General features: G+C 57.6%; 51 protein-coding genes (2 of these 51 only partly in view). 39 read left to right on the plus strand and 12 right to left on the minus strand.

Annotation, left to right across the window (positions count from 1 at the left end):
• The 6 genes in view from lepB to pdxJ are tightly spaced (at most 26 nt apart) and all read left to right on the plus strand, a layout consistent with a single transcriptional unit that may run on beyond the window.
• A protein-coding gene (lepB, locus tag ACESMK_RS11705; RefSeq protein ID WP_372998596.1) for a signal peptidase I crosses the window boundary here: on the plus strand, positions 1 to 477 show its 3' portion. Its footprint begins 330 nt before the window's first position; the window shows 477 of its 807 coding nt (coding positions 331-807); the start codon falls outside the window, past its left edge; its stop codon occupies positions 475 to 477.
• Between the two features lie 26 nt (positions 478 to 503).
• Positions 504 to 893, plus strand: coding sequence for a DUF4845 domain-containing protein (locus ACESMK_RS11710; protein WP_372998599.1), 390 nt, complete (start codon positions 504 to 506; stop codon positions 891 to 893).
• Positions 890 to 1,579: a ribonuclease III gene (rnc, locus tag ACESMK_RS11715; RefSeq protein WP_372998603.1), complete on the plus strand. Its 690-nt coding sequence runs from the start codon at positions 890 to 892 to the stop codon at positions 1,577 to 1,579. Before ACESMK_RS11710 ends, rnc begins: the two co-directional genes overlap by 4 nt.
• Complete coding sequence (gene era / locus ACESMK_RS11720; RefSeq protein ID WP_372998605.1) at positions 1,579 to 2,496, plus strand: GTPase Era; 918 nt, start codon at positions 1,579 to 1,581, stop codon at positions 2,494 to 2,496. The genes rnc and era overlap by 1 nt, the downstream gene beginning before the upstream one ends.
• A 7-nt stretch (positions 2,497 to 2,503) precedes the next feature.
• On the plus strand, positions 2,504 to 3,232 hold the full coding sequence (recO, locus tag ACESMK_RS11725; protein WP_372998608.1) for a DNA repair protein RecO: 729 nt from the start codon (positions 2,504 to 2,506) through the stop codon (positions 3,230 to 3,232).
• Positions 3,222 to 3,962 carry a pyridoxine 5'-phosphate synthase gene (gene pdxJ, locus ACESMK_RS11730; RefSeq protein ID WP_372998611.1) on the plus strand — a complete coding sequence of 247 codons (741 nt, stop codon included), beginning with the start codon at positions 3,222 to 3,224 and terminating at the stop codon, positions 3,960 to 3,962. Before recO ends, pdxJ begins: the two co-directional genes overlap by 11 nt.
• An 11-nt stretch (positions 3,963 to 3,973) precedes the next feature.
• Here the strand turns inward: pdxJ and ACESMK_RS11735 are convergent, their stop codons facing one another.
• Positions 3,974 to 6,847 (minus strand): ATP-binding protein, encoded by a 2,874-nt coding sequence (locus ACESMK_RS11735; protein WP_372998614.1) that lies wholly within the window; start codon positions 6,845 to 6,847, stop codon positions 3,974 to 3,976.
• Positions 6,848 to 7,072: 225 nt separating this feature from the next.
• Between ACESMK_RS11735 and cysM the strand changes: the two genes are divergently transcribed.
• The 5 genes from cysM to ACESMK_RS11760 all read left to right on the plus strand — a co-directional run bounded on the left by cysM (position 7,073) and on the right by ACESMK_RS11760 (position 12,972).
• The gene (gene cysM / locus ACESMK_RS11740; RefSeq protein WP_372998617.1) at positions 7,073 to 7,966 is read left to right on the plus strand and encodes a cysteine synthase CysM; all 894 of its coding nucleotides are present in this window, start codon (positions 7,073 to 7,075) and stop codon (positions 7,964 to 7,966) included.
• A 26-nt stretch (positions 7,967 to 7,992) separates the two neighbouring features.
• On the plus strand, positions 7,993 to 9,342 hold the full coding sequence (rlmD, locus tag ACESMK_RS11745) for a 23S rRNA (uracil(1939)-C(5))-methyltransferase RlmD (RefSeq protein ID WP_372998620.1): 1,350 nt from the start codon (positions 7,993 to 7,995) through the stop codon (positions 9,340 to 9,342).
• A gap of 57 nt (positions 9,343 to 9,399) precedes the next feature.
• A complete protein-coding gene (gene relA / locus ACESMK_RS11750) occupies positions 9,400 to 11,637 on the plus strand; it encodes a GTP diphosphokinase (RefSeq protein ID WP_372998623.1) in 2,238 nt (745 codons plus the stop codon).
• Complete coding sequence (mazG, locus tag ACESMK_RS11755; protein ID WP_372998625.1) at positions 11,634 to 12,491, plus strand: nucleoside triphosphate pyrophosphohydrolase; 858 nt, start codon at positions 11,634 to 11,636, stop codon at positions 12,489 to 12,491. The genes relA and mazG overlap by 4 nt, the downstream gene beginning before the upstream one ends.
• A gap of 136 nt (positions 12,492 to 12,627) precedes the next feature.
• Positions 12,628 to 12,972: a hypothetical protein gene (locus ACESMK_RS11760; RefSeq protein ID WP_008176163.1), complete on the plus strand. Its 345-nt coding sequence runs from the start codon at positions 12,628 to 12,630 to the stop codon at positions 12,970 to 12,972.
• Positions 12,973 to 13,003: 31 nt separating this feature from the next.
• Here the strand turns inward: ACESMK_RS11760 and ACESMK_RS11765 are convergent, their stop codons facing one another.
• Complete coding sequence (locus tag ACESMK_RS11765) at positions 13,004 to 13,237, minus strand: hypothetical protein (protein ID WP_372998628.1); 234 nt, start codon at positions 13,235 to 13,237, stop codon at positions 13,004 to 13,006.
• A 104-nt stretch (positions 13,238 to 13,341) separates the two neighbouring features.
• On the opposite strand from ACESMK_RS11765, the gene ppc reads away from it, so the two are divergent.
• The 6 genes from ppc to ACESMK_RS11795 all read left to right on the plus strand — a co-directional run bounded on the left by ppc (position 13,342) and on the right by ACESMK_RS11795 (position 20,317).
• Positions 13,342 to 15,987 (plus strand): phosphoenolpyruvate carboxylase, encoded by a 2,646-nt coding sequence (gene ppc, locus ACESMK_RS11770; protein ID WP_372998631.1) that lies wholly within the window; start codon positions 13,342 to 13,344, stop codon positions 15,985 to 15,987.
• 61 nt (positions 15,988 to 16,048) lie between these two features.
• Positions 16,049 to 17,419: an HDOD domain-containing protein gene (locus tag ACESMK_RS11775; RefSeq protein ID WP_372998634.1), complete on the plus strand. Its 1,371-nt coding sequence runs from the start codon at positions 16,049 to 16,051 to the stop codon at positions 17,417 to 17,419.
• A 201-nt stretch (positions 17,420 to 17,620) separates the two neighbouring features.
• Positions 17,621 to 18,274 carry an adenylate kinase gene (gene adk / locus ACESMK_RS11780; protein WP_372998637.1) on the plus strand — a complete coding sequence of 218 codons (654 nt, stop codon included), beginning with the start codon at positions 17,621 to 17,623 and terminating at the stop codon, positions 18,272 to 18,274.
• A gap of 34 nt (positions 18,275 to 18,308) precedes the next feature.
• Entirely contained in the window at positions 18,309 to 19,004 is a 696-nt protein-coding gene (tsaB, locus tag ACESMK_RS11785; RefSeq protein WP_372998640.1) for a tRNA (adenosine(37)-N6)-threonylcarbamoyltransferase complex dimerization subunit type 1 TsaB, read from the plus strand.
• A gap of 120 nt (positions 19,005 to 19,124) precedes the next feature.
• Positions 19,125 to 19,487 (plus strand): UDP pyrophosphate phosphatase, encoded by a 363-nt coding sequence (locus ACESMK_RS11790; protein WP_372998643.1) that lies wholly within the window; start codon positions 19,125 to 19,127, stop codon positions 19,485 to 19,487.
• Positions 19,487 to 20,317 (plus strand): class I SAM-dependent methyltransferase, encoded by an 831-nt coding sequence (locus tag ACESMK_RS11795; RefSeq protein WP_372998646.1) that lies wholly within the window; start codon positions 19,487 to 19,489, stop codon positions 20,315 to 20,317. Before ACESMK_RS11790 ends, ACESMK_RS11795 begins: the two co-directional genes overlap by 1 nt.
• 6 nt (positions 20,318 to 20,323) lie before the next feature.
• On the opposite strand, the gene plsB is transcribed toward ACESMK_RS11795, so the two are convergent.
• Entirely contained in the window at positions 20,324 to 22,792 is a 2,469-nt protein-coding gene (plsB, locus tag ACESMK_RS11800; RefSeq protein ID WP_372998648.1) for a glycerol-3-phosphate 1-O-acyltransferase PlsB, read from the minus strand.
• Between the two features lie 152 nt (positions 22,793 to 22,944).
• Between plsB and nudC the strand changes: the two genes are divergently transcribed.
• Together nudC and murI are read left to right on the plus strand one after the other, a co-directional pair.
• Complete coding sequence (gene nudC, locus ACESMK_RS11805; RefSeq protein ID WP_372998651.1) at positions 22,945 to 23,760, plus strand: NAD(+) diphosphatase; 816 nt, start codon at positions 22,945 to 22,947, stop codon at positions 23,758 to 23,760.
• On the plus strand, positions 23,757 to 24,620 hold the full coding sequence (gene murI / locus ACESMK_RS11810; protein WP_372998653.1) for a glutamate racemase: 864 nt from the start codon (positions 23,757 to 23,759) through the stop codon (positions 24,618 to 24,620). The genes nudC and murI overlap by 4 nt, the downstream gene beginning before the upstream one ends.
• On the opposite strand, the gene ACESMK_RS11815 is transcribed toward murI, so the two are convergent.
• The 4 genes from ACESMK_RS11815 to ACESMK_RS11830 all read right to left on the minus strand — a co-directional run bounded on the left by ACESMK_RS11815 (position 24,598) and on the right by ACESMK_RS11830 (position 30,726).
• A complete protein-coding gene (locus ACESMK_RS11815; protein ID WP_372998656.1) occupies positions 24,598 to 25,605 on the minus strand; it encodes a DUF2156 domain-containing protein in 1,008 nt (335 codons plus the stop codon). The two genes, murI and ACESMK_RS11815, sit on opposite strands and share 23 nt — an antisense overlap.
• Before the next feature lie 49 nt (positions 25,606 to 25,654).
• Positions 25,655 to 26,308 carry a class I SAM-dependent methyltransferase gene (locus ACESMK_RS11820; RefSeq protein WP_372998954.1) on the minus strand — a complete coding sequence of 218 codons (654 nt, stop codon included), beginning with the start codon at positions 26,306 to 26,308 and terminating at the stop codon, positions 25,655 to 25,657.
• Positions 26,309 to 26,541: 233 nt separating this feature from the next.
• The gene (locus tag ACESMK_RS11825) at positions 26,542 to 28,716 is read right to left on the minus strand and encodes an EAL domain-containing protein (RefSeq protein ID WP_372998659.1); all 2,175 of its coding nucleotides are present in this window, start codon (positions 28,714 to 28,716) and stop codon (positions 26,542 to 26,544) included.
• 24 nt (positions 28,717 to 28,740) lie between these two features.
• Positions 28,741 to 30,726 carry an HDOD domain-containing protein gene (locus ACESMK_RS11830; protein ID WP_372998662.1) on the minus strand — a complete coding sequence of 662 codons (1,986 nt, stop codon included), beginning with the start codon at positions 30,724 to 30,726 and terminating at the stop codon, positions 28,741 to 28,743.
• Between the two features lie 207 nt (positions 30,727 to 30,933).
• Here ACESMK_RS11830 and ACESMK_RS11835 point away from each other — a divergent pair, with 207 nt between their 5' ends.
• The 4 genes from ACESMK_RS11835 (at position 30,934) to ACESMK_RS11850 (ending at position 36,981) form a co-directional block, all read left to right on the plus strand.
• Positions 30,934 to 32,259, plus strand: coding sequence for a MinD/ParA family protein (locus tag ACESMK_RS11835; RefSeq protein WP_372998665.1), 1,326 nt, complete (start codon positions 30,934 to 30,936; stop codon positions 32,257 to 32,259).
• Between the two features lie 221 nt (positions 32,260 to 32,480).
• Complete coding sequence (locus tag ACESMK_RS11840; protein WP_372998668.1) at positions 32,481 to 34,016, plus strand: fatty acyl-CoA reductase; 1,536 nt, start codon at positions 32,481 to 32,483, stop codon at positions 34,014 to 34,016.
• A gap of 305 nt (positions 34,017 to 34,321) precedes the next feature.
• Positions 34,322 to 36,271: an acetate--CoA ligase gene (gene acs / locus ACESMK_RS11845; RefSeq protein ID WP_372998671.1), complete on the plus strand. Its 1,950-nt coding sequence runs from the start codon at positions 34,322 to 34,324 to the stop codon at positions 36,269 to 36,271.
• 44 nt (positions 36,272 to 36,315) lie between these two features.
• The gene (locus ACESMK_RS11850) at positions 36,316 to 36,981 is read left to right on the plus strand and encodes a LuxR C-terminal-related transcriptional regulator (RefSeq protein WP_218637053.1); all 666 of its coding nucleotides are present in this window, start codon (positions 36,316 to 36,318) and stop codon (positions 36,979 to 36,981) included.
• A gap of 76 nt (positions 36,982 to 37,057) precedes the next feature.
• Here the strand turns inward: ACESMK_RS11850 and ACESMK_RS11855 are convergent, their stop codons facing one another.
• Positions 37,058 to 38,041 carry a D-2-hydroxyacid dehydrogenase gene (locus tag ACESMK_RS11855; protein WP_372998674.1) on the minus strand — a complete coding sequence of 328 codons (984 nt, stop codon included), beginning with the start codon at positions 38,039 to 38,041 and terminating at the stop codon, positions 37,058 to 37,060.
• A 241-nt stretch (positions 38,042 to 38,282) separates the two neighbouring features.
• Between ACESMK_RS11855 and ACESMK_RS11860 the strand changes: the two genes are divergently transcribed.
• The 3 genes from ACESMK_RS11860 to ACESMK_RS11870 are packed head-to-tail and all read left to right on the plus strand — an operon-like array spanning position 38,283 to position 40,275.
• Entirely contained in the window at positions 38,283 to 39,509 is a 1,227-nt protein-coding gene (locus tag ACESMK_RS11860) for a pyridoxal phosphate-dependent aminotransferase (protein WP_372998677.1), read from the plus strand.
• Between the two features lie 9 nt (positions 39,510 to 39,518).
• Positions 39,519 to 39,710 (plus strand): CPXCG motif-containing cysteine-rich protein, encoded by a 192-nt coding sequence (locus tag ACESMK_RS11865; protein WP_372998681.1) that lies wholly within the window; start codon positions 39,519 to 39,521, stop codon positions 39,708 to 39,710.
• Positions 39,703 to 40,275 (plus strand): DUF1439 domain-containing protein, encoded by a 573-nt coding sequence (locus ACESMK_RS11870; protein WP_372998684.1) that lies wholly within the window; start codon positions 39,703 to 39,705, stop codon positions 40,273 to 40,275. Before ACESMK_RS11865 ends, ACESMK_RS11870 begins: the two co-directional genes overlap by 8 nt.
• Before the next feature lie 6 nt (positions 40,276 to 40,281).
• Here the strand turns inward: ACESMK_RS11870 and ACESMK_RS11875 are convergent, their stop codons facing one another.
• Positions 40,282 to 41,436, minus strand: a complete 1,155-nt coding sequence (locus ACESMK_RS11875; protein WP_372998687.1) for an isocitrate/isopropylmalate dehydrogenase family protein — start codon at positions 41,434 to 41,436, stop codon at positions 40,282 to 40,284.
• Positions 41,437 to 41,649: 213 nt separating this feature from the next.
• Here ACESMK_RS11875 and ACESMK_RS11880 point away from each other — a divergent pair, with 213 nt between their 5' ends.
• Positions 41,650 to 42,420 (plus strand): EAL domain-containing protein, encoded by a 771-nt coding sequence (locus ACESMK_RS11880; protein ID WP_372998690.1) that lies wholly within the window; start codon positions 41,650 to 41,652, stop codon positions 42,418 to 42,420.
• Positions 42,421 to 42,449: 29 nt separating this feature from the next.
• Complete coding sequence (locus ACESMK_RS11885; RefSeq protein WP_372998693.1) at positions 42,450 to 42,806, plus strand: hypothetical protein; 357 nt, start codon at positions 42,450 to 42,452, stop codon at positions 42,804 to 42,806.
• 3 nt (positions 42,807 to 42,809) lie between these two features.
• Here ACESMK_RS11885 and ACESMK_RS11890 read toward each other — a convergent pair whose 3' ends face one another.
• Positions 42,810 to 43,703 (minus strand): LysR family transcriptional regulator, encoded by an 894-nt coding sequence (locus ACESMK_RS11890; protein WP_372998696.1) that lies wholly within the window; start codon positions 43,701 to 43,703, stop codon positions 42,810 to 42,812.
• A 155-nt stretch (positions 43,704 to 43,858) separates the two neighbouring features.
• On the opposite strand from ACESMK_RS11890, the gene ACESMK_RS11895 reads away from it, so the two are divergent.
• From ACESMK_RS11895 to ACESMK_RS11915, 5 genes are all read left to right on the plus strand, one after another.
• Positions 43,859 to 45,070, plus strand: a complete 1,212-nt coding sequence (locus ACESMK_RS11895; protein WP_372998699.1) for an acyl-CoA dehydrogenase family protein — start codon at positions 43,859 to 43,861, stop codon at positions 45,068 to 45,070.
• Between the two features lie 379 nt (positions 45,071 to 45,449).
• A complete protein-coding gene (locus tag ACESMK_RS11900; RefSeq protein ID WP_372998702.1) occupies positions 45,450 to 46,268 on the plus strand; it encodes an SDR family oxidoreductase in 819 nt (272 codons plus the stop codon).
• 51 nt (positions 46,269 to 46,319) lie between these two features.
• Positions 46,320 to 47,384, plus strand: a complete 1,065-nt coding sequence (locus ACESMK_RS11905) for a phosphotransferase family protein (RefSeq protein WP_372998705.1) — start codon at positions 46,320 to 46,322, stop codon at positions 47,382 to 47,384.
• A complete protein-coding gene (locus tag ACESMK_RS11910; protein WP_372998708.1) occupies positions 47,384 to 48,073 on the plus strand; it encodes a histidine phosphatase family protein in 690 nt (229 codons plus the stop codon). The genes ACESMK_RS11905 and ACESMK_RS11910 overlap by 1 nt, the downstream gene beginning before the upstream one ends.
• A 17-nt stretch (positions 48,074 to 48,090) precedes the next feature.
• Complete coding sequence (locus ACESMK_RS11915; protein WP_372998711.1) at positions 48,091 to 48,861, plus strand: SDR family oxidoreductase; 771 nt, start codon at positions 48,091 to 48,093, stop codon at positions 48,859 to 48,861.
• A 61-nt stretch (positions 48,862 to 48,922) separates the two neighbouring features.
• Here ACESMK_RS11915 and ACESMK_RS11920 read toward each other — a convergent pair whose 3' ends face one another.
• Complete coding sequence (locus ACESMK_RS11920) at positions 48,923 to 49,801, minus strand: DUF6279 family lipoprotein (protein WP_372998714.1); 879 nt, start codon at positions 49,799 to 49,801, stop codon at positions 48,923 to 48,925.
• 144 nt (positions 49,802 to 49,945) lie between these two features.
• On the opposite strand from ACESMK_RS11920, the gene ACESMK_RS11925 reads away from it, so the two are divergent.
• Both ACESMK_RS11925 and ACESMK_RS11930 read left to right on the plus strand, forming a co-directional pair.
• A complete protein-coding gene (locus ACESMK_RS11925; protein ID WP_064227162.1) occupies positions 49,946 to 50,185 on the plus strand; it encodes a DUF2798 domain-containing protein in 240 nt (79 codons plus the stop codon).
• Between the two features lie 155 nt (positions 50,186 to 50,340).
• Complete coding sequence (locus ACESMK_RS11930) at positions 50,341 to 51,720, plus strand: DUF4397 domain-containing protein (RefSeq protein WP_372998717.1); 1,380 nt, start codon at positions 50,341 to 50,343, stop codon at positions 51,718 to 51,720.
• Positions 51,721 to 51,766: 46 nt separating this feature from the next.
• Here the strand turns inward: ACESMK_RS11930 and dacB are convergent, their stop codons facing one another.
• Positions 51,767 to 53,296, minus strand: a complete 1,530-nt coding sequence (dacB, locus tag ACESMK_RS11935) for a D-alanyl-D-alanine carboxypeptidase/D-alanyl-D-alanine-endopeptidase (RefSeq protein WP_372998719.1) — start codon at positions 53,294 to 53,296, stop codon at positions 51,767 to 51,769.
• Between the two features lie 355 nt (positions 53,297 to 53,651).
• Here dacB and ACESMK_RS11940 point away from each other — a divergent pair, with 355 nt between their 5' ends.
• The 4 genes from ACESMK_RS11940 to ACESMK_RS11955 all read left to right on the plus strand — a co-directional run.
• Positions 53,652 to 54,125: a sterol desaturase family protein gene (locus ACESMK_RS11940; RefSeq protein ID WP_372998722.1), complete on the plus strand. Its 474-nt coding sequence runs from the start codon at positions 53,652 to 53,654 to the stop codon at positions 54,123 to 54,125.
• Between the two features lie 32 nt (positions 54,126 to 54,157).
• On the plus strand, positions 54,158 to 54,928 hold the full coding sequence (locus tag ACESMK_RS11945) for a glutathione S-transferase N-terminal domain-containing protein (RefSeq protein ID WP_372998725.1): 771 nt from the start codon (positions 54,158 to 54,160) through the stop codon (positions 54,926 to 54,928).
• Positions 54,929 to 55,122: 194 nt separating this feature from the next.
• Positions 55,123 to 56,058, plus strand: a complete 936-nt coding sequence (locus ACESMK_RS11950; protein WP_372998728.1) for an aldo/keto reductase — start codon at positions 55,123 to 55,125, stop codon at positions 56,056 to 56,058.
• On the plus strand, positions 56,055 to 56,659 hold the 5' portion of the coding sequence (locus ACESMK_RS11955) for a DUF6064 family protein (protein WP_372998732.1). It continues 73 nt past the right edge of the window; only the first 605 of its 678 coding nucleotides appear in the window; the start codon lies at positions 56,055 to 56,057; its stop codon lies off the right edge, out of view. The genes ACESMK_RS11950 and ACESMK_RS11955 overlap by 4 nt, the downstream gene beginning before the upstream one ends.

Genomic DNA, 56,659 nt, shown 5'->3' on the forward strand with positions numbered 1-56,659 from the left:
CTCAGGCTGCCGGTTGCCGGAACCAAAGTGGTTCCGTTGGGCGATCCCCAGCGTGGCGACGTCATGGTGTTCCGCTATCCGGAAGATGGCCAGACCAACTACATCAAGCGAGTGGTCGGTTTGCCGGGCGACCATATCCGGTACCGCGACAAGCAGCTGTTTATAAATGGTGAGCAGGTGGAAACCCGTTTTATCGCGAGACTGCCACCAATGGAGCTGCGACGGGTAGATCTGGGTAATGTCGAACACGACATTTTCCTGACCATGGGGCAGCGCGGCGGCAGTGGTGAGGGCGAATGGCAGGTGCCCGAAGGCAGCTATTTTGTCATGGGCGACAATCGGGATAACAGTAATGACAGCCGCTACTGGGGCATGGTCCCCGACGAGCTGGTCGTGGGCAAGGCCTTTGCTATCTGGATGCACTGGAAATCCCTTACCAGTCTGCCATCCTTTGATCGTGTAGGCGGAATCGAGTAACTCGGACTATCTGGAGCTCAGTCATAATGAAGAAAAACAATCTTTCCGGCATGGGCCGTCAGCGCGGAGCGTCGGCCCTGACCATGATGGTCATGGTGCTGTTTTTTGGCGGCCTGCTGACGCTGGTGATCAAACTGGGTCCCGCCTATCTGGATGACATTACCATTCAGGAGGCGCTGGAAAGCCTTGAAGGCACTGAGGGTCTGTCGCAAATGGGGCCAGCCCAGGTACGCACGCTGATCAACAAACGACTTAGCGTGAACAACGTCCGGGGCTTTGACGCCAAGAACATTTCTGTCGATAAAGATGGCGACCTGGTCGTCATAAACGTTGATTACGAAGTGCGTAACAACCTGTTCAGCAATGTGGATACGGTTGTTCATTTCAAGCACCAATATGAGATGAAGGGCAAGTGAGTTCACAACCGGATCTGGATCAGTTACAGCGGCGCATCGGCTATCAGTTCAAATCGCCGGAGCGGCTTCTGCTGGCACTTACCCACCGGAGCTATGGGAATCAGAATAACGAGCGTCTGGAGTTTCTCGGTGACTCCATTGTCAACATGGTCATCGCCGAGTACCTTTTCCTGCACTTTGAAAAGGCCCGTGAAGGCCAGTTGAGTCGGCTGCGCGCCCGCATGGTGAAGGGAGTGACGCTGGCAGAGATTGGACGCGAGTTCCAGCTCGGCAGTTACCTGCGGCTGGGGTCTGGAGAACTGAAAAGTGGTGGTTTCCGGCGCGAGTCCATCCTGGCCGACGCGGTGGAGTCCATCATCGGTGCGATCTATCTGGACAGTGATTTTCACACCTGCCGGGCGCAGGTGTTACGCTGGTTCGAGCACCGACTGGAGAAACTGGACCTGCAGGACACCCAGAAAGACCCGAAGACCCGGTTACAGGAATACCTCCAGTCCCGCCAGTTTCCGCTGCCCCGCTACGACGTTATTTCCGTAGACGGCGAGGCCCACAACCAGACATTCCATGTATCCTGTGCATTGCCTTCGCTGGACAGAAAAACCACCGGGACCGGCAGCAGCCGCCGGGTGGCCGAGCAGCAGGCAGCCCGCAACGCCCTGAAAGAGCTGGGCGTGGAGAACCAGTAATGAACGATATCACCCGTCCGGAAAATCCGGACAGCCGCTGCGGCTTTGTTGCCATCGTGGGCCGTCCCAACGTCGGCAAATCCACGCTGCTGAATCATATCCTTGGCCAGAAACTGAGCATAACGTCCCGCAAGCCGCAAACCACCCGGCATCAGGTGCTGGGTATCAAAACGGTGGGTCCGGTGCAGGCCATCTATGTGGATACGCCGGGCATGCACGAGGAAGAACCAAGGGCGATCAACCGTTACATGAACAAGGCGGCTACGTCGGCGCTGATTGATGTGGATGTGGTGGTGTTCGTGGTGGACCAGCTGGCCTGGACGCCCGCGGATGAGATGGTGCTGGAGAAACTCAGCCGGCTGAAATGCCCTGTGATCCTGGCGGTGAACAAGGTCGACAAGATCGAAAAGCGGGAAAGCCTGCTGCCACACCTGGATATGCTCTCGAAAAAGCGCGAGTTTGCCGAGATTATTCCACTGTCGGCCCTGAAGGAGACCAATCTGGAACCTCTGGAAGAGGCCGTGGGCCGTTACCTGCCGGAGAGTATCCACTTCTACCCCGACGACCAGATCACGGATCGCAGCGAGCGTTTCCTGGCCTCCGAAATTGTCCGGGAAAAAATCACCCGCCAGTTGGGTGCCGAGCTGCCTTATTCCGTGGCGGTGGAGATTGAGGAGTTCAAGCGGGAGGGCAAGACCCTGCATATTTCCGCCCTCATACTGGTGGAGCGTGAAGGCCAGAAGAAGATCATCATTGGCGAAAAGGGCGAACGGATGCGTCGGATTGGTCAGGAGGCGCGCACGGATATGGAGCGAATGTTCGACAGCAAGATCATGCTGAGGCTCTGGGTCAAGGTGAAGCGAGGTTGGGCAGACAGCGACCGGGCCCTGAAGAGCCTGGGCATGAACGACCTCTGAGGCGGCTATGAAGGGGCCTGAGCTGCAGGAGCCGGCTTATGTCCTTCACCGCCGGCCCTGGCGGGAAACCAGCCTGATGGTGGATCTCTTTTCCCTGAACCATGGTCGGATGACCGTGATTGCCCGGGGAGCCAACAGTGCCAAAAGCCCCCTGAAAGCTCAGCTCCAGCCCTTTCAGCCCCTGGTCGTGGACTGGACCGGCCGCGGAGATTTGAAGACCCTGACTCAGGTCGACGTGAGAGCCGGACCTACCCTGGCGAGGACAGTTTCCCTGTACAGCGGTCTGTACCTGAACGAACTGTTGCAGCGGATTCTGCCCGCTGCTGATCCCCATCCGACTCTTTTTGCGGCCTACATAGATGCAGTCGGGCAACTGTCCGACACCACGGACGTGGAGCCCGTACTCCGACGGTTCGAGCTCGCTTTCGCGTCCGCCCTCGGTTACGACTTTGCCTGGGACATTGCCACTGACACGGGGCAGTCCGTCGAGCCTGCCCGGAAGTATTGTTATGATCCGGAACAGGGCATTGTCTCCGGGCAATCCCCCGGTGTTCGTTTGCAGAATCTGTCGGGGGAGGTGTTACTGAATCTCGCCCGCGAGGATCTGCAATCGGACAGCAGTCGCCGGACGGCGAAACGGGTTATGCGAGTCCTTATCGATTATCTTCTTCAGGGGCGCCCCCTGAACAGTCGCAGTCTTTTCACTCACCTTCGGGGAGAATCTCATGAATCCTAGAGTACTGCTTGGCGTTAACATTGATCATGTTGCCACCCTTCGTCAGGCGAGGGGGACCCGGTATCCGGATCCGGTGCAGGCGGCTCTGATGGCCGAGGAAGCCGGCGCTGATGGCATTACTGTTCATCCAAGGGAAGACCGGCGGCATATCCAGGATAGGGACGTGTTGTTGCTCAAGGAAGTACTCCAGACCAAGATGAATCTGGAAATGGCGGTTACCGATGCCATGCTGGCGTTCGCCGAGCAGGTTCGTCCGGAATGCATCTGTCTGGTGCCCGAAAAGCGCGAGGAGCTGACCACCGAGGGCGGGTTGGACGTCGAAGGCCAGGAATCCCGGATAGCGAAAGCCTGTGAACGCCTCGCACGGATTGGCTCCGAAGTGTCACTGTTTATTGATCCGGATCCTGCTCAGATAGATGCCGCCGTTCGCTGCGGCGCACCGGTGGTGGAATTGCATACCGGTGAGTATGCCGAGGCTGGCACGCCGGAAGCCGAGGAAACCGCATTCAAAACAATTGCCGATGCCGTTGCCTACGCTCGCAAGAAAGGGCTGATCGTCAATGCCGGCCACGGCCTGCATTACCACAACACAGAACGGGTGGCGGCGATCCATGGCATCAACGAACTGAATATTGGCCATGCCATCATTGCCCGCGCCGTCTTTACGGGCCTGAAAGAAGCGGTCCGGGATATGAAGGCCATTGTCGACCAGGCCCGGGTCCGGGCCTGATCAAGACACCATCAGGTGGTTTCCGTCGTCTGGTGTCGTTCGCGGAACAGTTGTTGCCAGTCGGTCTGGTCGCTCCAGATTTGCAGGCGCTCCATGGCAGACAGTAGCTGGTCTTTCTGGAGCTCCAGGTCTGGCGCAGTGCACTTGATCGCGGTTTCCAGGCGATTGGCCGCTGCCCGGAGTTCCGGCACGCCACAGTAGCGGGTGGCGCCGTGGAGCTTGTGAACGCACTCCAACAGTTCATCCATGGCGTCGCCGGCCCAGAGCTCAGGCATGCGCTGCCGATCCACATGGACCTGCTCCAGCAGCATACTGAACAGTTCTTCGGCCAGGTCGGCCTTGCCGGCGGCCAGCTGAATACTCTCGTCGACGCTCACGCAATCCTGCTGCATTTTGCGCGTGGATGGCCTCAGGGCCCTGCGGGTGTCGCGTACTTCCGGTACCGGAATTCGTCCGTAGCTGCTGGTTTTCGGGCAGACATAGCCGGTGTACTCGTGAATGATCTCGGTGAGCTGGCCGCTGCTGATGGGCTTGGGCATGTAACCGTCAAAACCCTGCTTGATCAGCCGTTCCTGCTCGTCGGCAAGCGCGTGGGCCGTCAGGGCGATGATTGGCGTCCGGTGATTGCCGGTGTCCATCTCTCTCAGTCTTGCGGTGGTTTCCACGCCATCCATGCCCGGCATCTGCAGGTCCATGAAGACCAGGTCGAAGGGTTTTTGCCGAGCCTTGCTGAGAGCTTCAAATCCGCTGGACGCCCCCTCGGCGTCAAGCTGACAGTCTTCCAGCAGGGTCATGACCAGTTTCAGGTTGGCGTCATTGTCATCCACAGCCAGCACCCGGGGAACGTTGGCCGTGCCAGTCCGGTTGGCGGTGATTTCGTATTCGGGCGTGCGCCCGCTGGCATTGATGCCATGTACCAGCAGCAGAAGCTCGTCGTAAAGGGAATCCCGGCACACAGGCTTGGTAAGGTGGCCGCTGGCGAGTCCTGATAGGGGGGTGTCGTGGGTTTCGAGGGTTGGTGTCAGCAGTAACGTTCTGCAATCCCGTTCAATCTCCAGGGTACGGATAACACCGCAGTACTGGCTGGAGTTGAGCAGGTGCCGGGTAATGCCGACAATGGCCACGGCGTATCCGGCCTGGCTTTTCTGAGCCTCCTCAATCTGCTCCTGCAACGCACCGGGTGAGGCAACCCGGTCGACCACCATGCCCCAGTCCCGCAACAGGTGCTCCACCGCCAGGCCCGTGGTTTTCTGCTGTTCCAGGTAAATAACACGCTCGCCTCGCAGGGCATCCCTGGGCGAGATGGCTTCACCGCTGGTGGCAAGCTCCGAGGTGAGGGTAAACCAGAAGGTTGATCCCTTGCCCAGCTCGCTCTCCAGACCAATTTTGCCGCCCATCTCTTCCACCAGGCGCTTCGAAATGGCGAGGCCCAGACCGGTACCACCATACTGGCGTGCGGTTGAGGCATCGGCCTGGCTGAAGGCGTTAAACAGGGATTGCTGCTGGGCCCGGGAAAGACCCACACCGGAATCCGTGATGCTCAGGCGGAGAGTAACCCGGTTTGAATCGCTCTCTTCTTCTTCCAGACTCGCCCGGAGGACGACCTCGCCGGTCTGGGTAAACTTGATGGCATTGTTGACCAGGTTGGTGATCACCTGTTTGACCCGCAACGGGTCACCCATGATGTTGTCCGGAACATCGTTGTAGACCAGTGGCACCAGGTCAAGATTCTTGGCGTGGGCGGCCGGCGCCAGCATCACCATGACTTCCTCGACGATATCGCGCAACTGGAAGGGGACGCGGTCAAGGATCAGCTTGCCGGCTTCGATCTTCGAGAAGTCCAGTATGTCGTTGATGATGGTGAGCAGGATTTCCGAGGATTTCCGGATTGTGCTCAGATGATCCCTTTGCTGTCTGGGTAATGGGCTTTTCAGCAACAGCTCGGTGAAGCCGATGATGCCATTGAGGGGGGTGCGGATTTCGTGGGACATGTTGGCCAGGAATTCCGACTTGATGCGGCTGGCTTCCAGTGCCTCCTTGCGCGCAAAATCCAGCTCGATGTTCTGGATTTCGATAGTCTCAAGGGTTTCCCGAAGGTCCTCGGTGGCCTGGTCTATATTCTGCTGCATTTCTGCCTGGGCCTTGCTCAGCTCTTCGGCCATGGCATTGAGCCCGGATTCCAGCTGCTCAAACTCGGGCCCGGCACCAGTATGGACGCGGGTATCCAGCTTGCCTTCCTTGAGTTTGGCGACGGCCTCGTTCAGTTCAAACACCGGGTTTGTGAACGCGCGGCTCAGACGCAGGGCAATAGCCATGCTGAGAATGACGCCGCCGAGGATCAGCAGCAGGGAAATGAGCAGGGCCTTGTAGGTCTCCTTTTCGGTCCGGATGTGGGACATTTCAACAACCACCCACCCCAGAGGCTCACGCAGATCCGACATGGACTGGCGGGCATCCGGGTCGAGCATGCTCTCGATCATCAGGTCCTGGAGAAACACGGGTGTGATAAAGCGGGTGCTGTTTTCCCGGGATAGCCGGGTTGCATGCTCGGCAGTGAGTTCTTCGGACTGCACGGTCTCGGAGCTTCCTGGCCCGGTGTGGAGCAGGCGCGAACCATCACTGCCGAAGAAGGTGATGGAGCGCACGTCCTGTTCTTCCAGAAGGGCATTGGAGAGGCTGCTGAGCAGGCTTCGGTTGGCAGTAAAGAGGCCATACTCGGAACCGGCCGCGAGCTGACGTGAGAGTGATTCGCCCCGGTCCTTCAGCAGGCTTTCAATATTGTTGACCCAGCTGTAGGTGAAGAACAGCCCCAGCATCAGGGTGGTCAGCAGGGTGGGAACCAGCGTTACCACCAAAACTTTCTTGCGAATGCCCCAACGTCGCATACCGTGTTCCTGAATTATTGCTTTTGTCCGCACCGCAGGGCGGAAAACGTCCGTGTTAAGAATAGCTGATCCGGAACGGGATAACTGTGGTATCAGTCCCGGCGGCACCGGAAAATCCCGTGGCGGATATAGCCACCGGTCATGGATATAGCGAGAAGCTGTATTGGGAGACCGGGGCGATAACGCGTATCATGCGAAGCCAAAAGTGTACCACAGGGTTATCATATGCATTTTCCCACCATTGAAGATTATGTCGGGCACACCCCTCTGGTTCGCCTGCAGCGTCTCCCCGGTCAGACAAGTAACGTGATCCTGGCCAAGCTGGAGGGTAACAACCCTGCCGGCTCAGTGAAGGATCGCCCGGCCATCAGCATGATTCAGGAAGCGGAGCGCCGGGGCGACATCCAGCCCGGCGATACCCTGATCGAGGCGACCAGTGGTAATACCGGCATTGCCCTGGCCATGGCGGCTGCCATCAAGGGTTACCGGATGGTGCTGATCATGCCCGCAAACATGAGTGAGGAGCGTCGGGCATCGATGCGTGCCTATGGCGCAGAGATCGTCACGGTCAGCAAGGAAGAGGGTATGGAAACCGCCCGTGACCTGGCCCTCAAAATGCAGGCGGAAGGCAGGGGCAGGGTGCTGGACCAGTTCAGCAACCAGGACAACCCTCTGGCACACTATCGCACGACCGGTCCGGAAATCTGGGAGCAGACCGGAGGACGGGTTACCCACTTTGTCAGTTCCATGGGAACGACCGGCACCATCATGGGGGTATCGCGTTACCTCAAGGAGCGCAATCCGGACATTCGCATCATCGGGTTGCAGCCCAGAGAAGGCGCCTCAATTCCCGGCATCCGTCGCTGGCCCGAAGCCTATCTCCCGAAGATCTACGATGCCACCCGGGTGGATCAGGTGCTGGACGTTGGTCAGGAAGAGGCCGAGAACACCATGCGAGCCCTGGCCTCCGAGGAAGGAATTTTCTGCGGGGTGTCCTCGGGCGGCTCTATTGCCGCAGCACTCAAACTTTCTGAGCAGGTTGAAAACGCCATCATCGTTGCCATTATCTGTGACCGCGGGGACCGTTATCTTTCCACCGGTGTGTTTCCCGGCGCCTGAACCCGATTCTACCAAGAGACCCAAGTATGAGCAGACGACGCAGGAAGGTTCTTCCCAAAGAGCCCGTGCGCTGTGAGATAAAAACCCTGAGCCATGACGGCCGGGGCATCGCCCGCCAGGACGGCAAGACCCAGTTCGTGGATGCCGCCCTGCCCGGGGAGACGGTGATGGCGAAGGTTGTGTCCAGCCGAAGCAAGTTCGACGAGCTGCGCACCGAGGAGGTTCTCGAGGCAGCACCGGATCGCCAGACGCCACCCTGTGAGTTTGCCGATCTCTGCGGTGGCTGCAGCCTCCAGCATATGAGTGGTGATGCCCAGATCGGGTTCAAGGAAACCACCCTGCGTGAACATTTTGCCCATTTCGGGGGCATAGAGCCTGAAGAATGGGTTGAACCCCTGCGTTCGCAGGAAAGTCTCGGCTATCGTCGCAAGGCACGCCTGGGTGTCCGATACGTCAAGGCGAGGGAGTCCGTTCTGGTGGGGTTCCGGGAAAAGCGCAACAGTTTTCTGACCGATATCGATCGTTGCGTGGTGCTGGATCCGCGGATTGGTGAGCGCATATTGCCCTTGCGCAACATGTTGCATGATCTGGATGCCTACAGCCGGATTGCCCAGGTTGAAGTTGCCTGTGGCGATGATGTGGCAGTCATGGTGTTCCGGAACATGGATGATCTCTCGACTGGTGACCGGGAAAAGCTCGTTGCCTTTGGTCAGGCCCACGATTTGCATATCTACCTGCAGCCAAAAGGGCCTGATACGGTCCACCGCATCTGGCCCGACTCAGCTGGTCAGGAGGATGAGCGGCTGAGCTACCGACTGGATGAATTCGACCTGACCATGAAATTTCATCCCATGGACTTTACCCAGGTCAATGCAGGCATTAACCGCGCGATGGTACACAGGGCTGTGGACTGGCTGGATATTCAGCCAGATGAGCGAGTACTGGATCTTTTCTGTGGTCTGGGCAACTTTACGTTGCCCCTGGCCCGCAGGGGCGGGGAGATTGTTGGCGTGGAAGGCGACGAGACCATGGTCGTCCGTGGCCGCGAAAATGCGGAACTGAATGGTCTGGACAATGTGGCTTTTCATGGCGCCGATCTGCATGGAGATTTCACCGGTCAAAGCTGGGCAAAGGAAGGCTTCGACAAGATCCTGATTGATCCGCCCCGTTCCGGTGCCGAGGAAATCTGTCAGTATCTGACCGCTTTCGGCGCGCGAAAGATCGTCTATGTGTCCTGCAACCCGGCTACCCTGGCAAGGGACGCAGGAGTCATGGTGCGCAACGGCTATCGCCTGGTGCGCGCAGGTGTGATGGACATGTTTCCTCACACCACCCATGTGGAATCCATCGCATTGTTCGAGCGGGATTCCGGCTGAGGATGTCGTGGGCAGTCACGGATGGCTGCGGAAACCATCAGGAATAACAAGACTGATATGGTAAAAGTTCGCGAAGACTACGCAATGACTGGCGATGGCCAGGTGGATATCGACGGCTGGGTCCTGCAGATCGCTTCGCAGACCCATCTGGACGACGCTGGGCAGTTCCGGCGCGCCTGCGAAAAAGCGGCTGAGATCGATCTCCAGGCGTTTCGGGAGGATCGCCTGTGGGCGCCTGGCTCCAGCAGTTTCCGGATCGGTATCGAGATGGCCCAGGTGCTGGCGGAGCTGCACCTTGATCAGGCCAGCCTGGTGGCAGCCATTCTCTACCGCGCGGTGCGGGAAGAGCGTGTTGCGCTGGAGGATGTCCGCAAGGAGTTTGGCGACGAGGTCGCCGGCCTGATCAACGGCGTACAGCAGATGGCGGCGATTTCCTCCATTCATCATCCGCTGAAGGGCAACGTCCTCGGCCAGAGTGAAGGCCAGCTGGATAACGTTCGCAAGATGCTCGTTACCATGATCGACGACGTCCGGGTTGCCTTGATCAAGCTGGCGGAGCGGACCTGTGCCATCCGGGCGGTCAAGAACGCGCCTGAAGAAAAACGCATGCGCGTGGCCAGGGAAGTGTTTGATATCTATGCGCCCCTGGCTCATCGTCTTGGCATTGGCCACATAAAGTGGGAGCTGGAGGACCTTTCCTTCCGCTATCTGCATGGTTCCGCCTACAAAAAGATTGCCAAGCTGCTTGATGAAAAGCGTCTTGACCGTGACGGTTATATCAAACGGGTGATCGAGACCCTGCAGACCGAACTGAAAGCCTATGGCATTGAAGGTGAATTGTCCGGCCGTGCGAAGCATATTTACAGCATCTGGCGGAAAATGCGACGCAAGGGCATCGACTTCTCGCAGGTTTACGATGTCCGTGCCGTGCGCATTCTGGTTCCGGAAGTGCGCGACTGTTATGCCGCACTCGGCATTGTTCATACGCTGTGGCGTCATATCCCCAATGAGTTCGATGATTACATTGCCAACCCCAAGGAAAACGGTTACCAGTCGCTGCACACGGCGGTGATCGGCCCTGAGGGCAAGGTGATGGAAGTCCAGATCCGCACCCACAAGATGCATGAAGAGGCGGAACTGGGCGTCTGTGCCCACTGGCTCTACAAAGGTACGGATAGAGGCAACAAGTCCACCGGCTACGACGCCAAGATCAACTGGCTGCGCCAGGTTCTGGAGTGGCAGGAAGAACTGGGCGACCTGTCCGGACTGGCTGACCATCTGAAGTCCGATGTGGCGTCCGACCGGGTGTATGTTTTCACGCCTGAAGGCCATGTCGTGGACCTGCCCCAGGGGGCAACGCCGGTGGATTTCGCCTACCGGGTTCACACCGAGATTGGCCACGCCTGCCGTGGCGCCCGGGTGAACAGTCGAATTGTACCGCTGACCTACCCGCTGAAAACCGGGGATCAGGTGTTTATCCTGACGTCCAACAATCCGGCACCCAGTCGTGACTGGCTGAATCCGAGTCTTGGTTATATCCAGACCTCCCGGGCCCGGGCAAAAGTAACCCACTGGTTCAAGCAGCAGGATCGTGGCCGCAACGTCATTGATGGCCGGGCGATCCTTGAGGATGAGTTCAAGCGCCTGTCACTCTACGATGTGGATCTCGGCGACCTTGCGCAGAAGGTCAACTATCACAGTGCGGAAGACATGTTTGCCGCCATTGGCGCCGGCGATCTGCGTCCCACCCACGTCGCCAATGTGGCCCAGCAGATGCTGGAGCCCAAATCCGAACAGCTGGATCTGAAACTCAGCACCCAGCGGCGCAAACCCTACGACACCGAATCAGACATCCAGATTCTGGGCGTGGGCAAGCTCAAAACCCAGGTGGCGAAATGCTGCAAACCGCTGCCGGGAGACGCGATCGGCGGTTATATAACCGTAGGGCGGGGCGTGACGGTGCATCGCCAGGACTGCCTGACCTTCCTGAACCTGCGTGAGTTTGAACCGAACCGGATCATCGAGGTGAGCTGGGGTGGCCGGCCGGCGGCGGTGTACCCGGTTGATGTCGAAATCGAGGCCTATGACCGGTCAGGATTGCTGAGGGACATAACCCAGGTGCTGTCGTCCTCCAAGAGTGATGTGCTGGCGCTCAACACCTTGACCAACAAGGACGAGAACACGGCCACCATGACCGTGACCGTGGAAATTTCCAGTCTGGAGCAACTGGCGCGGTTGCTGGCGCAGATCCGTAACCTGCCCAATATCATTGATGTGAGGCGAAAACGCGGATGAGCTACACCATCGAAGATCTGAAAACCCTGATGGCCCGGCTCCGGGATCCGGAGACCGGGTGTCCCTGGGATACCCGGCAAACCTACAGAACCATTGTGCCGCATACCCTGGAAGAGGCCTATGAGGTTGCCGATGCCATTGACCGGGAGGATTACCCGCATCTGAAAGACGAATTGGGTGACCTTCTGTTCCAGGTGATCTTCTACGCCCGGATCGGACAGGAGGACGGGCATTTCGACTTTGACGGCGTTGTTGATCATCTGGTCAGGAAACTGGTGCGCCGGCACCCCCATGTTTTTCCGGAAGGCACGCTGGAAAGCCGGATTGACCCGGATAACCGGCCCGATGAGGCCTGGATCAAGGAAAGCTGGGAGCGCATCAAGGCCGAGGAGCGGGCGCTGAAGCCGGTATCGGAAACTGATGCACCCAGCAGCCGTCTTGATGGCATTGCCCGCACCCTGCCGGCCATGGCCCGGGCTGAGAAGCTCCAGAAAAGGGCCGCTCGCCATGGCTTTGACTGGCCGGATATCAGCCCGGTTTTCGACAAACTCCACGAGGAAATCGACGAGCTCAAGGAAGCCTGGCAAGCCGCGCAAACCGGGACAGGCGATCCGGATGCCGTTGAGGATGAGTTGGGCGATCTTCTGTTCGTCTGTGTGAACCTGGCACGGTTCATGAAGGTTAATCCTGAGCAGGCCCTCCATCGAACCAACCACAAGTTCGATGCCCGCTTCCGGGCCATTGAGCGTGTGCTTGAAAAGGAGGGGCGCGACATGGACGAAGAATCACTGGAGGCGCTGGATGCCGTCTGGCAGGCGGTAAAAGGCGTCGAGAAGGGCGGAAACGGACACTGAGCAGGGCGGATCGGTAAGTACAATCCGTTACCAATTTTCTCGCCCCCGGACCGTTGGCTTCGTCTACACTTCCGGAAACGGACGCACGGTTTTTGTGCGCCGTGCGCCATCAATAAGATGCAGGAGTGAAGGCACCATGAAAATCAAAGATCTGGTCAACTACTGGGACAAGCATGCACGTGGTCGGCTTACCCGAGACGCCTACTTCATGGCGTTGTCTGACCAGCATCACAAGCGCCTCGAAAAGCTCGCAGCGCTTTACCCGATGAAATCACCTCAGGATCTGATGCGGGATCTGATTTCCGCAGCACTGGACGAAATGGAAACCAGTTTCCCTTACGTGCAGGGCACCAAGGTGGTGGCCTATGACGAGGATGGTTTCGAGATCTACGAGGATCAGGGGCTGACTCCGAAGTTCGTCAGCCTGAGCCAGAAGCACATTCAGCGTCTCAAGGCTCGCCAGCTGGAATCAGTAGCCTGACGAACGGGCAGCGACCGCTGCCCGTCGTTACTTATTTATCCTTCCCTTCCAGCTTGTCCTTCAGCGGGCTCTGGCGCACCAGATCGTCCAGGGCCGCGCCAATCATATCGTTCAGAATATCACTCTCACTTCGGTCCGGGTAAAGCTCCGCCAGTGCGGAAACTCGTGCGGCATCTTCCAGCGGCAGGCGCAGGTTGTAATCGTGGGTGCGTTCCACGGGTTCTTTCTGCTTTTCCCAGTGTTTGGGCAGATCAGTGACCTTCATGATGACTCCTTGCAGCTACAGGCTTGAATCGCCAATAGACTTTTTCGACTGTTCCTTAGTATCGTAAGTTTACTTCGCCTCCGTCAATTCAAAAGGACGCCAATGTGACTGAGCTACACCCCGAACTCCGAGAAAATGTACGAATGCTGGGCGAACTGCTGGGCCAGAGCATACGGCGGTATCCCGGACAGGACTGTTTCGAACTGATCGAGGAAATCCGGGCAGCTGCCAAGGCCGATCGCCGCCAGGAAAGCGGTTCCGGTCAGCGGCTGGTGAATCTTCTGGGCAAGCTGAGCGACGATGAACTCCTGCCGGTGACCCGGGCTTTTAACCAGTTTCTGAACCTGGCCAACCTCGCGGAGCAGTATCACGGTATTCGTCGCAAACGGGGTCATCAGTCGGATCTCATGGTCGAATCTCTCGGTGAGGTGTTTGAAAGACTCAAGAGCGGGGATGTTACGCCGGACGAACTGCACAAACGCGTCGCGGATTTGCGGATCGAGTTCGTGCTGACGGCTCACCCCACCGAAGTGGCCCGCCGCACCCTGATCATGAAATACGATGAAATGTCGGATTGCCTGGCAAGGCTGGACCATGACGATCTGATGCCCGCAGAGCGGGATGAGATCGTCAATCGCCTGTCCCAACTGGTTGCCGAAGCCTGGCATACCGATGAGATCCGTCATGAGCGGCCAACCGCAGTGGACGAAGCCAAGTGGGGCTTTGCGGTTATCGAGAACAGCCTTTGGCAGGCGTTGCCGCAGTTTCTTAGAAGTCTGGATACATCGCTGGAGGAGGCCACGGGCAGGGGGCTGCCCTTGCAGGCATCGCCGATCCGGATTGCCTCCTGGATGGGCGGTGACCGTGACGGCAACCCGAATGTTACCCACAAAGTCACCCGCCGGGTCTTCCTGCTCGGTCGCTGGATGGCGGCAGATCTCTATCTTCGGGATATTCAGGCGCTTCGGGCGGAACTGTCCATGTGGCAGGCGAGCGACGAGTTGAGAGCGGTCGCCGGTGATTCCCGGGAGCCCTATCGCCATGTCCTCGCTGAACTGCGTGAGCGACTGATCAAAACCCGTGACTGGGCTGAGGCGAGTGTGAACGGCGAACCGGCGGATGCGTCCGATATTCTGTTTGAAAATGAGGATTTCACCGGGCCCCTGGAGCTGTGCTATCGGTCTCTGGTGGAATGTGGTCTGGAAGATATTGCCAATGGCCCGCTGCTGGATACCATTCGGCGTGCACACACCTTCGGCCTGCCGCTGATCCGGCTGGATATTCGTCAGGAAGCCAGCCGCCACGCGGAGGCCGTTGCCGAGATGGTCGATTATCTTGGGCTGGGGGATTACCTGTCCTGGTCCGAGCAGGAACGACAGGCGTTTCTGGTGCAGGAGCTCCAGGGTCGCCGGCCACTGGTTCCCCGCAACTGGGAGCCGTCCGAATCCGTTCAGGAGGTGCTGGCAACGTGCGAAGTGGTGGCGCAACAAACCCCGGAAGCGCTGGGTTCCTACGTGATTTCCATGGCCAGCAAGCCCTCGGATGTGTTGAGCGTGATTCTGCTGCTGCGGGAGTCCGGGATGAAGTTTCCCATGCGGGTCGTCCCCTTGTTTGAAACCCTGGATGACCTTCGTGGCGCGCCGGACAGCATGTCGGCACTGTACGAGGTCGAGTGGTACCGGGAGTATTGCCAGGGTCAGCAGGAAGTAATGATCGGCTATTCGGATTCCTCCAAGGATGCCGGCCAGCTGATGGCGGCCTGGGCCCAGTACCAGGCCCAGGAGAAGCTTACCCAGGTTGCCCGCCAGTTTGGTGTACACCTGACCCTGTTCCACGGCCGCGGCGGCACCGTGGGGCGCGGCGGCGGACCTGCCAACCGGGCGATTCTGTCCCAGCCGCCGGGCTCGGTAAACGGCAGTTTCCGGATCACCGAGCAAGGTGAAATGATCCGGTTCAAGTTTGGCTTGCCCAGGCTGGCGGTTCAGAGCCTGACGCTCTACACCACCGCGGTTATTGAAGCCACTCTGGCGCCGCCACCCGAGCCGGAGGACAGCTGGCGGGAAACCATGGACTGGCTTACCGAGCGTTCCCTGAAAGCCTACCGGGATGTGGTTCGGGAGAATCCGGATTTCGTTCCGTATTTCCGCCAGGTCACACCCGAGCAGGCCCTGGGTAAACTGGCGCTCGGCAGCCGGCCGGCCCGAAGAAAGGCCACCGGTGGCGTGGAAAGCCTGAGAGCTATTCCGTGGATTTTCGCCTGGACCCAGATGCGCCTGATGCTGCCCAGTTGGCTTGGCAGTGATGTGGCACTGGAAGAGGCGGCCAGAGATAATCGGCTCCCGGTACTGAGGGAGATGATGCAGGGCTGGCCGTTCTTCCGTACCTATGTGGATATGCTGGAGATGGTACTGGCGAAAGCGGATCTGCGCATCGCCAGCTATTATGAGCAGACCCTGCTGGACGACGACGGGCTTAAAGCGCTGGGGGAAAGCCTTCGAATGCGGCTTCAGGGGTGCATTGAGCGGCTTCTGGAGCTCAAGGAACAAACCGGCCTGCTTGAGGGAGAACCTGTGTTCGCGCATTCTATGAAGGTGCGTAACCCCTATACGGATCCTCTTCACTACCTGCAGGCTGAACTGCTCCGGAGGGATCGTGAAAGTGAGGGCAAGGGCGAGGTACCGGAACTGGTTGAGCGGGCCCTCAAAGTCACCATGGCGGGCATCGCCGCCGGAATGCGCAACACTGGTTGATAGTGGTGCCGGGAAATGGCCGGATAGCCTGTTCAACGACAAAAAATAAAGGGAGTAAGCTGTGGCGCTGGCTGCACGATTGGAGCGTTTTCTGAACCGCAAGGGCATCAGCTATCGGGAGTTGCCGATTGATCAGGTGACCAGCCTGGATTCGGCGGTCATTGCCTCGGGGCTGTCGCAGGATGACTTTATCCAGGCAACACTGCTGATCGATATTACCGGCGTGGTGATGGCCGTGCACAAGTTTGACAGCTCACTTGATCCGGATGCGGTTCACCAGTTGACCGGCCGTCGTTTGCAGCCGTTGACCGCGCGGCAGACCATGCGCCTGTTCGGGGACTGTGATCCGGGCTTTACGCCGCCCATCGGACAGGCTTATGAATTGCCGGTTATCGTCGATGAAGATGTGATGCAGGCTGAGCAGGTCGTGTTCACCAGCGGTACCGATCATTCCCTGATAGAAATGGATGGCCGGTCATTGAGGCTCTCGCTGGCCGGCGCCAGGGAGGGGCATCTGGTTATTCGCGGCCCGGGCAACGGTAATCGCGAGGCGCTGACGCTCGAGGAAGTCGCCGATAAACTCCAGAAACTTTACCGCCTGCCACCGATGCCGGCCCTGGCCCTGCGGATTCTCCGGCTGACCGCCAATACTGATGCCACTGCCCGGGAACTCGCGGAGTTGATCGAGTTTGATCCCAGCCTGACGGCCCAGATTATGCGCTATGCCCGTTCCGCTCTTTTCAATTATCCCGGCCAGATCAATTCTGTCCAGGAAGCCGTTACCCGTGTGCTCGGTTTTGATCGTGTGGCCCACATCGCCCTGGGCATTGCGTCTGTTCGAGCCTTTGAGGTGCCCCGCCAGGGAATCCTGGGCATGGATAATTTCTGGCGCCATTCGCTCTATTGCGCGTTCCTGTGCCAGATCATTGCGCCAAGGTGCGGCGCCGAGAAAGGCCTCGGTTATCTGTGCGGGCTGTTGCATAACTTCGGCCTGTTGCTGGTCGGACACCTGTTCCCGGCCGAGTTTGACGAGCTCAATGAACTCCGGGAAGCCAATCCCGAAGCCAGCATGCATTCTCTCGAACAGCAGGTGTTCGGGCAGGGCAATGGCCAGGAGATCCTGTCGGTCGGTCATGGCGCTATTGGTGGTATCCTGCATCGGCTTTGGCAACTCCCGGATCCTGTGGTAAAGGCGGCGGGTGTCCATCAGCAGCCCGGCTACCACGGCGAGCACGAAAACTACGTCTTGATGGTGCAACTGGCAAATGCCCTCCTGAAAGAGCGGGGTATCGGCGATGAGTTCAACCCCGATGACGTGCCCGCGTTGCTTGAAGGGTTGGGATTGCTACCGAATGTTGTGGATGAGCTGGCGGCGGAACTGGATCGGGTCGCGCCGGATCTGGACGCACTGGCCAGCTCCCTGTCATCCTGACACCCTGTCCTTATTCGCTGGGAAATGCGCACTTCCGCTGCATGATACGGAGGTCGACTTTCTCTGACGTGGCTGACTTCGTATAATGCGCCTTCGCCGATTTCGGCTGACACCTGTTCCGGACAGGAGAGGCTGTCGCAAAGGCAGAAGTTTTTGCCACAGCTTTTCAAATGATAATGACTAAAACGGGAGCACAGCGTTATGCGAATCATCATGTTAGGCGCACCGGGCGCAGGCAAGGGAACTCAGGCCCAGTTCATCACTGAACGGTTTGATATCCCCCAGATCTCCACCGGTGACATGCTGCGGGCTGCGGTAAAGGCCGAGTCCGAGCTGGGCAAGCAGGTGAAGGAAGTCATGGCAACCGGCGGCCTGGTGTCCGACGACATCATCATTGCGTTGATTGAAGAGCGCATCCAGCAGCCGGACTGCAAGAACGGCTTCCTGCTGGACGGTTTTCCCCGGACCATTCCCCAGGCAGAGGCCCTGAAAGATCAGGGGATTGCCATTGACTACGTGGTCGAAATTGCCGTGGATGACGAGGAAATCGTCAGCCGCCTGTCCGGCCGCCGGGTGCACGAAGGCAGTGGCCGTATCTATCACGTCAAATACGATCCGCCCAAAGTGGAAGGCAAGGACGATGAAACCGGCGAACCGCTGGTTCAGCGCGAGGACGACAAGGAAGAAACGGTTCGCAAGCGCCTGAAAATCTACCATGACCAGACGGCACCTCTGGTGGGCTATTACCAGGACTGGGCATCGAAAGAGCCTTCTGCGGCGCCGAAGTATGTCCGGGTCGAAGGTGTTGGCAGCCTGGACAGCATTCGTGACCAGATCCTGTCTGAGCTCAAATAAATCATTGGCATCCTGACCTGAGGTTTTCACACCTGTGAAACTGTTGGCACTGGATACGTCGTCGGAGGGCTGCTCGGCAGCCCTTCTTGTTGATGGCGAGATCTCCGAACATTTTGAGCTTGCCCCGAGAGGCCACACCCGGTTGCTGATGCCAATGGTGCGTGAGCTGCTCGAGGAGCAACAACTTGTGCCAGCAGACCTGGATGCCCTGGCGTTTGCCTGCGGCCCCGGTTCTTTCACCGGTGTGAGAATTGCAACCGGGGTCGTGCAAGGGCTCGCCTGGGGACTGAATATACCGGTGGTACCGGTGTCGTCCCTGGAAGCGGTTGCCCTCGGGGCCATAGAGGCCATGAAGCTTCCCGAAAACAGCGGCATTGCGGTGGCGTTTGATGCCCGCATGGGCGAGGTTTATTGGGGGTGTTTCGCAGCCAGGGCGGGGCTACCAGTAGCGCTGGCCAAGGAACGGGTCTGTCCGCCCGAGGCAGTAACGCTGCCTTCAGGTCCCGAGCACTGGTGCGGCGCAGGTCGGGGCTGGCACTATCGGTCCGCCATGGCGGCAGAGGTGTCAGAGCGGGTCGATACCGTAGACGAAAGCCTGGTGCTCCGTGCTGCATGGGTTGCGCGTTTGGCAGTGATCGCTTACGAGCAGGATAAGACGGTACCGGCGGAGCAGGCGCAACCAGTGTACATCCGGGATGAAGTGACCTGGAAGAAACTGCCTGGCCGGTAGGCTTGATGTATGCCTGGCTTCGATCTGGATGAAATCTGATCAGCAACCTTTTCTTCTGCGCGATAATCTTCCATACTTCCAGTTCACGTTTTCCTGTCATCCGGCCAGCGGTATCTGAACATGATTGGCGGCATTAATCCGGGTAACAATTTCAACTTCCAGACCGGCAACAACAGTCCGGTCCGCGAGCGCAGTGATGCGGCGCGGGCGCCCGCTTCAACGCCGGAAAAAGCGCCCGATGCGGCTCGCCGTGATCTTGCGGATGGCGCCCAGGGCGTTGTCAGTGAGCGAACCGCCACCGAAAGCCTGGAGCGCCGGGTAGAAGCCCGTCGTGCGGCCGAGGATGCCCGTCTGGAGCGCTTCCGTGCTGACGACGTTTCTCTGCCAGCCGCCCGTGCCCTGTCCACATTTGCCTCTGTAGCCGCCGCCGGCCAGGAAAGCGGCGCCAATGGCAGCCTGGCCGGGATCGACATTCTGGTCTGATGCCTGATTCCTCCTCCGCTGAACCTTCTGAGATTCGCCCGCCTTCCATCGCGGTTGCCCGTAGTGCCCTGGGAGACCGGTTCCAGGCCGAGGCGCTGGCGGAGTCTCTGTCTCTGGATAATCTTGGTGTGGTACGGGCCAGGGATGTCCGGGATTTTCCGGTTCTACTGTTTCTCGACGAGCAGGGCCTTGGATTACAGGTTACTGGCAAGGGCGCGCCCGGGCCGGTGCGTGCGGAATTTGTAACCGGCAAGATGGGCTATCGGCGCGAACATGGTGGTGGCGCTGGCCAGCTGGTCGCCAAGGCGGTCGGTCTGCAGAAAACCCGTGCCACGCTCCATGTGGTGGATGCGACCGCAGGGCTTGGCCAGGATGCCTTTATCCTTGCCAGCCTTGGCTGCCCGGTCACGCTGTTCGAGCGTAATCCGATTATTCATGCGCTGCTGGCTGATGGCCTGGCTCGCGCTGCCCTGAACGTGGATTGCGCTGTCATTGTAGAGCGTATGCGATTGCTGGAAGGCAGCAGTATTGACTGGCTGGGTCAGACTGAAAATGACACAGCCGATGTGATTTATCTGGATCCGATGTTTCCTCATCGGGACAAGTCGGCGCTGGTCAAAAAAGAGATGCAGGTTTTTCGCACCATTGTTGGTGACGACGAGGATGCCGGGCAGCTGCTCGCGGGTGCGCTTGAGCGTGCGCGTTACCGGGTTGTGGTCAAGCGGCCGCGGAAGGCCCCGGCCATTGCCGGGCCGGAGCCAACCACTCGCATCGAGGGAAAAAGCAGCCGATACGATGTGTACTCCATCCGGGCGTTGCCAACCCAGTGAACCCGGTCAGGCGCCCAACATGGTAACCTGCTGGATCGCCTGTCGTTTCTCCACGCTAAGCACCAGCCGGGCATCGTCCGCCACTTCATCCAGACCCTCTCCGTAACACAGCAGGCCGTTGTCATCGGTTGTGATCACACCGTTATTCTGCATGTTGGCGATGAAGTTCCGGAACAGGCTCTTGTCAAAGAATTCCGGTGCATTGAGGCCAAACAGAATGGACATCCGTTCTGCCAGCAGCGCGCTCTGCTCTTCCAGCTCGGCGGCGCTGATCTTCCCTGAGCCATATTTGCGGAGGATGCCGAGGGCAATGTGATAGCGTTCGACTGTCTGGATGATGAAGCGGGACAGCACCCTCAGCCTCAGCATTGCCTCCGTGCCTTCTTCCGGTCGCCCAATCCGGTCGTCGTCCAGAGGCTTCAGCAGACCCTGTTCGATCAGGACATCGATCCATTGATTGATAACATATTGTGCTTCATCGGGCTGATATTTCAGAAACAGCTCGGACTGCAGGTAGGGATAGGCCACGCCTGCCAGAAACACAATCTTGTCCCGGCTCAACGAATCCTTGTTTTCAAACAGGCTGGCAATCAGCGAGGGCAGCGCGAACAAATGCTGAATGTTGTTCCTGTAGTAGGTCATCAGAATGGCGTTGCTGCCTTCCAGGGCAATGATGTCCCCGAGCTTTTGAGGCTGCCGGCTGACCAGGCCCATGTCTTCACAGTAGGCGACCCAGTCCTTGCCGGTGCCTTCCGGCAGAGTTACCGTTTCCGCATAGGGGAACGCCTTGAGCAAGCCGGCGTACTGATCCATCAGGCGGATCAGCTGGCCCTCATCCATCGCCAGTCGCTCGGTGCCCAGCAGAACGGTCGCGGCCATACCAATCGGGTTCACGGCAACTGAGGCATTGATGTTGGACGCTACCCGGAACGACAGCTCTGATACCGCGCTGTTAAGCCAGCCTGGGCGATACTCCGAATCGTAGGCCTCTTCACGCCAGCTGCTGTGGACATCATCAAGTACCTCCGACAGATGAATGGCTTCGCCAAAGTTCACCGCGACGCGACCGAAAGAATTGCTGAGTTTGCGAGCCGCTTTGGCGAGACCAAATACGCTCTCTTTTTGCTTTTTCTTGCCGCGAAGTTCGCCCAGATAGGAGCGACCTTCCATGACCTTCTCGTAGCCAATGTAAACGGGCACGAAGACTATGGGTTTGCGGTGATCACGCAGGAAACTCCGTACTGTCATTGCCAGCATGCCCGGGCGGGGCTGCAGCATGCGTCCCGTGCGGCTTCGCCCACCCTCAACGAAGTACTCCACGGAATAGCCGCGGGAGAACATCACATGCATGTATTCATTGAATACGGTGGCGTACAGGGGGTTGTCCTTGAAGCTGCGGCGCATGAAAAACGCCCCGCCGCGGCGCAGAATCGGGCCGACAATGGGCATGTTGAGGTTGATCCCGGCGGCGATGTGGGGTGGCATCAGCCCGTTCTTGTAGAGCACATAAGACAGCAGCAGGTAGTCGATGTGGGAGCGGTGGCAGGGTACATAAACCACCGCATTGTCCTGGGCTACGTCCTTTACGACCTTGATATTGTTGACGGCAATACCGTTATAGATCCGGTTCCACAGCCATGCCAGAACGACTTCCAGAAAACGAATGGTAACGATGGACATGCTGGCGGCAATTTCATCCGCGTATTTGTAGGCCTTGGCCCGGACTTTTTCAGGCGGGATATCGTCTCTGGCGGCTGTCTCCCTGATCGCCTCCTTCACCGCCTGAGTTCGCACCAGACCCGCCACCAGTGTGCGGCGATGGGAGAGGTCAGGCCCCAGGACTGCCTGGCGAACCCGGCGGAAATGCGTGCGAAGGATCCGGGCCAGCTTCCGGTTGGCGCGCTCCTCACTGTGGCGGTATTCATCGATCACCTGTTTCATCGAGAGCGGCTGATTGAATTGCACGTAGGTATTGCGGCCATGGACCATGATGATCAGGAACTTCTGTAACCGACCGGCAATGGACCAGGTATCGGAAAGCAGCAGTTTTACCAGGGATTTCTCCTTGTCCGGTGAGCGGCCCCAGAACAGGGAAACCGGAACAATCTGGACATCCTGATCCGGATGTTCGAGGCCATAGCGAATCAGCGACTGAAACTCGTTTGTGGGCGCCGGTGCCTGGCGCCCCCGGAAGAAACCGCCAATCCGGCGGTACAGAAAAAAGAAGGAGTGCGACGGACCGTTCTTTACCGGCAGCGCTTTAGTGGCCCCGGGAAGGCCGGCCCGGATAACTTCCTGTTCAAGAACAAGACGGCTCGAAAGAGAGCTGTACTGCAGCACGTAACAGACGGGCTTGTCGGGATCCAGGGCGAGTGCGTCAACGCTGTTGCCGCTGACATCAGTCCGGACCCAGATGAACAGTATCTTGCGGAAAAGGGTCAGGATCAGGCTGCGAATGCCCTGGTAAAGACGCATAAAGTGCAACTCCGTTGAAGAAACAGGTGCCAAGTTTACTTGGTTGAGTACAGGCCGGAAAGTCGAGCTTGAATTCTTGGCCGGCGCGGCAATGTGGTACATTTCCGACTGGCCTTTCAATCTTTCAGGTGACGCTTCAGATGGTGGTCTCGATGACTCAGTGGATTCCCGGCTGGACGACCAGGCGGCCGGAGCAGGGTGACCTGATTCTGGCACTGGCGGGCTCAGGCGTAGTCAAGCCGGAAACCGGCTGGCTTCATGGTCGTGACAGCGCACTTTTCAGTGACGGTTTGCCGGAAGCTGTTTCACTGGGCAGTTACGACGGACGTGATGTTTTTGTAACCGAGTTGCCCGAATCCACTATCGGCGACCGGGATGTCATTCCTCTGAGAGATGCCCTGCTGATGCTCAGTGATGCTCCGGCGGATATGCTGAGTACCGGATTCCAGGTCTGGCAGTGGTGGCGCGACCACCGGTATTGCGGCCGCTGTGGTGAGAAAACCGGCTTCCATCCCCGGGAACGGGCCAAATGGTGTGAGCCATGCGGAATACCCTGGTACCCGAGGCTCGCGCCCTGTGTGATTGTCGTGATCCGTCGGGACGACCGTCTTCTGCTTGCCAGATCCTCACGGGTCAAGCGGCATTTCTATAGCCTGATTGCCGGCTTTGTGGAGCCGGGTGAAAGTCTCGAAGGCGCCGTACATCGAGAGGTCAAGGAGGAAACCGGGCTGGATGTCACCAACATCCGGTACCATGCATCGCAACCCTGGCCATTTCCGCACCAGCTGATGGTCGGCTTCTTTGCCGATTACGCCGGGGGCGAACTGGTCCTTCAGGAAGATGAACTCGCCCACGCCGACTGGTTTTTACCGGGCGACACACCACCGGTTCCGCCGGAAACCACCATCTCGGGTCGGCTGATCCGGGCGATGGAAAATGAGATTTCCCGGGGAGGCATTCCGGTTTGAGCGAGCAGGCACCTCCAAGGGTTCTGGTGTTCGACTCCGGTGTCGGCGGGCTGAGTGTTGCAGACTGCATTCACCGGCAACTGCCGGGGCTGGATATCGTCTATCTGGCAGACAATGCCGGCTTCCCCTATGGCGAAAAGTCCGAAACGGTCGTGATTGAGCGTTGTTGTGCCCTGATTTCCAGAGCGCTGGCACGTTATCCATCGGAGGTCATCGTTGTGGCCTGTAATACCGCCAGTACCGTGGTTTTGCCTCATTTGCGGGCGATGACGCCGGTGCCGGTAGTCGGAGTGGTGCCTGCCATCAAGCCTGCGGCCGCGAAAACAGTGAACCGGCGGGTGGGGCTTCTGGCGACGCCGGCAACGGTACGCAGACCCTACCTTGACAGGCTGGTCGAGGAGTTCGCCGGCGACTGCAACGTCGAGCGTATCGGTCATCCGGGATTGGTGCGTTGGGCGGAAGATCTGGTGTCCGGGCATCCGGTCCCGCTTGCGGAACTTGATGAAGCAATGGCCCCGTTTCGAGGCACGGGTGTGGATACGGTGGTGCTGGGTTGCACTCATTATCCGCTGATACTGGAGAGCCTGAAGCTGAGCCTTCCCGACGTTCGTTTCTGGGTTGACTCAGGCGAGGCGATCGCCCGGAGGGTGGTCTGGCTGTTGGAGCAGGCAGGTCAGCTTTCGGCAGCCCGGAGACCGGTTTCTGGGGCCGGCTTTCCTCCGGTCACTGCTGCCCTGTTTTCTGGCCCCGCCCCCAAAGGTATTGTTTCCTTCATGACCGGTCTGGGAGTAGTCCCGCGGCTGGTGGCTGAACACTGGCCTGGAGATTTTCCGGAAGCTACAGCAGCCGTGTCAGTTTGAACATGGCAAGGAATTCCAGAGCCGGAATCGATCGTTTGTGGCAACAGTAGGTTTTGAAGTTCTCACCCCGGAAGCGGGATTTGGTGAACTCCAGGCCCTTGAAGTTGTAAAGGAAATTGCCTTTTTCATAGAGCCCGTGCAGCAAGCGTTTCAGCAGCCTGCTCTCCTGGTGCTCCGTTGCCGAATCCAGAGACAGGGGAATCAGCCCGAGATCCAGATAAGGCACGCCTTCGGCTTTGAAGACCTCCATTGCGTGGGCCATCAGTGTATAGAAAATGCCCTGGCGGAAATCGGCATTGGCCCGCGAAATATTGGGCACGTAGCTGATGATCTCGTTGTTACGGTAAATCGGGTCGAAATAGATGAACCCCACGGCCTTGCCATCCTGATAGGCATAGAAATGCCGTTCGTTCTCACGATAGTCCATCTCCATGGGTCGGATCAGAAAGCGGATCTCATTACTTTTGCACTTCCGGGTCCGGATCCAGGCCTCAGATATTTCACGGGTGTGATCGTCGCTGAAACGTTCCTTGACGGTAATGCCGCTTTTTTCCGCCTGGTTCAGCGCGGTTCTGAGAATCTGCTTCTTCTTGCCGCTGAGAGACCAGCGGCTGAGATTGATCCGGGATTCGCTACCAAACTGGGTGCCAAAGAGCCCAAAGCGCAGATGGAGGAAATCAACCACGGGCTTGGACACCTGGATATAACTGGCATTCGGGAAGCGTTGGTGAAAGCTCTCCAGCATGTTGCCAAAATCCTCGGGGGCACAGACCGGATCCGAGAGCACGAAGGTGGCGCCCCATTTACGCATGTAGGCGATATAGCCCATGCCAGGCACGTCGAAATATTGCATGCCCGGCTGAAGCGTTGAAAAGGACTGAGAGTGGGTTCCGTACTTCTTCAGAAAACCGACGCGCTCGGTAAAGGTGAATGAGCCGCTCTCCAGTGCGGCAATTCTGTCCAGTGCGAGTATCTGATCCGACATGCTGCTGCTCCCCGTTTGTTTTTGTTGGATGTTCCCTGAGCGAAGGTATTCAGGCCTGCTTCCGTCCGAGAATCGACCAGTAGCAGTTCATGTTCAGAAGCTTGAAGTGCTTCTTGTCTGTGACCTGAAGCCCCAACCGCTGCATGTGTTCGGGATAGTTGTAGATTTTGTGGAAGGCGTTGTTGGCGAACAGCCAGAAAATGAAGACGGCCATATACCAGTAGAGCTTTTTGAACATTCTGGAAAGCACGTTGCCGGTAGGGTAGGAAAAGTCACCGACAACAACCCGGGCGTCCGCTTTGCCGAGACGTATCAGGTGCTCCAGCACCCGGACCATCATGTCTTCATCGAACACGTTCAGGAAGAAGTTGGCCACGACCATGTCGTACTGCTCGAATTCCTCCACTTTCATGATGTCGCTGTGTATGCGACGGATGGTCAGGTGCGGCGCTTCTTTTTTCTGAGCTTCGGCAAACTTCCGAAGCATGGTCTCCGACAGGTCCACCACGGTCACGTCTGCACCCAGCTCCGCAGCGCGAATGGCATCCCGACCATGGCCAACACCGGCGAACAGAATCCGGTCTCCTGGCCGGACGGTTTCCACATCCAGCATCGCTGTTTTGCAGCGGTGAATGTTCTTGCCGCTATAGAGATTGCTCAGGAAATCGTAGACGGGGCCAATGTACTTGTACTTGTCGCGCATGATGCCTGCTGCCTGTTCTTGTTCCTTGGATGCTGTCACCGTTTTTGTCGTTATTGGTCCGAGAATGTCGGACATTCCGGTGATCAGCGCCTGATGATTTGAGCTTAGAGAACAGGGTGGGAGAAATATGTGCAGTAATGCGCATTTCCGGATACACAAAGTAACGTACTGCAATACTTTGCAAACCAGATCGCGGTTTTATATCGGAGTGTCAGACAATAAATAATCGTCTATCAGAATGAAGCGGCGCGTGCCTTGGTGATTCCCAGGGTTCTGGATATCTCGGTTGCAGGCCGCGCCGGGCCGTAGAAGAACCCCTGGACCTGGTGGCAGCCAAGGCTTCGCAGGTACTCCAGTTGCTCGTCGGTCTCCACGCCTTCTGCAACGATCTCCAGTTTCAGACCATGGGCCATGGCGACAATGGCATTTACGATGCAAGCGCCGTCGTCTCCACTGCGAATGGCTTTAACGAAAGACTGGTCGACCTTCAGAGTATGGATGGGGAGTCTATGGAGGTAATTCAGGGACGAGTAGCCGGTGCCGAAATCGTCAATGGCGATCCGGACGCCCAGCGATGCCAGTTCACGGAGTTTCTGGGAGATCTGCTCGAGATCGTTCATGATCACGTTTTCGGTTATTTCGATCTCCAGGTTGGCGGCGGGGAAATTGTGCGCCTTGACCTGCTGCATCAGGGTTTCCACAAAGCGCGGATGCTCGACCTGGATCGGTGACAGGTTTACCGCGAGCCGAAGATCGGAATGGCCCGCCCGGATCCAGCGGCCGACATCCTGACATGCCTGGTCGAGCACGCGCTCACTGAGCTGGCCAATCAACTTGGTTTCTTCTGCCAGAGGCAGGAAATCCCTTGGGTAAAGCAGTCCCCGCTCTGGATGCTGCCAGCGAACCAGCGCCTCCAGCCCCACGACCCGGTTGGTGGTTGAGCACACCTGCGGCTGGTAAAAAACCCGCAGCTCGTCACGCTCAAGAGCCTGGCGCAGGTCCCTTTCCAGGTTGAGCCGGTTGGCGGTGTCGATGCTCATGCTGTCGGAATAGAAGCGGTACCCATCCTTGCCCTTGCCTTTGACATGGTACATGGCGATGTCTGCATTCTGGATCAATTGATCCATGGTCTCGCCGGCCTCCGGGAAGATGGCGATGCCAATGCTTACGCCAACAAACACTTCATGGTCGCCCAATTGAAAAGGTGCCCGGAGGGCGTCAATGAGCTTTTTTGCGATTTGTCGCGCATCGTCGTGATTGTGGATGGAAGGCAACAACAAGGTGAATTCATCACCACCGAACCGGGACAGGGTGTCCCCTTTGCGCAGGCATTTCTCCAGCCGATGGGTTACCGCCTGCAGGAGGCGATCGCCCATGGCATGGCCAAGGGTGTCGTTAATGACCTTGAAACGGTCCAGATCCAGAAACATCACCGCCAGTTTCTGACCGCCACGGTTGGCATGGGTAATCGCCAGTTCGAGGCGGTCCTTGAATAGTGCCCGGTTTGGCAGTCGGGTCAGCAGATCATGATAAGCCTGGAAATTGATGAAGGCTTCGGCTTCCTTCCGTTCGGTGACGTCACGGGCGGTGCCGTAATAGCTCGCGCCGTTGCCATTGCCGCCACCCTGGGTGGTCCCGGAGTGGGGCCAGGTTTGCGGGTCTATGGGAAAGGCGGTTATCTCGAAGTGACGGGTTGCCCGGCGGCTGCCACGGGTTTTCAGGCGAACTTCCAGGGTTCTCGGGTTGTCCGCAGTGATGTTGGGGCCTTTGAGGGCCAGGGTTCCGCGGGTCACATCCCGGTCATCAAGAATATGCCGGAAATGCTGGCCACAGAGTTCCGCTGGCTGGTATCCAAGCAGGCTTTCCACCTTGCTGTTAACAAAGCAGAAGTGGCCATCCTGATCGAGCATGAACACGATGTCCGGAGAGCTGTTTACAATGTAGCGGTGCAGGGCCTCGGACTTTTCGAGCCGCATCTGAATGTGTTCGTGGGCTTCAAGCAGGGATTTTTTCCCGATGACGCTCTCGACGGTCGCCAGCAGCTCTTCAGGGTCAAAGGGTTTGCGAATGTAGTCCAGGGCACCCCGGCGCAGGGCACGGCTGACGGCACTGAACGAGCTTTCGCCGCTGACCACAATGACCCCGCAATCCGGTTGTCCGTTGGCGAGGTGTGCCATGACATCGAAACCGCTGACTTCAGGCATCCGGAGGTCCAGCAGCGCCAGATCGAATGCCTGCTGGTCGATCAGTTCACAGGCTTTCCGGCCCCCGTGGGCTTCCACGACATGGAATCCCCGGCTGCGCAGCAGCGAAGCCAGTGTATTCAGCAGGCGGGGTTCATCATCCGCTACCAGTATCCGTGCCGTTAACCCGTGACTGAAAGGCTGATCAGTAAGTTCAGGTGCCATCGGTCTGTGTCCGTTGTTTCTGCGTCAGTCGGTCTCGTTCTTTTTGTGGCTGGCCGCCGGCAGCAGAATCCTGAAGGTGGTACCTTCCTCCCCCGTGCGACAAGCAATGATGCCCTCCATGTCATCAACAAGCTGTTTCACAATGCTCAGGCCCAAACCGCTGTGGCCCTCTCCTTTTGTGGTTCTTACCGGTGAAAACAGGGTGTCCCTGATATCTCCGGGTATTCCGTTACCTGTGTCGGTAATTTCCAGCTCGACCCAGGTGCGATGATTCTGCCACACCGGGGAGGAGGTATGTATTTCAACCCTGCCGCCGTGTGCCGGAAGGCTTTCGGCGGCGTTCCGGACGAGGTTGATAATCACCTGGCGTATCCTGGTGGTACCGGCGGCAACCCGTGTCGGCTCGCTGCAGAGCGATAGCTGCAGGTTGCGGTCTTCAGAACTGAACAGGCTATCTTCGAGGATACGCGCAAGACTTTCCAGTTCGGCATTGAGCTCAACGCCCTCATCACCCTGTTCAGTGAGTTCAGTATGGCTCATTTGCAGCAAGAGGTTGCCGGCCCGGTCCAGTTCATCGCGGATGACATCCAGTTCCTGCTGAACCTCAGCATCTTCCAACCTCCCTCGAAGCTGGTAGATGTACTGCCTGATAATGGTTAGCGGATTACTGACCTCATGCACCTGTTTACGTAACCGGTCGCGAGCGATTTCCTGGTCCAGTTGCTCATTGCCAGTCTCCGCTTTGGCCGAGGTTGAGGTCCGGTTTGACAGCACGGATGCGAGCTGTGCGGTAAAAATATCAGCCAGCTCAAGCGTCGTCGGCAATTGGTCGTTGTCGGTGCCAAGGGCGAATACGCCCGGACAGCTACCACCGCTATTTACCGGTACGGCCAGGAGGGAGGGAGTGTGAAGCAGAGACAGCAGCTGACGATCAAGTACCGTTGGCGATCGTTCGCCAAGGCTGACCGGCAGGCCGGAAATAAAAGCTTCTGTCAGCACGCTGCCGCCCGGGTTTGCGGTTACTGCGAGGTCAGGGATATCGCCAATGGTCCCGGACAGGAGCACGAGATTGTCTCCCGTGTGCCCGAAGCAAAGGGCGGGAAGGCCTGTGATCAGCGTCAGACTGTTAACCGTTTCGGCGAGAATGTCTTCGGTTTCACCGGTCAGGTCGGCAAGGTTGATGGCCTGGTTTGCCATGGCCTGGCGCAGAATGGTCTGTTTCAACTGCCGGGACGCGCTTTCGCCACAATAGTCCTCATCCAGGGGAATGCCCAGAGAAGCGGCCATGCCCGAGACCTCATGGCCGATGCGGCGGTTGATCTCCCGGGTAAGTTCTTCGCTCAGTCCGAATACCGTGCCGGCGGCTGCAATGCCGGCGGCATCGGACAGAGCCAGCCGTGTAGCCAGGCTGATCAGCTTTACCAGATGCCCGGCATCCCTGAGTTCCGAGGGCAGAGCCTGCTGATAACGCATGGCATCGGCGGCCATGGGGCCCAGCCCCCATGAAGCGACCAGTTCGGCGGCAATGTCCGACTGGTGATCAAGATAGTGTTGCTTCGCCTCCGTTGCTGGCGTTTTAATAGCAATCAGCTCACCAATGTTGTGAAGCATGCCCAGCATGAAGGCTTCGTCTGGCTCTGGATAGCGAGTCAGCGTGGCCAGGGCCCGGGCGGTCAGCGCGGTGGTCAGTGAGTGGCGCCAGAAATCTCTCAGTTGCTGCCATTCATCGCCGCCAAGTTCGAAAAGGAGTTGGCGCAGGGCTGCGGTGAGGACCAGGGTATGGAATCGGCGGGTGCCGAGTCTCAGGAGTGCCTGGTCAACCGAGCGGATCGGTGTGGAAGGGCCATACAGGGCGGAATTGGCCAGTGCCAGTATGCGGGCAACGAGGGCCGTATCGGCTGAGACGATCTCACTGATTTTTCGGTAGCTCTCGTCCTGATGACAAGCATCGAGCGCCCGCAGAGTGACCTCCGGGAGACTCGGTAGCTGTAAATCAGGCGCAATGTGCATAGGCTTACCTGCCGTGCGACGAAACAAGTCAGTAACTGACGGAGCGTTCATTCTTGTTGTTGGAAAAGAGCTTAGACAATAATCCGTCGTTATTAAATACTTATTGCTCTTTTTTTAAGCAACATATTATCTGATTCGTGATATGTGTAGAATTTTTACAGGTTAAAATACCCACAACCGTAAAATCAGGGACCTAGATTACCGGTGATGAACGCCAGAGAACCTGTCAAGCACAATCCGAACCAACCTCGCACCATCGCCATTACTGGTGGCAAAGGTGGGGTGGGCAAGACCTCGGTCGCCCTGAACCTCGCGCTGACCCTGGCGAGGCAGGATAACCGGGTTCTGTTACTGGATGGCGACACCGACCTGGCCAATGTCAGCATCATGGTTGGGCTGTATCCAAGAAAGACCCTTGCCAACGTCATGGCCGGAGAATGTGGTCTCGATGACATTATTCTCGAGACCGATTATGGCCTGCACATTGTTCCGGGGGCGTCCGGTGTCCAGGAGTGCATGGACATGGGGCCTGCGGAGAGTCTCCGGATTCTCCGGGCGCTTTACAACCTTGAAAGCCGCTACGATTACGTCATCACCGATACTGCCGCAGGTTTGCAGGCTGCCGGATTGCATATGATTGCCGCGACCGAGCTGGCCTGCATGGTGGTGACTCCGGATCCGGCCTCCCTGACTGACGCCTTCTCCCTGATCAAGGTGCTCCGGCGCAGGGGTTACAGCCGGATTCCCAGCATCCTGGTGAATATGGCCCAGGGGGCCAGCCAGGCGCGCTCGGTGTTCCAGCGCCTTGATGCTGCAGCCCAGCGCCACCTTGGGATCTCGCTTCATTATATGGGCGGGATCTGGCGGGACGAGACCCTGCGCCAATCGGTGCTCAATCAGAAGCCCGTTGCGCTTCTGCCGGTTTCAGATCCCTCCTGCCGCCAGTTTCACACCCTCGCCGACATGCTGGATGTGCGGTTGTCCCAGTTGCCCAGACGCAAGGCAGGCATCGCGGCCTATTGGCACAAGGTTTCGAAACGGGAATCCGCCACTGTGCCGGGGACGTCGACGAGGCCGGCGCCAAAAGCCGAAAATGAAGCGCCGGAGCTGAAGGACCGCTGCCTTGGTGCTGTCGGCGAGTTGGAAGCGGTATTCGGGAAGGCGCCGGTCGATCCTTTGCTGCGTTATGAGGCATTCACCCGGCTTTTTGCACTGCTGGGGAGCACGTTGGACAGTGATGCCATCGAGATAATCCAGACCGGACTGGGCGCCTTCCAGTGGGATAACCTCAGTCCGGAACGAAGAAAGCATCTGGCCATCCATCTCCGGGAGCTGGCGGACCAGATTTCGCCCCCCGCACGGGAACCGGAAACGCCTGAACCGGCGCACTCGGTACTCCGTGAGCCCTTTTACGACCGCATCAGCTTTGGCGAGCAGGATCGCCTGGTGCGGGTGTTGAAGGAGCAACCCGCCGATATCTCCCTGGATCAGCTTTTGCGGTCACTTTCAGGAAATGATCAGGGACGCTCCTGATAGGCAGAAGAACCTACCTTCTTTTCCGTCATTTTATTAGCACTTTTTGTAGCGTAACTTTGCTGTGTGTCACCGCTCTGTCACCAAAGTTGTGCAAGGATTGAGCATAAATCTGAATCGTGGCCCGCAATATGCAGTGGATCTGGTGTACCTGATTCGCAAACTCTCCCCTGCCGGCAGGTATGCGCCGGCGACGAATTGAAATGAGAAGGAGTTCTCCCATGGCAACACAGCAGCTGAATCCCGGAGCGTCATCAAAAGTGCTTGAACGACTCCGGGGCAAGCATGTTCTCATTACCGGAACCACCGGATTTCTTGGCAAGGTGGTTCTGGAAAAGCTTATTCGTGCCGTTCCGGACATCGGCGGCATTCACCTGCTGATCCGTGGTAACAAGCGTCATCCGGATGCCCGTGAGCGCTTTTTCGAAGAAATTGCCACCTCGTCGGTTTTTGACCGGTTGCGCCAGGATGACAACGAAGCGTTCGAGACCTTTATTGAAGAGCGCGTGTATTGCGTGACCGGAGAAGTGACCGAGCCATTGTTTGGCCTGTCTGGTGACCGTTTCCGCAAGCTGGCGGGTGGCATCGATGTGGTGATCAATTCCGCGGCGAGTGTGAACTTCCGCGAAGAGCTGGATAAAGCGCTTTCGATCAACACCCGGTGCCTCGAAAACGTGGCAGAGCTTGCCCGCCAGAACAAGAGCCTGGCGGTCCTTCAGGTTTCCACCTGCTACGTGAATGGCATGAACTCCGGCCAGATTACCGAGGCCGTGATCAAACCAGCGGGTGAATCCATTCCGCGCAGTACCGAGGGCTACTACGAGATCGAGGAGCTGGTTCGGCTGCTGGAGGACAAGATAGCCGATGTCCGCTCCCGCTATTCCGGCAAGATGCTTGAAAAGAAACTGGTGGATCTGGGTATTCGCGAAGCAAACCGTTATGGCTGGAGCGACACCTACACTTTCACCAAGTGGCTGGGTGAGCAGCTTCTGCTCAAGGCTCTTTCAGGGCGCGCGCTCACAATTGTGCGGCCCTCCATCATTGAAAGCGCGCTTGAGGAACCTGCGCAAGGCTGGATCGAGGGCGTGAAGGTGGCGGATGCCATCATCCTCGCCTACGCCCGTGAAAAGGTTACGCTGTTCCCCGGCAAACGTTCCGGCGTTATTGATGTCATCCCGGTCGATCTGGTGGCAAACGCCATCATCCTGGCGGCGGCCGAAGCCATCGGAGAGAGCCCCCGTCACCGGATTTACCAGTGCTGCAGCGGCAGCTCCAATCCGGTTACCCTGGGTCAGTTCATTGATCATCTGATGGCGGAATCCAGGGCCAACTTTGCAGACTACGATCAGCTGTTCTACCGGCAACCCACCAAGCCCTTTATTGCGGTTAATCGCCGGTTGTTCGATGCGGTTGTGGGCGGGGTGCGTATCCCCCTGAGCATTACCGGAAAGGTTCTGCGCATGCTGGGCCAGAATCGCGAGCTGAAAGTACTCCGGAACCTGGACACCACCCGCTCTCTGGCGACCATCTTTGGCTTCTACACCGCGCCGGACTATATCTTCCGGAACGATGACCTGCTGGCGCTGGCGGCCCGTATGGGCGAACTGGACCAGGTGTTGTTTCCGGTAGACGCCCGCCAGATCGACTGGGCTGTTTACCTGCGCAAGATCCACCTGGCAGGGCTTAACCGTTATGCCCTCAAGGAGCGTAAGGTATACAGCCTGCGTTCTGCCAAGGCCCGCAAAAAGGCTGCGTGAATACAGGGGCCCGGCCGCTGCGGCCGGGCTGCTCCTGCCCGGCCATCTTCTCTCCCGGTTTGCCATTGGCTCCGATGGAACTATCCTTTTAAAAGCTTCTCGTTCGGCGCAATTTACCGTTGTTTTCTTGCGGTTTTTCGACCGTTTTGGGCTAAAAGTTCAGGCGGATTAGGACGTTAGTCTAATTCATTGTGTGGTGGCTGACATGGTGAACTACCACTATCCGTCTAAAGGGCCGGAGAGGCCTCAACGTCTGAATTCCAAAACCGATAATGACAACAGACTCTGACTAAAGGGGGAGCACAATGACTGATAAACAGGTATATCCGGTAAGCCCGGAGGTGGCCAAGCAGGCGCTTCTGAACCGGGAACAGTATGAAGAAATGTATCGTCAGTCAGTTGAAGACCCGGATACTTTCTGGGGTGAACACGGCAAGCGCCTTGAGTGGATCAAGCCCTACACCAAGGTGAAAAACACGACTTACGATTACAACAACCTGTCCATCAAATGGTTCGAAGATGGCCAGTTGAACGCCTCAGCCAACTGCCTGGACCGTCATCTGGAAAAGCGTGGCGACCAGACAGCCATCATTTTTGAAGGTGATGATCCTGCCGATTCCCGCAACGTGACCTATCGCGAACTGCACGAGGAAACCAGCAAGTTTGCCAATGTTCTGAAAGGGTTGGGCGTCAAGAAGGGTGACGTTGTTACCATCTACATGCCGATGATTGTCGAGACAGCCGTTGCCATGCTGGCTTGCGCTCGTATCGGTGCGATTCATTCCGTGGTCTTCGGTGGCTTCTCTCCCGAAGCCCTGGGTGCGCGGATTGTAAACGGCAAGTCCCGCTTCGTAGTCACTGCAGATGAAGGTGTGCGTGGCGGCCGCAAGATTCCGCTGAAAAAGAATGTGGATGCGGCTCTCAAGAACGAAAACGCCGCCAGTGTCGAGAAAGTGGTGGTTGTTACCCGTACCGGTAACTCCGAAGTACCCTGGAACGATGCCCGCGATGCGCGTTATGAAGATCTGATGAAGACCGCGGCGGCCGACTGCCCGCCAGAGCCCATGAACGCCGAAGATCCGCTGTTCATGCTGTACACCTCGGGCTCCACTGGCGCGCCGAAGGGTGTTCTGCACACCACCGGTGGTTACATGGTTTACGCCTCCATGACCCATGAGTACGTGTTCGATTATCACGAAGGCGACGTGTACTGGTGTACTGCCGATTTCGGCTGGGTGACAGGCCACAGTTATATTCTGTACGGCCCGCTGGCTAACGGTGCCATCACCGTTCTGTTCGAGGGTGTGCCCAACTACCCGGACAGTTCCCGCATGGGGCAGGTGGTCGACAAGCACAAGGTAAACATCCTGTATACGGCTCCGACCGCTATCCGCGCCCTCATGGCGGAAGGCGAATCCTGCATGAACGGCACCACCCGCGAAAGCCTGAAACTGCTGGGCTCCGTTGGCGAACCCATCAACCCGGAGGCCTGGGAGTGGTACCACCGGGTCATCGGCAACAGTAAGTGCCCCATTGTTGACACCTGGTGGCAGACCGAGACCGGCGGTATCCTGATTTCTCCGCTGCCCGGTGCGATCGACCTGAAACCGGGCTCTGCCACCGTTCCGTTCTTCGGTGTTCAGCCGGCCCTGGTGGACAACGACGGGAATATCCTGGAAGGCAAGACCGAGGGTAACCTGGTTATCCTCGACAGCTGGCCGGGCCAGATGCGTACGATCTACGGTGATCACGAGCGCTTTGCCCAGACTTACTTCAGCACCTACAAGGGTATGTACTTTACCGGTGACGGCGCCCGCCGCGATGAGGATGGTTACTACTGGATCACCGGCCGCGTCGACGACGTTCTGAATGTGTCCGGCCACCGTCTGGGTACCGCGGAAGTGGAAAGCGCCCTTGTCGCCCATGAAAAGGTTGCCGAAGCGGCCGTGGTTGGCTACCCCCATGAAATCAAGGGGCAGGGCATCTACGTCTATGTCACCCTGGTTCATGGCGAAGAGCCGTCGGACGAGCTGAAGAAGGAACTGGTGCAGTGGGTGCGCAAGGAAATCGGCCCGATTGCCTCTCCGGATGTGATCCAGTGGGCGCCTGGACTGCCCAAAACCCGTTCTGGCAAGATTATGCGTCGGATTTTGCGTAAGATTGCCTCTAACGAGCATGACCAGTTGGGTGATACGTCCACGCTGGCAGATCCGGGTGTAGTGGATGACCTGATCAGCGGTCGTGCGAACCAGTAACGCCTGGGTGTTACCAGGCTATGTACCTGTAAGGAACCTGTTGAATGGCACAAACAATTATCGTCGCTGATGATCACCCGCTGTTTCGAGCAGCATTGAAACAGGCGGTCAGTCAGGCGGTGCCCGATGCCGAGACGGTGGAAGTCGACAGCATCAAGGCATTGCAGGCGGCGGTAGAATCGCACCCGGATGCGGATCTGGTCCTGCTGGATCTCAATATGCCGGGTGCCCATGGTTTCTCCGGGCTCGTGTTCATGCGCGGGCAATACCCGGGGCTGCCGGTGGTCGTTGTGTCAGGATCCGAGGAGTTGCAGGTCATGCGCCGCTCGATTGACTACGGAGCGTCCGGCTTCATACCGAAGTCGGCGCCGCTGCCAACCATCACCGAGGCAATTCAGGCTGTCCTCGAAGGGGATGTCTGGTTGCCGGACGGTGTGGCCGACAAGATCGAGCGGATGCATTCGGATGCCACAGACTTTTCCGAGAAACTGGCCTCGCTGACTCCGCAACAGTTCCGTGTGCTGGGTATGCTGGCCGAGGGGCTTCTGAACAAACAGATCGCCTATGATCTGGATGTTTCCGAGGCCACCATCAAGGCCCATATCACGGCGGTTTTCCGCAAGCTTGGGGTACGGAATCGGACCCAGGCGGTGATTGCGATTCAGCAGATGGAGATTGATCCTTCGGATCAGTCGTTGTCAGGTAGCTGATTCGGTATTACGGTTTGAATAACAAAACGGGAGCCTTCGGGCTCCCGTTTTGTTTTTGGAGGAGTGATAAACCTGATTATTTGCTGCCAGCGTACCCCAGTTCTTTGTCCACCAGATTGAACAGCTCCTGCCCCTTGTGCCAGCGGTCGAAGTTCTCCAGAAACTGGTCGGTCAGCGCCCGCTTCCAGCCGATGAAGTCGCCGGCCATATGGGCTGTCATGGTGACATTCTCCATGTCCCAGAGCGGGTGATCTTCTGCCAGTGGTTCCTCCTCGAAGACATCGAGTCCCGCGCCGGCAATCTCGCCGTTCCTGAGCGCTGTAATCAGATCATCGGTTTTGACAATCGGGCCACGGCCGATGTTGATCAGGCGGGCGGACTTTTTCATGGCCTTGAACGCCTTTTCATCGAACAGGCCTTCGGTCTGCGGTGTCAGTGGGGCTGCGATCACGACGAAGTCAGCGTGGCCCAGTTGCTCGTACAGGTCGTCATTGCCGTGCACCGCCACGAAATCGGGGTCTTCCTTTCTGGGTTTGCGGGCAATGCCGTGAGCCTTCAGTCCGGCAGCACCGACCAGGCGGCCAATCTGGCGGCCGATAGAGCCTGCGCCGACAACCAGGACCTGCTTGCCTTCCGCCCGCTCGGTATCCCGGTGTTTCCACTGGTGTTTCATCTGCAGCCGGATGGAGTTCGGGAAGTCCTTGGCGAACATCAGGATGGTGCACAGCACATACTCGGCAATGGTGCGGTCGAAGATGCCGCGGGCATTGGTTACGGTTACGTCACCCTTGATCAGGTCGGGAAACATAAGAGCATCCACACCTGCGCTGGTGGCGTGGATCCATTTCAGCCTGTCTGCCGTGTGCCAGGCGGCCGCCAGGGCTTCCGTGCGGAAGTCCGTCACCATCATGATGTCGGTTCCCGGAAGAGTGTCGCGGAGGCTTGGCTCGTCACAGGCGAAGCGCACATCCGCGCGGGCCCTGAGAGCGTCCATTCCCGGCGGTTCCTGTTCTCCCGGTGCGGTGAGAACGGTAACAACAGGTTTGCTGTGCTGAGTCATTGAGCCTCCGCCTTTTGTGATGAATGACGATGTGTAACTGGTGCTTGCCCGCGAGGGGTATTTACAGTCTGGTCGGCAGGTCTTGTCGGGTCAACTTGCGGGGATGCAGATTTGCCTCTGACGGCGGTAATGGCGGTACTTTCACGTACATCATCTTTATGACGTTTTGTCTTGTAGAGCCCTTCCATACTGACTAACCTGCAGGAGTGGATTTTATTTGCCCCGTATTCAGGAGGTGTTTATGGCAGAAGCCGCCAACAAAGAAACCGGCCAGACCAAACCGCGTAGAGTGAAGTACCGGAAAACGAAGGCCAGTTGGAACCCTGCCATGCAGGCAATCCCGGTGCCGGGCATCCGGCGCATGGTGAATATGGCGGCCACCATGAAGGATGTCATTCATCTTTCCATCGGTCAGCCGGATCTGCCGACGCCCAAGCATGTGATTGATGCCTACATCGATGCGCTCAATGCGGGACAGACCGGTTACACCATGGATGCCGGGCTGCCGGAACTGTTGGTGGCCCTGCGCGATTACTATGGCAAACGCTATAATCGCAAGCTGACCCGGGACAATATCCTGATTACCAGCGGCGCCACAGAGGCCATGTACCTGGCTATTTCCGCGACCTCTGCACCCGGGCGGCAGTTTATCGTGACCGACCCGTCGTTCCTGCTCTATGCGCCCCTGATCAGGATGAACGGCGGTGAAGTGAAATTCGTGGCGACCCGGGCAGAAAACAACCATCAGCTGGATCCGGATGAGGTGATCCGGGCCATGGGGCCCCGGACGTTTGCACTGATCCTGAACAACCCCAACAACCCGACCGGAGCGGTTTACCCGCGGAGCACTGTTGAAACCATCCTTGAAGAGTGCGCCTACCGGGGTATTCAGGTTTATGCGGATGAAGTCTACGACCACCTGATCTTTGATGACGACGACTTTGCCAGCGTGCTGAACTGCTCAATGGACCTGGACAACATCATGTGTATCAGCAGCTTCTCGAAGACCTACAGCATGGCGGGGCTGCGTGTGGGCTGGGTGATTTCCAGCCAGGCGGCCATCAAGTCCTTGCGGCGGTACCACATGTTCACTACATCGGTGGCCAATACGCCCTCCCAATTTGCCGGTGTGGCGGCATTGACTGGTGACCAGCAATGCGTTCGGGATATGGTCGACATATACCGGGAGCGCAGGGACAAGGTGGTTGAGCTGATCGACCAGACTCCCTATATGACCGGCTACAAACCGGGCGGAGCATTTTTCGCGTTTCCAGAGCTGCCGCCCCATGTTGATGGCTCGGACCTGGCGTTGCGGATGCTGAAAGAAACCGGCGTGTGCATGGTGCCCGGTGATGCCTTTGGGGAAGCGTGCACTAACGCCGTGCGGATCAGTTTCTCCACGACCTGCGAGAAACTGGAAGAGGCGTTTGATCGGGTTATCCCTTGGATGGCCAAGCAACAGTTCTGAGGTGATGCGATGTCAGCCCTGGACTCGGTTTTAATTCAATGCCCGTACTGTTGGGAGACGCTGGATATCAGCGTCGACCCGTCAGTGCCGGAGCAGGAGTATGTCGAGGATTGCCAGGTCTGCTGCCGCCCCATCCTGTTACGTGTGGTTTTTGACGACAATCTGACGCCTCAGGTTGAGGCCAGGGCTGAAAATGAATAGATCGCCGCTGTATGTCTTTCGGGCGCTTCTGGTCCTGCTGCTGGTGCTTGCCAGCGGATGTGCCAGCCTGTCGCCCTATTCGATTTCCGAAGGTGAACTGGAACGGCATCTCCGGGATGTGGTGAGCGAATTTGATCGTAACCAGTTGACGAGCGGCTCGCCGCTGAGCCTGAGCCTGGATGACGCCGACATTACCCTGGGGCCTGACGGCCGGGACGTTGCCGTGATAGACCTGAGGGGGCAGGTGGCTCTCAACGCCTTAATGGCGAAGCTACCCGTTGACATTGCTCTCAAGGTAGAGGGCGCGCCGGTCTATGACAGCACGGAGAAGGCCATTTTTATCAGGCGGCTGCAGCTACTGGATAGCAGCATCGACTCACCGTTTTTCAAAGGGGATCTCAAGCCTGTTACCGATACGGTAATGCGGCTCGTGGCCCAGATGCTGGAAACCATGCCGGTTTACCGGCTGGACGAAACGGATTTCGCCCAGCGTATGTTCGGTATGATGCCTGTGGATGTGCGGGTGGCGCCTGGGCGGCTCGAATTTGTCATGGCCGACCAGTAGCCCGAATTATTGGGATAGGCGCTGACAGATGGCTGAGCCGATTTCATGGGTGCCCCGGCGGGTACCCGAGCTCTCAGCCAGATCTGCCGCCACCGCATCGAACAGTTCCTTGCCGGCCGCAGCAATAGACGGGTCCTTGCGGCCCAGCCATTCCAGCATCCGGGCTGCGGTAAACAGCATGGCGGTGGGATCGGCCAGGCCCTGTCCGGCAATATCCGGGGCGCTGCCGTGAGTAGGTTCGAACATGGAGGGCATGTCTGGATCGGTCGGGTTCAGGTTACAGGAAGGCGCAACTCCCATGCCCCCTGACAGCACGGCTGCCAGGTCTGTCAGGATGTCTCCCTGCAGGTTGCTGGCAACCACCACATCAAATGCCCACGGGCTCTGCACAAACTTCATGCAGGCCGCGTCCACCAGCTCATGGTGCGTGGCCACATCCGGGTATTCTTTGCTGATTTCGTCAAAGGCCTCGGTGTACATATCGCCCCAGTAACGCAAGGCATTTCGCTTGGTCACCAGGCATACCTGGCTTTCGCAGGTTCGGCCATCCAGGGTCCGGAATGCCCGCGTCCGTCCTTCTTTTACGCGGTCTGCGGCGCGGTTTCGGGCCTGCTCAAACCCGTAGCGGATGATCCGGTCTGTTGCCTTGCGTGTGAAGACTTCCATCTGGGTGGCCACTTCATCGGGGGTGCCCTTGCGCAGGCGGCCGCCTTGGCTGACGTACTCGCCCTCGGAGTTTTCCCGGATGACCAGCATGTCGATGTCTTTGGCCCGTTCATCCGCCAGATACTGGCGGGCCCCGGGGAGAAGCCTGGCCGGGCGCTCGCAGACCCATTGATCGAACCCTTTGCGCATGTCCAGCAATGGTGCGAGGGAAATGCTGTCTGGCAGCAGGTAGCGATCTGGATCGTCCATCGGGCCAGGATCGCCGAGTGCGCCCAGCAGAATGGCGTCGTATTTCTGTAATTGCTCAAGAGCATCCGCTGGCATGGATTCTCCGTGTTCCTCATGCCAGGCATGAGATGGCCACGGAAATCGCGTCCACTCAAGGTTCAGGCCGTGCTTGGCGCGCAGGGTCTCCAGGCAGCGTACAGCCTCGGCCACCACTTCGGGGCCTATGCCGTCGCCCGGGGTCACTGCGATACGGGTAGTTTTGGCCATTCGGGAAACTCCTTTTGAGGACAGACACGTATAAACGACAAACCCCAGTTTAGTCATGTAAACAGGGGATGCCACCGTTTGACATGCTTTAACCATAAAGTGGTTTTACCGGGGAGGGGTTCGAAGCTATATTGGGTGAAAATATGTCCTATAGACATGTCAATATGTCGCACAGACACAGCATAATCGCCAGAAGTGAATTCAGGAGTTGAAGTGAACCAACCCGCCGTACTGTTTGATGAGTCTCATTGTGAGCAATGTGCCTGTGGAGCGGGGTTGGATTTTTCCTTTAGCTTCGCGTTCCAGCCCATTGTTGATGTTCTTAACAAATCTGTTTACGCCTACGAAGCCCTGGTGCGTGGTACTGAGGGTCAGGGTGCTATGAGTATTCTCTCGAAGGTGAATGAGCAGAACCGCTACGCTTTCGACCAGGTTTGTCGGGTCAAGGCGGTCAAGCTTGCTGCCAGGCTAAAAATGGAGTCAATGCTCAGCATTAATTTCATGCCCAATGCGGTCTACCGGGCCGAGTACTGTATTCGTACCACCCTGGCGGCTGCCAAGACCTATAATTTCGACACCCGCAAGATTATTTTTGAGCTCACAGAAGACGAACAGTTGACGTCCACATCGGTGGACCATCTTGTATCGATCATAGAGGCCTACCAGGAGATGGGGTTCAGCACAGCCATTGATGATTTCGGAGCTGGTTTCTCTCGCTACAACATCATGATGGCGAGCCCGCCGAATCTTCTTAAACTGGATATGGCGCTGGTTCGTAATATACATGAGCAGCCCAACAAGCAGGCCGTGGTGGCGGGAATTATTACCATGATGAAACAGCTCGGCGGTCAGATTATCGCTGAGGGCGTCGAAACCAAGGAAGAGTATTTCTGGTTGCGCTCCCAGGGCATTAACCTCTACCAGGGCTATCTGTTTGCCAAACCGGGTTTCGAATGCCTTCCGGAGCCCGAGTTTCCGGCTTGAATCGCCCTTGAACTGACAGGAACGACACCTTGCTATACCGAATGATCACCATTGTGGGCGGACTGGTTTTTGTCATCATCCTGTTCGCCTTGATCTGGTTTTTCTGCAAGAAATTTCTTGAGCACCATGGCGTTACTGACCAGGTGAAGGACCGCGCCATGGTTCTGGCCACCTGGACTTTTGCTGGTATCAGCGTCGGGTTGGTTTTCGCGGTGGTTGGTGCGTTCGTTCTGGGTCCCTGGGCGTTCTACCGAACCCTCAGGGGCCATGATGTTGAAATCTCCGATGGCGCTGCCGTCTGGTGGGGGTTTGGCATTGTCGTGGCTTCTCTGGGCATCACGGCCATCGGGTTTTTCGGGTTCCTGTTGCTTGTCGGGGCCTACTGATCGTCAACTGATGGCTTTCAACTGCTCCCGGAACCAGATCAATGCCGGCTCTCTCTCATAAGCCTTGTGCCAATACAGGTGCACGTCGATAGATGGCAGGTCTGCTGGCGGATCCATGATCCGGATGTTGGCCCGCTCGGCAATGATGCGGGCATAGGCTTCCGGCATGGTCAGCAACAGGTCGGTGTCCTCCACCACTCTGCACGCTGCGTAATAATGCTGGCACCTTAGCCGGATGCTGCGCTGAACCCCCAGCCTTGATAGCTCGAAATCCTCGATCCCGGGGCCCTCGGACCGTGAAGACACCAGCACGTGTTGTGCGGACAGGTACTCTTCCATGTCCAGAGCTCCTTCTGCCAGTGGGTGACCCTCCCGTGCCAGAACTACGAGCCGGTCGCGCCGCAGCAGTTCGTGGGAGGTCTGGTTGCTCACGGGCAATAGCACATCCACGGCAAAATCCAGTTTGCCCGCCGCCAGTTGCGTCTCCATATCACGCCGCGCAATCCGCTGACTGACGATTTCCAGTTCCGGGTAGGCGTCCAGTCGTGCCATCAGGCGGGGCAGGAAGGTGGATTCCAGTATGTCCCGCAACCCGAGGGAATAGGTTTTGCGCTGGGTGGCCGGGTCAAAGGCATGAAACTGGTTTACCGCGCCCTGGATCTGGGTGAGCCCCGGTCGCATGGACTCGAGGAAGCGCCGGGCCAGGGGCGTTGGCACCATCTGGTTGCCCTGGCGGGTAAACAGTGGATCATCAAAGTGGTCCCGGAGCCGGGATAGTGAGTGACTGACCGCAGGCTGTGTCAGATGCAGTGCCCTGGCCGCGCGGGTCAGGCTGCCTTCCCGGTAGATGGTGTCGAAGACGTGCAGCAGGTTCAGGTCCAGGCGGTTGAGGGCCATGAGCAGGGTCCGTTTTGCTGAAGAAGTGGAATAAGTCTGACTGATAATAAACGATAAGAAAAATTCAGTCGCGTAATAGTTAAGTCATCCCTAGACTGGCTTCAACGTGATTATTCCGTGCACGCCACCGTGCAACAGTCAGCGAGGATACGGCGATGGATTTCAATATTTCCGAGAAAGGGCAGGATTATCTCAACCGCGTGAAACAGTTCATGAAGGATGAGATCTTTCCCATTGAAGCGCAGTACCACAAGGAGCTTGCCTCCCTGGATGATCGCTGGGTGGTGCTGCCGATTATTCGGGAGTTGAAAGAAAAGGCCAAAGCCCAGGGCCTCTGGAACATGTTCTTCCCGGACGAAAAGTATGGCTGCGGCCTGCTGAACTCCGACTACGCCCTGATTGCCGAGGAAACCGGGCGCAGCTTTATTGCGCCGGAGATCTTCAACTGCAACGCGCCGGACACCGGCAATATGGAAGTATTGATCCACTACGGCTCGGAAGAGCAGAAAGCAGAGTGGCTGCCACGGCTGCTCAGCGGTGAGATCCGTTCCGCCTTCTGCATGACCGAACCGGCAGTTGCCTCTTCCGATGCTACCAACATGGAAGCTACCGCCGTTGTCGAAGGCGACGAAGTGGTTCTGAACGGTCGCAAGTGGTGGAGCACCGGTATCGGACACCCCGACTGCAAGGTTGCCATCTTTATGGGCCTGACGGATCCGGAGGCCCACAAGCACCGTCGTCATTCCATGGTATTGGTGCCGCTGGACACTCCGGGCGTAAAGATTGAACGTATGCTGCCGGTATTCGGTGAATACGATGAGCCTTACGGCCACGGCGAGGTGCTGTTCGATAACGTTCGCCTGCCCAAGAGCGCATTCATCGCCGGACCCGGACGTGGTTTCGAGATTGCCCAGGGCCGTTTGGGGCCAGGGCGAGTACACCATTGCATGCGGGCCATCGGTGCGGCAGAGCGCACGCTGGAGCTTCTGATCAAGCGTGCCACCACCCGCGAGGCCTTCGGGCGGCCGATCGCCAAGCTGGGCGGCAACCCGGATATCATTGCCAATGCCCGCATGGCTATTGAGCAGGCCCGCCTGCTGACGCTGAAATGCGCCTGGGCTCTGGACACCAAGGGCATCATGGGTGCACTTCAGGAAGTCTCAATGATCAAGGCGGTGATTCCGTCCATGCTGCAGACCATTGTGGATCAGGCCATTCAGATTCACGGTGGTGCCGGGGTCAGTGATGACGACTTCCCGCTGACGCAATTGTTTGCCTATGCTCGTGTCTTGCGTTTGGCCGATGGGCCTGATGAGGTGCATCGCGCCATGGTGGCCCGGTTGGAGCTTCGTAAGTACAAGCTCTGAGGCTGGCTCAAGAGTCAGCGGAGCCTCATCGTTTGGTGCCGGGAGCAGGTGGGAGACGGTTTCTGAAACACGCTCCTTGCGGCACGTCCATGTGACGCTTGGGCTCCGCCATCCATGGCTCCGCACAGTTTCAGAAACCGTCTCCCACCCGCTCCTTCAAACTTTGGAGTGGGCTGCTGGTTTTGGAGATGAAGATCAGCTAACTCGAAAGTTCGGGAGCTGGTGCCGGGCAGGCCTTTCCAAAACCTTGCGGAGCCATGGATGGCGGAGCAGAGCGTACATGGACGTATTCACAGCGTGTTTTGGAAAGGCCTGCCCGGTAGCAGCTCTTGCACCAAAAAAAGAACACGAACTCCAAACCTAACGGAGAAGAACAGCGATGACACAGAGAGTATTCATAACCGGCGGAGCCAGCGGTCTCGGTCGGGCGATTGCATTGCGGTACGCCAAAGAGGGCGCCAAAGTCTGCATCGGCGACATTAACCCGGAGCAGGGCGTTGGCGTTGAGAAAGAGATTACGGCAGCCGGAGGCGAGGGCTACTACGTCGAGTGCGATGTTCGCCGGCTAACGGATTTCGAAAAGGTTCGCGATGATCTGGTGAAGAAATGGGGTGGCGTTGATGTGGTGGTGAACAACGCCGGTGTGGCGTCTGCCGGTTCCATTGAAGATACCACCATGGCGGACTGGGAGTGGATTCTCGATATTAACGTGTTGGGGGTTGTTCGCGGCTGCAAGGCGTTTACACCGCAGTTCAAAAAGCAGGGCTCTGGGGCGTTTGTGAATGTGGCTTCCATGGCCGGGTTGATGCTGGCGCCTTTGATGGATAGCTACAATGTGACCAAGGCCGGTGTGATTGCCCTCTCTGAAACCCTGAGCCAGGAGCTGAGGGATGCGGGTATTCATGTGAGCTGTGTGTGCCCGGCGTTTTTCCAGACCAATCTGACCAGCAGCATGCGTTCGGATATTCCCGGCATCCAGCAGAACGTGAACAAGCTGATGAAACGGTCCACCGTGACCGCCGAGGATGTAGCCGAGGATATTATCCGGTCGGTGAATAACAAGAGCTTCTGGGTATTGCCCCACGCCAAAGAACGGCGCATGTGGATGCTCAAACGCCATGCGCCCAAGGCTTTCGACTGGCTGATGCATCAGGAAAGCAAGCGCTGGATGAACAAGATGGGTGGCAGCAAGGCCTGAGGGCGCTGTCTCGAACTGTCTTAAACTGAAGATTCAATAGGAGAGTCCTTAATGACCCAGATCGACCAGGCCGTGGACATCCGGGAAGGCGAGGAGCTGGACACCGGCGCCGTAGACCGGTTCATGAAAGAGGCAATCCCGGATCTGCAAGGCGAGCCAGAGATTCGTCAATACCCGGGCGGCGCTTCAAACCTGACCTACCAGGTGGACTACGGTGATCGTTCTTATGTGTTGCGCCGGCCGCCGTTCGGCAAGGTCGCCAAGTCCGCGCACGACATGCTGCGCGAGGCCAAGGTCATGCGGGCGCTCAAGCCGGTCTATCCCTACGTGCCCAACATTATCGCCATCTGTGATGATCACGACGTGCTGGGTTGCGATTTCTATGTGATGGAACGGTTGAAGGGCATCATCCTGCGCCAGGACTTTCCGAAGGATTTCGAACTCAGTGAAGCCGATACCCGCAAGCTTTGCCTGAACGTGATCGACAAGCTCGTGGATCTCCACCGTGTGGATGCCAAAGCAGCAGGCCTGGACAAGTTGGGCAAGGGTGAGGGCTACGTTCAGCGCCAGATTGGCGGCTGGAGTGACCGCTTCCGCAAGGCCCGCACCGACGATGTGGGCGACTTCGAGCAGGTCATGAGCTGGCTCAACGACAAGATGCCCGACGACATTGCCCAGGTGGTGATCCACAACGACTTCCGATTCGACAACGTGGTGCTGAACCCGGACAACCCGTTCGAGGTAATCGGCGTGCTGGACTGGGAGATGGCTACCATCGGTGATCCGCTGATGGATCTGGGTAACAGCCTGGCTTACTGGATCGAAGCCGATGATGAAGGCCCGTTCCAGATGCTGCGCCGGCAACCGACCCATCGCCCTGGCATGCTCACCCGCAAGGAGGTGGTGGCGTATTACATGGAGCAGTCCGGCTTCAGGGCTGACAACTTCGACTTCTATGAGATCTATGGCCTGTTCCGGCTGGCGGTGATCGTTCAGCAGATCTATTACCGTTTCTACCACGGCCAGACCAAAGACAAGCGTTTCGCCGCCTTTGGCCATGCGGCCAATTACCTTGAGAAGCGCTGCCAGCGACTGATTGCCGAGAGCTCCCTGTAATGGCGACGATTTATCTGGTTCGCCATGGCCAGGCCAGTTTCGGGAAAGAGAATTACGACCAATTGTCTTCCACCGGCTGGGAGCAGGGCAGGGTGCTTGGTCGCTGGCTGGCAGGCAAGGTGGAACCGGCGGCGATTTTCGGGGGCGATCTGGAGCGCCATCGGGAAACCGTCGAAGCCATCGCCACCGGGTACGGATCCAAACTGCCGGATATGCAGGTGGTTCCCGGCTTCAACGAGTTTGACCACACAACAGTCGTGGCCCGGTACCGCCCGGAGTGGAGTGACCGTGCGGTGATGGCGCGGGATCTCAAGGCCTTTCCCAAGCCGGCCAAAGCTTTCCAGGAGGCCTTCGTGCACGCTGTGCACCGCTGGGCCTCAGGCGAGTATGACCATGAGTACGACGAAGCCTGGCCGGACTTCAAGGCCCGGGTTCTGGCCGCCTTTGAGGAAATGATTGAGTACGCCGATGGCGGAGATGTGCTGGTGGCCACCTCAGGTGGACCGATCTCCGTAATCGCCCAGTACCTGCTCGGCCTGGAAGACGCCCGGGCGCTGGGCCTGAACGAGGTGATTGCCAACACCAGTGTTTCAAGGGTGCTCTATTCGGGCCCAAGGCGCAGCCTGGCCGTTTTTAACAACTACAGCCACCTGGAAGCGGAAGATCCCGCCCTGGTGACATTCCGATAGAAAATCGAGGTGAACGAATGAGCAGCAAGAACCTGTTTGACCTGACTGGCAAAGTTGCCCTGATTACTGGCGCCAGCCGTGGTATTGGCGAGAGCATTGCCCGTACCCTGGCTGAGTACGGGGCACACGTGATCGTCAGTAGCCGGAAGATTGACGGCTGCGAAGCCGTCGCCAGCAGCATCCGGGATGCCGGTGGCAGTGCTGAGGCATACGCCTGCCACATCGGCGAGATGGAGCAGATTGAAAGCATCTGGGCTCATATTGAAAAGACCCACGGCAAGCTGGACATACTGGTGAACAACGCTGCCGCCAACCCTTACTTCGGGCCGGTAGAGGACACCGACCTGGGAGCGTTCAACAAGACCGTGGATGTGAATATCCGGGGCTATTTCTTTATGTGCGCCCGCGGCGCCCAGATGATGAAGAAAGCCGGTGGCGGCTCGATTGTGAACGTGGCCTCGGTGAACGGGGTTAACCCTGGCCACTATCAGGGTATTTATTCGGTGACCAAGGCCGCCGTGATCTCAATGACCAAATCCTTTGCCATGGAGCTGGGCCAGCAGAAAATTCGTGTGAATGCGCTGCTGCCGGGGCTGACCGATACCAAGTTTGCCAGCGCCCTGACCACCAACGAAGCCATTAAGAAGCAGGCCATGGCCCACATCCCCATGAAGCGAGTGGCGGATCCAAGTGAAATGGCGGGTACTGTGTTGTACCTGGTTTCAAATGCTTCCAGCTATACCACGGGCGCTTGCATCAACGCCGATGGTGGTTACCTGACCATCTGAGGGTACCCCCGGGGTCAGATGAAAGCCTTCATCTGACCCCTCGTTCAAACGGTCTCGGCAATCAGGCCGGCGAACAAGTGAGTGCTTCAAAATCATTGTTGAGCTCTACTGCCCGATTCTGCAGATGGGCCAGTGTTGTGTTGTCACCCGCCAGGATCAGATCATGCATCAGGGACGCCATGGCTACGCGACTCTCCGCCATCATGGCTTCATAGGCATCGCCCCGCACTTTCTCTGAATTCATAATCAGGTATTCCAGTTCCGCCTCGAATGTTGGCTCGTTTCTGCTTTCCAGAAGCTCCAGCAACGCCAGTTGCCAGTTTCTGCGGCCCTGCAGCCAGATTTCAGTCTGTGTACCACGGTTCGCGGACCATTCCCGGACAATCTCACGCTGCTCACTGTTCAGCTCCCCGAGCCAGCGCTCCACCCGCTCAGCCGTTCTCTCGGCGCGGGCTTCTGCCGTCGCCTTGGGGGAATCGGCCAGAAATTCCTGTTCCATTTCCTGCTGGCTCTGAGCCATATTGTCCGCCAACTCCTTCACCTGTTCGTCGCTCAGACTGGAGAGAAGGTTTGTTGCAACCGGCGTTGCCCGTTCCAGAAGGCTCGGGAAAAAACTGAAAAGCTGCTGCTGATGGTATTCGACAGTGGCCTGATCGGGCGGATTATTGGATACGTCAGACTCGAGCTCATCCAGCCAGGCCTGATAACGGGGCAGCTCGGCACTGCAATGCCATTGCCGTAGTTGCTCAATATCGTTGTTGAGTTGCTGCTTCTGGTCGGCGGTAAGAGAAACATAATCCTCGACCCACCATACGATGCCCCAGTCCGCATATCGATAAGCCAGCTTGGTCGAACTGCAGCCAACCAGACCAAACGCCAGTAACAGAATGAGAACAAAGGGTTTAGCAAAACTGGTTGTGCTCCCGTGACCGGTATCCATGGCTCACCTGTCTTGGTAAAAAGGCGTATCGAAAAAGGGTTGCAAGCTCACTATCATTCGACGTTTATTGATTAACAGTGTACGACATATCACGCCTTTCAGATGCTGCTCCGACCTGTCCCGGAGCGTGATTCAGGAGAAGTCATGAGCAAAATGAGACTTTCACGTCTACGCCAGCTGATTTTCGGCTTTTACATGTCCGGAATTATGTCCCTGCTGATGTCCGGAGTGATCACCTTCATCAATACAGGCATCGACAGTGAGTTCCACTACAGATGGGGACCGGCTTTCCTGGTCGCCTGGGCCGTTGCCTTCCCTCTGGTGACCTTCATCGCGCCGCTTGCCGGGAAGATGACTGAGTTCACCATGCGCAGACTTGACTGATTGCGTACACCTGTAAGCTTAAATGTTAAAAGATGCAAATCCGTTCTTTCTGACTCCCCGTAAATGCATTGACGCATGATTCAAGGACTGAATTTGTGCAGGTTCGAACCACTCAAATCCTGGTAATTAACCTCTATTAGTGGGGAACGGAAACAATGAATACAAAATTTGCTTTACCGATGGTTTTGGCGGGCAGTGTCTTGCTATCCGGGTGTTGGCTTGATGACGATGATGATCCAGCAACCACCAGTGTCCGAGTCCTGCATGCATCGTCGGATGCACCAGCGGTGAATGTTCGGGTGAACGGTGATGTTGTCGTTCCCGGCGCTGATTACAAGCAAGCAGCAGTTCTGAAGCCGAGTGCCGGTCTTGCCGACATTGCTGTGGATGGGTTGCTGCCGGGCGATCAGACAGCGACAGTGATCTCAGCTGACGGTGTGTCTCTCCGCTCAGATACCAAATACGATGTGATCGCGGTTGGCAAAGTTGGTGACGATACCATTGAGCCTTTGATTCTGACCGATGATGGCGCCCGCGACGACGCTAGCAGTGCGCGTCTGAGGGTTGCTCATTTGTCGCCTGAGGCCCAGACAGCTGCCGGCGGTCCGGTGGATGTGTATGTTACCGCCTCTGGCGACCCGCTTCCCGCTGAGGCTACCTTCAGCTTTTCCTTCAAAGAAAGCATAGGGCCATTGGAGCTTTCAGCCTCGGACGACTACCGGATCCGGGTTACCCCAGCAGGCTCTGACACAGTTGTTTATGACAGTGGTCAAATTGGCTTGCCGGCAGGTTCTGATCTTCTGGTCGGCGCCGTTGACAACACTGGTGCGAATGGCGATGCCAGCCCGATTAGTTTGATTGTGGTGAACGGTGGGGACGTGGCTGAAATTTTTGACGTTGACCAGCAATCTGGAGTTCGTGTAGTTCACAATTCCTTCGATGCGCCTGACGTAGATGTGCTGTTAAACGATGCAGTTGCTATCAACGATTTGGCTTATTCGCTAACAGCGCCGGGGTCAATGCTGGACAACTATGCGCAGGTTCCGGTTGGTACCCAGAACGTGAAGGTTACACCATTCAACGACAACGCCACTGTAGCTATTGAGGCGGATCTGGAATTCGCAGCTGGTGTTGGCTATACGGTGATCGCAAACGGATTGTTGGCGAACATCGAAGCCTTGGTTTTGACTGACACAGTTCGTGACATCGCAACCCAGGCATCTGTGCGAGTCGTTCATGGGTCAACTTTGGCTGGTCCGGTCAATGTTTATCTGCTGCCTGAAGGGCAAACCGCGGTGGGCAATGCATCACCGGTTCTGAGTGGCGTAGAGTTTGGCCAGGAGTCGGGATATCTGGCTGCCACACCGGGAACCTATAATCTGCTTGTAACGGATGCAGGTGGAAATACTGCGATAGGCCCTTTGGAAGTTAATCTTGAAGCGAGTGGCATATACACTGCGGTCGCCAGAGATAATGACACCTTTGACGGTGCTGATCTCATACTACTGGACGACTTTGCGATGCCGCCGACCTAATCGGTCAATCAAGTCGCAAAAAAGCCCCGGCCATGGCCGGGGCTTTTCATTGGATACTGGTCTCAGAAGTGCCGGAAGCGGCATGTGAAATGGCAGTCCCGGTCGGCGGCCGGAAATGCAGCGAATACAGAATCCGGTCCAGCACGGCCTGGCCATTCCAGGCTGGATCGTTATTGACCATCCCTACGACGGCCCAGGTGGTGTTGTTCGAATCGCGGGTAAATCCGGCGATGGACCTTACGTTTTCCAGATAACCCGTCTTTATGCGCCCTTCGCCATCCATACCGGTATTACGGAGCCGGCGTGCCATGGTCCCATCCATGGCGATAATGGGCATGGAGGCCATCAGGTCAGCCGAATAGGGGCTGTTCCAGGCGTGTTGCAGAATCTGTGCGCCCTGGCGGGCGGTAATGCGGCCGTGGCGGGTCAGGCCGGCGCCATTATCGATCACCATGCCCGCCGTGTTGATGCCTTTATCTTCCAGCCAGTCGTAGACCACACGAATACCGGCCACCCGGTCATCATTTTCCTCTTCGAGGCGATTTTCGGCGCCAAGGGTAAGCAGCAACTGGCGAGCCATGACGTTGCTGCTCCACTTGTTGATGTCCCTGACCATGGTCACCAGGTCAGGAGAGGTGGTTTTCATCACCAGCCGAGCGTCTTCCGGGGTAATGCCATTGAGGTTGCCTCCCGAGACAACGACCCCCAGGTCACCCAACAATGACCGGATCAATGAGGCACTGTACTGTTCGTGGGGCAAGAGCGACAGGTAGGTGGTGGTTCTGCAGCCCTGAGGAAGTTCGCCGGTTACCCGGACTGTCACCCGATGGTCTTCATGAATCATGGGCTCCCATTCGAAGCTTCTTCTCGACGGACAGGGGCCCTCTGAGGTAGCAACCACGCGGTTGTCGATAACGACCTCGCCCAGGGAAGGCGTACTCCAGGCCTGGGTTCCGCGCTCGTCGGCGCGCACCTGGAAATGCATCAGATTCAGGTTTGTCAGGTAGGCCGAAGGTTCTACGAGAAAGGGGGCATGAGGATTGTCACCATTGTCTTCGAAGGCCGGAAAGCCACCGTCTACTTGAAAGTAGGTGCCGTCCAGAACCAGGTCGCCCTCAATCCTTGTAATTCCCATACTCCGCAGCTCGCTCAATGTTGTCCAGAGCCGCTCGATAGTGAGCTTGGGATCGCCGCCAAAACGGACATAGAGATTGCCCTTGAGGGTGTCGCCGGCCATGACGCCGTCTGTCAGAAAGTCAGTATCCCAGTGGTGATTGGGACCGAGGATTTCCAGTGCCGCAAAGGTTGTGACCAGTTTCATGATCGAGCCCGGGCTCATCAGGGCATCGGCATTGATAAACTGATCGATACCGGGGCCGTTCAGCGGAATGGCGGCCATGCTCATGGCATTTTCATTGTGAAGGGATTGAATTGCGTAATTTTTGAGCTGATTGGTCCAAAGGCGATTGCCGGAAAAACCGGAATCGTCGTTTTCCCCCAATGCAGCAATGGGAGTAGCAGTCACGGTACAGGCCACAAGGGATGCCAGCACAGAGCGTCTGATTCCAGGATACATTTTTTCCCTACTTCCAGAGCGTCGCATACCCGGGATTACCATGATCACCATCCAGTGAGTTCTTATAGGATAACCATAGCCCATCTCGCCCGGTTGTACTATGCAGAAAAGCTCTACATGACGTTAAAAATTGGCAGTAGTGTCGTTGTTTGTATTGAATTTTTGTGACTCGATGTAAGCCCCTTGTGAATCATGGGGTTAGGTGAATAAAAATTAACCTGCTGGTTGTCAATGACCTTGTGAACCGTTTTATGGGCGCTTTTCTCGGCATTTCGGTCATGGAATCCCGGGCTTGAAGGGTGTTTCCTTGCACGTGTGTAACCAAATGTTCCGATAACAACAACGGGAGGCGGACATGATCGGTATTCCACTGGGTCTGTTAACAGCCAATGCCGTGGAATGGGTATTCCACAAACACGTTCTCCATGACATGGGGAGGGACCGCGCGAGCTTCTGGTCGTTCCACTGGCATGATCACCATCGTAATGTGCGCCGGAATGGCTTCCTGGATGAAGATTACCGCCATCCTCCGCTTACCTGGAATGCCCAGACCAAAGAGGTGGTTGCCCTTGTGGCAGGAGCGGCAGCAGTGACTCCGCTGCTTCCGGTAGCGCCATTTTTTGTTGGCACGCTCTACTACAGTGCCTGGAATTACTACCGCGTACACAAGCGTTCACATCTGGATCCGGACTGGGCTCGGCAGAACCTGCCCTGGCACTACGATCATCATATGGGGCCGAACCCCAATGCCAACTGGTGCGTGACCAAACCCTGGTTTGATCACCTCATGGGAACCCGTGAGCCAATGGAAAATCGTCAGATTGCGTGATAATGGTGCGGTCTCCAACAGAAGGTTTGTCTATGTCCAATATGCTGTCTCACAACGTTCATCTGCTGGGTTCTGTCGCTACCTCGTCGCTGACTGCCTGGCGCGGATGCCTGGTGGTCAAAAAGGTTCCTCAGCCGGAAAAGCCGATCATTCTTTACGACATGGAGGGCTGCCCCTACTGTCGCCGTGTCCGGGAAGCCTTGACAGCCCTGAACCTTGATGTGGACATCCGGCCCTGCCCGAAAGGCGGTTCGGTGTTCCGGGCCCAGGCTGAGGCGCTGGGAGGCAGGCAACAGTTTCCGTTGCTGGCGGACCAGAACACCGGCACCGTGATGTATGAGTCGGAAGAGATCATTGAGTACCTGTTTCGGCAGTATGCCGGGATGTCGGTGCCGAAATATTATCGTGGGCGGGTCTGGCAGCCGGTTCTGGGCTCGGTAGCTTCTGTGACCAGCGCCATGCGGGGGCTGCGGGTCAGCCCGGGCAAGCGTCCTGAGCAGCCATTGCATCTCTGGAGTTTCGAGGGCAGCCCGTTTTCCCGTCTGGTGCGCGAGCGGTTGTGTGAGCTGGAAATTCCCTACACCCTGCACAACCTGGGTAAGGAGCACTGGACTGAAATCGGGCCGGCGAAGCAGCGCATTAAACCAGGGCCCTATACCCCGATTCCCGGTGGCAAGCGGGATGCGTTTTTCCAGGTGCACAAGCGGGTTCAGGTGCCTTATCTTGAAGACCCCAATACCGGGGAAGGGCTGTTCGAGTCTGCCCGTATTCTGAAATATCTCGACGCCCACTACGGGAACTGACCTGAGCCGAAGACTGTCAGCTCTCGAGCGGTCGCATGGGCGGGTCATCCCTTTGCCAGACACGCCGTAAATACTTCCATGTAGGCTCGGTCGGGCCATCCCTGGCCCTCCACGGTCTGTCAAAGGGATGACCCGCCCACGCTTTGGTACCCTGTGCTATTCGCACGAAAATTCGTCGCGGTGGGAGTGGAGACATGGCTGACTGGTTTAGTAGACGACAGTTTCTTGTCAATGCAGGGCTTGCCGGGCTCGCGTTGAAATCTCCGGTGTTGTTTGCAAACACGTCGGGAACACCCTCTTTATCCCCTATCATGCGCCGGATCCCTGGAGCGACCGAATCCATCCCTGCAATCGGCATGGGCACCTGGATCACCTTCAACGTTGGTGGAGACGAACAACTCATCGCGCAGCGCACTGAGGTTCTGAAAACCTTCTTCGATCTGGGCGGCACGGTGGTTGATGGCTCGCCGATGTATGGCAGCGCCGCGGATGTTATGGGTAAGGCGCTCAACTCTCTGGACGCCCACGACCGGATTTTTGCAGCCACCAAGATCTGGACCGGCGACGAATCAGAAACCCGGCAGGAGGCGGCACGTTCGGGCAGGCGCTGGGGTGTTGATCAGTTCGATCTGTTGCAGGTGCACAATCTGCTGGGCTGGCAAGGGCATCTTGAAACCCTGAAGGAAATGAAGGCCAACGGTGAGGTTCGGTATATCGGCATCACCACTTCCCATGGTCGACGACACCGGGAGTTTGCGCAGATCATGGAACGCGAATCACTGGATTTCGTGCAGCTCACCTATAACGTCCTGGACCGGGAGGTTGAGGACCGGTTGCTGCCACTGGCAGAGGAGCGCGGAATCGGGGTGATCGTGAATCGGCCGTTCCAGGGTGGTTCCCTGTTTCGTCGGTTTCAGTCGGAGCCTCTGCCGGATTGGGCGGGGGAGGCTGGTGTCGAGAATTGGGCGGAGTTTTTCCTCAAGTACATCATTTCCCATCCGGTTGTGACCTGCGCCATTCCGGCAACGAGCAAGGTCGAGCATATGAAGGAGAACATGGGCGCACTCTATGGGGCGCTTCCGAATGCCGATCAGCGCCAGCGGATGGCGGATTACGTGAGGTCTTTGTGAGTGGTGCAGACTGGCTGAGCTATTCGCTGCAGGATTTCGTGATGTTCGGGCCGCAGGTTTTTCTGCGGCTGTTTGTTCGGATCAATCAGGAGCTCTGGCCCTGGCAGTTGCTGGCGGTGGTCCTTGCCATCGGGTTACCGGCGCTGTTTCTGAAGCGCGATCTGCGGTCCCGGCGACTGGCCGTCGGGTTGATAGCGGTTGCCTGGGCTGGCAGTGGTTACGGCTTTCTTGTAGGTTTCTTTGGCCCAATTAACTGGCCGGCGGTGTGGTTTGGTTGGGCTTTTGTCGGTCAGGGAGCACTGCTTGCAACTGCAGCGCTTTTCGGTGGTGTTCATGGGAAAACACTGCCGGTGAAGCCGTTTGCCGTGCTTTGGCTGATGGTGGTGTGCGGCTTGCCCTGGTTGAGCGTTGTGGAGTCTGGGCAGTGGCAGGCCGTCGCGCTGTTTGGCATCGCACCGGGCATCACTGCAGCAGCAGGTGCCCTGGTCTTTGCACTGATAACCGCGCCCTGGCGTTGGCTTTACCTGCCGCTGCTGGTGCTGTGGGGGCTGTTCAGCGCAGCCCTCTTCTGGGTGCTCCAAACCTGGTGGTTACTTGTCAC

The sequence above is a fragment of the Marinobacter sp. genome (assembly GCF_041687235.1).
Classification (GTDB): Bacteria; Pseudomonadota; Gammaproteobacteria; order Pseudomonadales; family Oleiphilaceae; genus Marinobacter.

Bases quoted from the DNA above. Each gene is read 5' to 3' on its own strand.
- acs (WP_372998671.1), top strand. From the start codon at position 34,322: ATGACTGATAAACAGGTATATCCGGTAAGCCCGGAGGTGGCCAAGCAG.
- nudC (WP_372998651.1), top strand. From the start codon at position 22,945: ATGACTCAGTGGATTCCCGGCTGGACGACCAGGCGGCCGGAGCAGGGT.
- ACESMK_RS11865 (WP_372998681.1), top strand. From the start codon at position 39,519: ATGTCAGCCCTGGACTCGGTTTTAATTCAATGCCCGTACTGTTGGGAG.
- dacB (WP_372998719.1), bottom strand. From the start codon at position 53,296: ATGTATCCTGGAATCAGACGCTCTGTGCTGGCATCCCTTGTGGCCTGT.
- plsB (WP_372998648.1), bottom strand. From the start codon at position 22,792: ATGCGTCTTTACCAGGGCATTCGCAGCCTGATCCTGACCCTTTTCCGC.
- ACESMK_RS11915 (WP_372998711.1), top strand. From the start codon at position 48,091: ATGAGCAGCAAGAACCTGTTTGACCTGACTGGCAAAGTTGCCCTGATT.
- ACESMK_RS11820 (WP_372998954.1), bottom strand. From the start codon at position 26,308: ATGCGCGACAAGTACAAGTACATTGGCCCCGTCTACGATTTCCTGAGC.
- ACESMK_RS11710 (WP_372998599.1), top strand. From the start codon at position 504: ATGAAGAAAAACAATCTTTCCGGCATGGGCCGTCAGCGCGGAGCGTCG.
- ACESMK_RS11765 (WP_372998628.1), bottom strand. From the start codon at position 13,237: ATGAAGGTCACTGATCTGCCCAAACACTGGGAAAAGCAGAAAGAACCC.
- ACESMK_RS11940 (WP_372998722.1), top strand. From the start codon at position 53,652: ATGATCGGTATTCCACTGGGTCTGTTAACAGCCAATGCCGTGGAATGG.
- ACESMK_RS11895 (WP_372998699.1), top strand. From the start codon at position 43,859: ATGGATTTCAATATTTCCGAGAAAGGGCAGGATTATCTCAACCGCGTG.
- ACESMK_RS11830 (WP_372998662.1), bottom strand. From the start codon at position 30,726: ATGCACATTGCGCCTGATTTACAGCTACCGAGTCTCCCGGAGGTCACT.
- ACESMK_RS11835 (WP_372998665.1), top strand. From the start codon at position 30,934: ATGAACGCCAGAGAACCTGTCAAGCACAATCCGAACCAACCTCGCACC.
- ACESMK_RS11825 (WP_372998659.1), bottom strand. From the start codon at position 28,716: ATGGCACCTGAACTTACTGATCAGCCTTTCAGTCACGGGTTAACGGCA.
- recO (WP_372998608.1), top strand. From the start codon at position 2,504: ATGAAGGGGCCTGAGCTGCAGGAGCCGGCTTATGTCCTTCACCGCCGG.
- ACESMK_RS11945 (WP_372998725.1), top strand. From the start codon at position 54,158: ATGTCCAATATGCTGTCTCACAACGTTCATCTGCTGGGTTCTGTCGCT.
- ACESMK_RS11840 (WP_372998668.1), top strand. From the start codon at position 32,481: ATGGCAACACAGCAGCTGAATCCCGGAGCGTCATCAAAAGTGCTTGAA.
- ACESMK_RS11910 (WP_372998708.1), top strand. From the start codon at position 47,384: ATGGCGACGATTTATCTGGTTCGCCATGGCCAGGCCAGTTTCGGGAAA.
- ACESMK_RS11760 (WP_008176163.1), top strand. From the start codon at position 12,628: ATGAAAATCAAAGATCTGGTCAACTACTGGGACAAGCATGCACGTGGT.
- ACESMK_RS11920 (WP_372998714.1), bottom strand. From the start codon at position 49,801: ATGGATACCGGTCACGGGAGCACAACCAGTTTTGCTAAACCCTTTGTT.
- mazG (WP_372998625.1), top strand. From the start codon at position 11,634: ATGAGCTACACCATCGAAGATCTGAAAACCCTGATGGCCCGGCTCCGG.
- ACESMK_RS11795 (WP_372998646.1), top strand. From the start codon at position 19,487: ATGCCTGATTCCTCCTCCGCTGAACCTTCTGAGATTCGCCCGCCTTCC.
- era (WP_372998605.1), top strand. From the start codon at position 1,579: ATGAACGATATCACCCGTCCGGAAAATCCGGACAGCCGCTGCGGCTTT.
- ACESMK_RS11905 (WP_372998705.1), top strand. From the start codon at position 46,320: ATGACCCAGATCGACCAGGCCGTGGACATCCGGGAAGGCGAGGAGCTG.
- ACESMK_RS11850 (WP_218637053.1), top strand. From the start codon at position 36,316: ATGGCACAAACAATTATCGTCGCTGATGATCACCCGCTGTTTCGAGCA.
- adk (WP_372998637.1), top strand. From the start codon at position 17,621: ATGCGAATCATCATGTTAGGCGCACCGGGCGCAGGCAAGGGAACTCAG.
- ACESMK_RS11900 (WP_372998702.1), top strand. From the start codon at position 45,450: ATGACACAGAGAGTATTCATAACCGGCGGAGCCAGCGGTCTCGGTCGG.
- ACESMK_RS11925 (WP_064227162.1), top strand. From the start codon at position 49,946: ATGAGCAAAATGAGACTTTCACGTCTACGCCAGCTGATTTTCGGCTTT.
- relA (WP_372998623.1), top strand. From the start codon at position 9,400: ATGGTAAAAGTTCGCGAAGACTACGCAATGACTGGCGATGGCCAGGTG.
- ACESMK_RS11870 (WP_372998684.1), top strand. From the start codon at position 39,703: ATGAATAGATCGCCGCTGTATGTCTTTCGGGCGCTTCTGGTCCTGCTG.
- cysM (WP_372998617.1), top strand. From the start codon at position 7,073: ATGCATTTTCCCACCATTGAAGATTATGTCGGGCACACCCCTCTGGTT.
- pdxJ (WP_372998611.1), top strand. From the start codon at position 3,222: ATGAATCCTAGAGTACTGCTTGGCGTTAACATTGATCATGTTGCCACC.
- ACESMK_RS11855 (WP_372998674.1), bottom strand. From the start codon at position 38,041: ATGACTCAGCACAGCAAACCTGTTGTTACCGTTCTCACCGCACCGGGA.
- rlmD (WP_372998620.1), top strand. From the start codon at position 7,993: ATGAGCAGACGACGCAGGAAGGTTCTTCCCAAAGAGCCCGTGCGCTGT.
- ACESMK_RS11860 (WP_372998677.1), top strand. From the start codon at position 38,283: ATGGCAGAAGCCGCCAACAAAGAAACCGGCCAGACCAAACCGCGTAGA.
- ACESMK_RS11930 (WP_372998717.1), top strand. From the start codon at position 50,341: ATGAATACAAAATTTGCTTTACCGATGGTTTTGGCGGGCAGTGTCTTG.
- ACESMK_RS11890 (WP_372998696.1), bottom strand. From the start codon at position 43,703: ATGGCCCTCAACCGCCTGGACCTGAACCTGCTGCACGTCTTCGACACC.
- ACESMK_RS11875 (WP_372998687.1), bottom strand. From the start codon at position 41,436: ATGGCCAAAACTACCCGTATCGCAGTGACCCCGGGCGACGGCATAGGC.
- ACESMK_RS11950 (WP_372998728.1), top strand. From the start codon at position 55,123: ATGGCTGACTGGTTTAGTAGACGACAGTTTCTTGTCAATGCAGGGCTT.
- ACESMK_RS11735 (WP_372998614.1), bottom strand. From the start codon at position 6,847: ATGCGACGTTGGGGCATTCGCAAGAAAGTTTTGGTGGTAACGCTGGTT.
- ACESMK_RS11815 (WP_372998656.1), bottom strand. From the start codon at position 25,605: ATGTCGGATCAGATACTCGCACTGGACAGAATTGCCGCACTGGAGAGC.
- ACESMK_RS11790 (WP_372998643.1), top strand. From the start codon at position 19,125: ATGATTGGCGGCATTAATCCGGGTAACAATTTCAACTTCCAGACCGGC.